Annotated in this window: 51 protein-coding genes (1 of these 51 only partly in view); 35 read left to right on the forward strand and 16 right to left on the reverse strand. The window is 67.5% G+C overall.

Annotation, left to right across the window (positions count from 1 at the left end; translation table 11 throughout):
* The 7 genes from DDE13_RS02680 to DDE13_RS02705 form a co-directional block, all read right to left on the reverse strand.
* On the reverse strand, positions 1-224 hold the 5' portion of the coding sequence (locus DDE13_RS02680) for an N-acetylmuramoyl-L-alanine amidase (RefSeq protein ID WP_235868563.1). 394 nt of this gene lie to the left of the window's left edge; only the first 224 of its 618 coding nucleotides appear in the window; it begins with the start codon at positions 222-224; the stop codon falls past the left edge of the window.
* Positions 225-297: 73 nt separating this feature from the next.
* The gene (locus DDE13_RS23350; protein ID WP_235868559.1) at positions 298-786 is read right to left on the reverse strand and encodes a hypothetical protein; all 489 of its coding nucleotides are present in this window, start codon (positions 784-786) and stop codon (positions 298-300) included.
* A 2-nt stretch (positions 787-788) separates the two neighbouring features.
* Positions 789-2,276: an Asp-tRNA(Asn)/Glu-tRNA(Gln) amidotransferase subunit GatA gene (gene gatA, locus DDE13_RS02685; protein ID WP_111401207.1), complete on the reverse strand. Its 1,488-nt coding sequence runs from the start codon at positions 2,274-2,276 to the stop codon at positions 789-791.
* Positions 2,276-2,563, reverse strand: a complete 288-nt coding sequence (gatC, locus tag DDE13_RS02690; RefSeq protein WP_111401208.1) for an Asp-tRNA(Asn)/Glu-tRNA(Gln) amidotransferase subunit GatC — start codon at positions 2,561-2,563, stop codon at positions 2,276-2,278. Before gatC ends, gatA begins: the two co-directional genes overlap by 1 nt.
* A gap of 33 nt (positions 2,564-2,596) precedes the next feature.
* Positions 2,597-3,268, reverse strand: coding sequence for a ceramidase domain-containing protein (locus DDE13_RS02695; protein WP_111401209.1), 672 nt, complete (start codon positions 3,266-3,268; stop codon positions 2,597-2,599).
* A 70-nt stretch (positions 3,269-3,338) separates the two neighbouring features.
* On the reverse strand, positions 3,339-3,776 hold the full coding sequence (locus DDE13_RS02700) for a DsrE family protein (RefSeq protein ID WP_111401210.1): 438 nt from the start codon (positions 3,774-3,776) through the stop codon (positions 3,339-3,341).
* A gap of 135 nt (positions 3,777-3,911) precedes the next feature.
* Positions 3,912-4,418, reverse strand: coding sequence for a nucleoside deaminase (locus DDE13_RS02705; RefSeq protein WP_235868560.1), 507 nt, complete (start codon positions 4,416-4,418; stop codon positions 3,912-3,914).
* A 64-nt stretch (positions 4,419-4,482) separates the two neighbouring features.
* Between DDE13_RS02705 and DDE13_RS02710 the strand changes: the two genes are divergently transcribed.
* The 9 genes from DDE13_RS02710 (at position 4,483) to DDE13_RS02750 (ending at position 13,359) form a co-directional block, all read left to right on the forward strand.
* Positions 4,483-5,439 (forward strand): pseudouridine synthase, encoded by a 957-nt coding sequence (locus DDE13_RS02710; protein WP_111401211.1) that lies wholly within the window; start codon positions 4,483-4,485, stop codon positions 5,437-5,439.
* Between the two features lie 156 nt (positions 5,440-5,595).
* A complete protein-coding gene (locus DDE13_RS02715; RefSeq protein ID WP_111401212.1) occupies positions 5,596-6,480 on the forward strand; it encodes a 5-bromo-4-chloroindolyl phosphate hydrolysis family protein in 885 nt (294 codons plus the stop codon).
* 50 nt (positions 6,481-6,530) lie between these two features.
* Entirely contained in the window at positions 6,531-7,697 is a 1,167-nt protein-coding gene (locus DDE13_RS02720; protein ID WP_111401213.1) for a toxic anion resistance protein, read from the forward strand.
* An 11-nt stretch (positions 7,698-7,708) separates the two neighbouring features.
* Positions 7,709-8,689 carry a DUF2927 domain-containing protein gene (locus DDE13_RS02725; RefSeq protein ID WP_235868561.1) on the forward strand — a complete coding sequence of 327 codons (981 nt, stop codon included), beginning with the start codon at positions 7,709-7,711 and terminating at the stop codon, positions 8,687-8,689.
* A gap of 1 nt (position 8,690) precedes the next feature.
* On the forward strand, positions 8,691-9,812 hold the full coding sequence (locus tag DDE13_RS02730) for an SPFH domain-containing protein (RefSeq protein WP_111401215.1): 1,122 nt from the start codon (positions 8,691-8,693) through the stop codon (positions 9,810-9,812).
* A 3-nt stretch (positions 9,813-9,815) separates the two neighbouring features.
* Positions 9,816-10,940, forward strand: coding sequence for a primosomal protein N' (replication factor Y) - superfamily II helicase (locus DDE13_RS02735; protein ID WP_111401216.1), 1,125 nt, complete (start codon positions 9,816-9,818; stop codon positions 10,938-10,940).
* Between the two features lie 75 nt (positions 10,941-11,015).
* Positions 11,016-11,939 (forward strand): carbohydrate kinase family protein, encoded by a 924-nt coding sequence (locus DDE13_RS02740; RefSeq protein WP_111401217.1) that lies wholly within the window; start codon positions 11,016-11,018, stop codon positions 11,937-11,939.
* Positions 11,939-12,385, forward strand: a complete 447-nt coding sequence (gene dtd / locus DDE13_RS02745) for a D-aminoacyl-tRNA deacylase (RefSeq protein WP_111401218.1) — start codon at positions 11,939-11,941, stop codon at positions 12,383-12,385. Before DDE13_RS02740 ends, dtd begins: the two co-directional genes overlap by 1 nt.
* A gap of 62 nt (positions 12,386-12,447) precedes the next feature.
* A complete protein-coding gene (locus DDE13_RS02750; protein ID WP_111401219.1) occupies positions 12,448-13,359 on the forward strand; it encodes a LysR family transcriptional regulator in 912 nt (303 codons plus the stop codon).
* Here DDE13_RS02750 and DDE13_RS02755 read toward each other — a convergent pair.
* A complete protein-coding gene (locus DDE13_RS02755; protein ID WP_111401220.1) occupies positions 13,356-14,405 on the reverse strand; it encodes a Leu/Phe/Val dehydrogenase in 1,050 nt (349 codons plus the stop codon). The genes DDE13_RS02750 and DDE13_RS02755 overlap by 4 nt on opposite strands.
* A gap of 167 nt (positions 14,406-14,572) precedes the next feature.
* On the opposite strand from DDE13_RS02755, the gene DDE13_RS02760 reads away from it, so the two are divergent.
* From DDE13_RS02760 to ggpS, 3 genes are read left to right on the forward strand one after another with little or no spacing between them, the layout of a single operon-like run.
* Complete coding sequence (locus DDE13_RS02760; protein WP_111401221.1) at positions 14,573-15,715, forward strand: NAD(P)H-dependent glycerol-3-phosphate dehydrogenase; 1,143 nt, start codon at positions 14,573-14,575, stop codon at positions 15,713-15,715.
* Positions 15,712-16,497 carry an HAD family hydrolase gene (locus DDE13_RS02765; protein ID WP_111401222.1) on the forward strand — a complete coding sequence of 262 codons (786 nt, stop codon included), beginning with the start codon at positions 15,712-15,714 and terminating at the stop codon, positions 16,495-16,497. The genes DDE13_RS02760 and DDE13_RS02765 overlap by 4 nt, the downstream gene beginning before the upstream one ends.
* A 1-nt stretch (position 16,498) precedes the next feature.
* Entirely contained in the window at positions 16,499-18,058 is a 1,560-nt protein-coding gene (gene ggpS / locus DDE13_RS02770) for a glucosylglycerol-phosphate synthase (RefSeq protein ID WP_394340278.1), read from the forward strand.
* Between the two features lie 10 nt (positions 18,059-18,068).
* Here ggpS and DDE13_RS02775 read toward each other — a convergent pair whose 3' ends face one another.
* Complete coding sequence (locus DDE13_RS02775; protein WP_235868562.1) at positions 18,069-19,340, reverse strand: ROK family transcriptional regulator; 1,272 nt, start codon at positions 19,338-19,340, stop codon at positions 18,069-18,071.
* Between the two features lie 243 nt (positions 19,341-19,583).
* Between DDE13_RS02775 and xylF the strand changes: the two genes are divergently transcribed.
* The 5 genes from xylF (at position 19,584) to xylA (ending at position 25,512) form a co-directional block, all read left to right on the forward strand.
* Positions 19,584-20,609 carry a D-xylose ABC transporter substrate-binding protein gene (gene xylF / locus DDE13_RS02780; protein WP_111401224.1) on the forward strand — a complete coding sequence of 342 codons (1,026 nt, stop codon included), beginning with the start codon at positions 19,584-19,586 and terminating at the stop codon, positions 20,607-20,609.
* A gap of 126 nt (positions 20,610-20,735) precedes the next feature.
* Positions 20,736-22,025, forward strand: a complete 1,290-nt coding sequence (locus tag DDE13_RS02785) for a sugar ABC transporter permease (RefSeq protein ID WP_111401225.1) — start codon at positions 20,736-20,738, stop codon at positions 22,023-22,025.
* A 3-nt stretch (positions 22,026-22,028) separates the two neighbouring features.
* A complete protein-coding gene (locus tag DDE13_RS02790) occupies positions 22,029-22,775 on the forward strand; it encodes an ATP-binding cassette domain-containing protein (protein ID WP_111401226.1) in 747 nt (248 codons plus the stop codon).
* Positions 22,775-24,214 (forward strand): xylulokinase, encoded by a 1,440-nt coding sequence (gene xylB / locus DDE13_RS02795; protein ID WP_111401227.1) that lies wholly within the window; start codon positions 22,775-22,777, stop codon positions 24,212-24,214. Before DDE13_RS02790 ends, xylB begins: the two co-directional genes overlap by 1 nt.
* Positions 24,211-25,512: a xylose isomerase gene (gene xylA / locus DDE13_RS02800; protein ID WP_111401228.1), complete on the forward strand. Its 1,302-nt coding sequence runs from the start codon at positions 24,211-24,213 to the stop codon at positions 25,510-25,512. Before xylB ends, xylA begins: the two co-directional genes overlap by 4 nt.
* A 134-nt stretch (positions 25,513-25,646) precedes the next feature.
* On the opposite strand, the gene DDE13_RS02805 is transcribed toward xylA, so the two are convergent.
* On the reverse strand, positions 25,647-26,054 hold the full coding sequence (locus DDE13_RS02805; RefSeq protein ID WP_111401229.1) for a DUF7282 domain-containing protein: 408 nt from the start codon (positions 26,052-26,054) through the stop codon (positions 25,647-25,649).
* Between the two features lie 129 nt (positions 26,055-26,183).
* Positions 26,184-26,747, reverse strand: a complete 564-nt coding sequence (gene efp / locus DDE13_RS02810; RefSeq protein ID WP_111401230.1) for an elongation factor P — start codon at positions 26,745-26,747, stop codon at positions 26,184-26,186.
* A gap of 211 nt (positions 26,748-26,958) precedes the next feature.
* On the opposite strand from efp, the gene DDE13_RS02815 reads away from it, so the two are divergent.
* Together DDE13_RS02815 and DDE13_RS02820 are read left to right on the forward strand one after the other, a co-directional pair.
* Positions 26,959-27,273 (forward strand): DUF6280 family protein, encoded by a 315-nt coding sequence (locus DDE13_RS02815; protein ID WP_111401231.1) that lies wholly within the window; start codon positions 26,959-26,961, stop codon positions 27,271-27,273.
* Positions 27,274-27,361: 88 nt separating this feature from the next.
* Positions 27,362-28,822: a cobyric acid synthase gene (locus DDE13_RS02820; RefSeq protein WP_111401232.1), complete on the forward strand. Its 1,461-nt coding sequence runs from the start codon at positions 27,362-27,364 to the stop codon at positions 28,820-28,822.
* Here the strand turns inward: DDE13_RS02820 and tgt are convergent.
* Complete coding sequence (gene tgt / locus DDE13_RS02825; RefSeq protein WP_111401233.1) at positions 28,817-29,947, reverse strand: tRNA guanosine(34) transglycosylase Tgt; 1,131 nt, start codon at positions 29,945-29,947, stop codon at positions 28,817-28,819. The genes DDE13_RS02820 and tgt overlap by 6 nt on opposite strands.
* A gap of 149 nt (positions 29,948-30,096) precedes the next feature.
* Here tgt and rimK point away from each other — a divergent pair, with 149 nt between their 5' ends.
* The 10 genes from rimK (at position 30,097) to DDE13_RS02875 (ending at position 41,515) form a co-directional block, all read left to right on the forward strand.
* Positions 30,097-31,551: a 30S ribosomal protein S6--L-glutamate ligase gene (gene rimK / locus DDE13_RS02830; protein ID WP_111401234.1), complete on the forward strand. Its 1,455-nt coding sequence runs from the start codon at positions 30,097-30,099 to the stop codon at positions 31,549-31,551.
* A gap of 53 nt (positions 31,552-31,604) precedes the next feature.
* Positions 31,605-31,976, forward strand: a complete 372-nt coding sequence (locus DDE13_RS02835) for an SUF system Fe-S cluster assembly protein (protein WP_394340279.1) — start codon at positions 31,605-31,607, stop codon at positions 31,974-31,976.
* A gap of 40 nt (positions 31,977-32,016) precedes the next feature.
* Positions 32,017-32,574: a sugar O-acetyltransferase gene (locus DDE13_RS02840; RefSeq protein ID WP_111401236.1), complete on the forward strand. Its 558-nt coding sequence runs from the start codon at positions 32,017-32,019 to the stop codon at positions 32,572-32,574.
* A gap of 96 nt (positions 32,575-32,670) precedes the next feature.
* Positions 32,671-33,405, forward strand: coding sequence for a DUF3307 domain-containing protein (locus DDE13_RS02845; RefSeq protein WP_111401237.1), 735 nt, complete (start codon positions 32,671-32,673; stop codon positions 33,403-33,405).
* Between the two features lie 13 nt (positions 33,406-33,418).
* Positions 33,419-33,784: a HesB/IscA family protein gene (locus tag DDE13_RS02850; RefSeq protein ID WP_111401239.1), complete on the forward strand. Its 366-nt coding sequence runs from the start codon at positions 33,419-33,421 to the stop codon at positions 33,782-33,784.
* 65 nt (positions 33,785-33,849) lie between these two features.
* Positions 33,850-34,596: a triose-phosphate isomerase gene (gene tpiA / locus DDE13_RS02855; protein WP_111401240.1), complete on the forward strand. Its 747-nt coding sequence runs from the start codon at positions 33,850-33,852 to the stop codon at positions 34,594-34,596.
* 48 nt (positions 34,597-34,644) lie between these two features.
* Positions 34,645-36,516, forward strand: coding sequence for a sensor histidine kinase (locus tag DDE13_RS02860; RefSeq protein WP_111401242.1), 1,872 nt, complete (start codon positions 34,645-34,647; stop codon positions 36,514-36,516).
* The gene (locus DDE13_RS02865) at positions 36,513-37,895 is read left to right on the forward strand and encodes a sigma-54-dependent transcriptional regulator (protein ID WP_111401244.1); all 1,383 of its coding nucleotides are present in this window, start codon (positions 36,513-36,515) and stop codon (positions 37,893-37,895) included. The genes DDE13_RS02860 and DDE13_RS02865 overlap by 4 nt, the downstream gene beginning before the upstream one ends.
* 248 nt (positions 37,896-38,143) lie before the next feature.
* Positions 38,144-39,124, forward strand: coding sequence for a TAXI family TRAP transporter solute-binding subunit (locus DDE13_RS02870; protein WP_111401246.1), 981 nt, complete (start codon positions 38,144-38,146; stop codon positions 39,122-39,124).
* Positions 39,125-39,262: 138 nt separating this feature from the next.
* Positions 39,263-41,515, forward strand: a complete 2,253-nt coding sequence (locus DDE13_RS02875) for a TRAP transporter permease (RefSeq protein ID WP_111401249.1) — start codon at positions 39,263-39,265, stop codon at positions 41,513-41,515.
* 70 nt (positions 41,516-41,585) lie between these two features.
* On the opposite strand, the gene DDE13_RS02880 is transcribed toward DDE13_RS02875, so the two are convergent.
* Positions 41,586-43,133: a cryptochrome/photolyase family protein gene (locus DDE13_RS02880; protein WP_222626010.1), complete on the reverse strand. Its 1,548-nt coding sequence runs from the start codon at positions 43,131-43,133 to the stop codon at positions 41,586-41,588.
* Complete coding sequence (locus DDE13_RS02885) at positions 43,130-43,786, reverse strand: SDR family NAD(P)-dependent oxidoreductase (protein WP_111401253.1); 657 nt, start codon at positions 43,784-43,786, stop codon at positions 43,130-43,132. Before DDE13_RS02885 ends, DDE13_RS02880 begins: the two co-directional genes overlap by 4 nt.
* A gap of 281 nt (positions 43,787-44,067) precedes the next feature.
* Between DDE13_RS02885 and DDE13_RS02890 the strand changes: the two genes are divergently transcribed.
* Complete coding sequence (locus DDE13_RS02890) at positions 44,068-44,736, forward strand: outer membrane protein (protein WP_162630832.1); 669 nt, start codon at positions 44,068-44,070, stop codon at positions 44,734-44,736.
* Positions 44,737-44,828: 92 nt separating this feature from the next.
* On the opposite strand, the gene DDE13_RS02895 is transcribed toward DDE13_RS02890, so the two are convergent.
* Complete coding sequence (locus DDE13_RS02895; RefSeq protein WP_111401257.1) at positions 44,829-45,182, reverse strand: hypothetical protein; 354 nt, start codon at positions 45,180-45,182, stop codon at positions 44,829-44,831.
* Between the two features lie 307 nt (positions 45,183-45,489).
* Between DDE13_RS02895 and DDE13_RS02900 the strand changes: the two genes are divergently transcribed.
* Entirely contained in the window at positions 45,490-47,109 is a 1,620-nt protein-coding gene (locus DDE13_RS02900) for a 2-isopropylmalate synthase (protein ID WP_111401259.1), read from the forward strand.
* A 70-nt stretch (positions 47,110-47,179) separates the two neighbouring features.
* Here DDE13_RS02900 and DDE13_RS02905 read toward each other — a convergent pair whose 3' ends face one another.
* Positions 47,180-47,803, reverse strand: coding sequence for a VPLPA-CTERM sorting domain-containing protein (locus tag DDE13_RS02905; RefSeq protein WP_162630833.1), 624 nt, complete (start codon positions 47,801-47,803; stop codon positions 47,180-47,182).
* Positions 47,804-48,044: 241 nt separating this feature from the next.
* Here DDE13_RS02905 and DDE13_RS02910 point away from each other — a divergent pair, with 241 nt between their 5' ends.
* From DDE13_RS02910 to mrdA, 4 genes are all read left to right on the forward strand, one after another.
* Positions 48,045-49,082 (forward strand): rod shape-determining protein, encoded by a 1,038-nt coding sequence (locus tag DDE13_RS02910; protein WP_111401264.1) that lies wholly within the window; start codon positions 48,045-48,047, stop codon positions 49,080-49,082.
* Positions 49,083-49,150: 68 nt separating this feature from the next.
* A complete protein-coding gene (gene mreC, locus DDE13_RS02915) occupies positions 49,151-50,062 on the forward strand; it encodes a rod shape-determining protein MreC (RefSeq protein ID WP_111401266.1) in 912 nt (303 codons plus the stop codon).
* Positions 50,059-50,601 carry a rod shape-determining protein MreD gene (locus DDE13_RS02920; protein WP_111401268.1) on the forward strand — a complete coding sequence of 181 codons (543 nt, stop codon included), beginning with the start codon at positions 50,059-50,061 and terminating at the stop codon, positions 50,599-50,601. The genes mreC and DDE13_RS02920 overlap by 4 nt, the downstream gene beginning before the upstream one ends.
* Positions 50,598-52,481: penicillin-binding protein 2 (gene mrdA, locus DDE13_RS02925; protein ID WP_111401270.1), on the forward strand; the 1,884-nt coding region annotated here is incomplete at its 3' end. The genes DDE13_RS02920 and mrdA, both read left to right, overlap by 4 nt.

Here is a 52,481-nt window from a genome sequence, read left to right on the forward strand (position 1 = left end):
CCGTCATTGTCCAGCTCGATCCCGATGGAGCGTGAGTTGACGTCCGTCACGGCACCCCAAGCCCCCGCCCCCGCATGCCAGGCGCGCGCCGCGTCATCCACCATCTGCCAGCATGTGCCACAGCGTCCGATCAGGTAATGCGCCGAGACCTCCGCGCCCGGATCGCAGAGCCGTGCGAGCGCGGACTCGGCATCCCGCATCGCCGTGTAGTGGATCACCACCATGTCGGGCACCGCGCCATCGCGCCGTGGCCCGTGGTTGGGCGAAGGATGCCAGATGGTCGCGTCCGTCACGGACCTAGCGCACCGCGCGGCGGAACCGCTCCGGGTCCCAGCCGCAGGCGTAGCCGTCGCCGTCGGGGTCCATGCCCAGCCGGTCGCCCTCCGGCCCGCCCGCCCGCAGGAACGCTTCCTGCGCCAGATCGGCCGATACATAGCGTTCGCAGGCCCGTTCCGCGCGTTCCGCAGACGGATTGTCCCGTGCGTACCGCGCGGTGCCGACCGCATGATCGGTTGCCAGCGCGAAGGCCACGACGTTGGGGCCCTCCTCTGTCGGACGACCACGCAGTTGCACGGGCCGCACAGGAACTGGGGGCGGCACCGCCGATGGGGCCGCATCGGCGCGCGGGGTCGCGGCTTCGGCAGAGGCATTCCCCCGCAGCGCGGCTTCACGCGTGGCGCGCGGCTCGCCGGTCACCGGCACCAATCCCACCGTATCGCCGGGTCCGTAGGCTGGCCCGCAGGCCGCCAGCAGCGCGACCAGACCGAAAATGGCGCGGCGCGCCATCCCTACCACCAGCGGTCGGGGCGGGCGGTGAACCCCGCCGCCCGTTCCAGCGCGTAAGCATGGTTCAGCAAGCCCGCCTCGTCCCACGGCTTGCCGATCAGTTGCAACCCCAGCGGCAGGCCGCGCCGGTCCAGCCCCGCGGGCACGGAAATCCCCGGCAGACCGGCCAAGTTCACAGTCACCGTGAACACGTCGTTGAGATACATCTGCACCGGGTCTGCGCTTGCCATTTCGCCCAGCCCGAACGCCGCCGAGGGCGTGGCTGGCGTCAGGATCGCGTCCACACCGGCGGCGAACGCTTCGTCAAAGTCGCGCTTGATCAGCGTGCGGACCTTGCGCGCCCGGTTGTAATAGGCGTCGTAGAACCCTGCCGACAGAACGTAGGTGCCGACCATCACGCGGCGCTGCACCTCCGCCCCGAAGCCTTCGGCGCGGGTCTTTTCGTACATCTCGGTGATGCCGTCGCCGGGCGCCAGTTTCGCGCGGTGCCCGAACCGCACCCCGTCATAGCGCGCAAGGTTCGACGACGCCTCGGCAGGCGCGATGACGTAATAGGCGGGCAGCGCGTATTGCGTATGGGGCAAAGAGATTTCCACAACCTCCGCCCCGGCATCGCGCAGCATCTCGGCGCCGTCATCCCACAACTGGGCGATCTCGGGCGGCATGCCCTCAACGCGGTATTCGCGCGGGATTCCGATCTTCGTGCCTCGGATATCGCCGGTCAGCGCCGCCTCGAAATCCGGCACGGGGATGTCGGCGCTCGTGCTGTCATGCGGGTCGTGCCCGGCCATCGCCTGCAGCATGATTGCCGCATCGCGCACGTCGCGGGTCATCGGCCCCGCCTGGTCGAGGCTGGAGGCGAAGGCCACGATCCCCCAGCGCGAACAGCGCCCATAGGTCGGCTTCAGCCCCGTGATCCCGGTGAAGGCCGCGGGCTGCCGGATCGACCCGCCCGTATCGGTGCCCGTCGCGGCAAGGCATAGCCCCGCCGCCACCGCCGCTGCCGACCCGCCGGACGATCCGCCGGGTGTCAGCGGCGCGTCGGACCCTTTGGCGCGCCACGGATTCACGGCATTGCCGTAGATCGAGGTCTCGTTGCTCGACCCCATGGCGAATTCGTCCATGTTCAACTTGCCGAGCATGACCGCACCGGCGTCCCACAGCTTCGCGGTCACGGTGCTCTCATACTCCGGGCGGAAGCCCTTTAGGATGCCGGACGCGGCCTGCGACGCGACACCCTTGGTGCAGAACAGGTCCTTGATGCCAAGCGGTATGCCGCACATGGCGGGCGCATCGCCATCGCGCAGCCGCGCGTCGGCGCGCGCCGCCTGTTCGCGGGCCACGTCCGGCGTGTGATGCACGACCGCGTTGAGCGCCCCGGCGCTCTCGATCTCACGCAGACAGGCTTCGGTCAGGTCCGCCGCGGTGACGTCCCCGCGTCGCAGGGCGTCGCGGGCAGCGGCGATGGTCAGGCTGCTCAGGTCCGACATCACTCGACCACCTTCGGCACGGCGAAGAACCCTTCGCGGGCATCGGGCGCGTTCGACAGCACAGCCGCCTGCTGGTTGCCGTCCGTCACGACATCGTCGCGCCGTTTCAGCCGAATAGGTGTGACGCCGGTCATCGGCTCCACGCCCTCGACATCGACCTCGCCCAGTTGCTCGATGAACCCGAGGATGGTGTTGAACTCCGCCGCCAGCGCCGGCAGCGCGTCATCTTCCACCCGGATGCGGGCAAGCTTGGCCACCTTCGCGGCGGTCGCTGTGTCGATCGACATGGGGCCTCTCCGTCTGCTGTTCCGGCGCCCGCTTTAGCCCCCGCGCAGGGTCGCTGCAAGCGGGCCGCGCATGTGGCGCAGGTAGACCTCGATCATCCAGCCCAGAAGGACGCCGTTCAGCACATGCCACAGGAAATGTGTCCCGATCGGGATCGCGGCGCAGAGCGGTTCGTCCAGCGACCGCGCGGTCAGCGACACCGCGCAGATCCCCGCCGCGATCAGCAGGCCCTGCCCCGTTTCGGGTGCGCGTCGGCGCAACCCAAGTCCATACACGAGCACCAAGATTGGCAGCGGCCAGTAACCCGAAGAGATCTCGAAGAACGGCAGGCGCGCGAAGATCGGCACGGTCAGAACGACATACGGGATGAACAGCCCTGTCGCAGCCCAGGCCCGCCAACCCTTCAGTCCCCAGAAATCGCGGTTTGCGGCGAAGACATAGACAAGTGCGAAGACCGCGATGGCACCGCTGTCGGCGAAGGCCGCCCAGACCTGCGCATGGGTGTGGAACAGGAACGACCCCACGCCGATACCGGCAAGAATGCCCACCAGCGCGGTCGCCAGCGGCAGACCGGCCCCGCGCGTGCGCCGCCACATGACGACGGCTGTGATCAGGAAGGCCGCGTTGGTGACCGCGTTGACCGGTTCAGCCCAGTATTCCGGGCCGAGCCGTTCGCAATACCCGTCGATCGATCGTGTCCAGTCCATCCGCGTACCCCGTGTCGTGACGGAGAGCGACATAGATCAAAGCGAGGACAGGAACATCGGCCCGACGCGATCAGGGCCGCAGATAGGCGTAGCCGTCGTATTGCAACTCCATCAGCCGCACGGCGCCCGATGGCACGACCTCTGCCTCGCTGATCAGCGGCACCTCTTTCTGGGTGCGCTGCTCCATGGCCTGCACGGTGTTCAGGCAGGCGGAAAACGTGATATTGTCGAGTTCCAGCGCCATGACCGCGATCCGGTCGGCCACGGGTGAGGTATCGGCGCGCAGCATGTGCAGGCCGGGGCCGTAGGTCACGATCTCGATTGCGACCTCCTGCCCCAGATCGCCATAGTGCTTGGCGATGTTAGCCGCGTTGTTCAGCGCCATGTTCATGGTGGACACATTCTCCTCATCCACATGGATGGCGACCTTCGCGGTCGGTTCCGCCCACGCGGGCAGACAGGTGAGCGCAAGCACAGCGGCGCCGACGGCAGTGCGTATCGTATTCATGCATTCCTCCTCTTGCATGGAGCGACGATGCGCGGGGCCTTGCCGCGCGGCAAGCGGTTTCTCGCGAAAGGTTCGGTCCGGGCCGCGGGCCCCGTTCACGCCGCAAGGCGTGGATGGGGGGCATGGCATGCCGCGTCAGCGGCGCATCCCGGCGAAGAAATCCTGCAGCAGCGCCCCGGCCGCCGCGGCGCCGATCCCGTCATAGACCTCGGGGCGGTGATGGCACTGCGCCCGGTCGAAAACGCGCGCGCCCTGCGCCACGCCACCCGATTTCGGGTCCGCAGCGCCATAGTAAAGCCGTGCCACCCGCGCCGCCGCGATGGCCCCCGCGCACATCGCGCAAGGCTCCAGTGTCACGTAAAGCGCACAGCCCGTCAGCCGATCCCGCCCAAGCGCCGCGCAGGCTGCCCTGATCGCCAGCATCTCGGCATGGGCCGTTGGATCGCCCGTCTCGCGCATGCGGTTGCCGACGCGGGCGACGATGCGGCCCGCGGGGTCCACCACGACGGCGCCGACGGGCACTTCCCCGCGCGTGGCGGCGGCGCGGGCCTCGGCGAGGGCTGCGTCCATGTGGCTGATGAAGGGGCTGTCCTGCGCCATGGCCGCAGATGGCCCGTGCGCCGCGCGCGATGCAACAAGCATTCGCGTATCCCAGGCGGGGTTCAACAGGCTTTCGCCGCCCCACGGGACGCGGTATGGCCCGGACATGGTCAAGCCCCCATCCAAGCCCCCGGCCCGCTCCGCGAGCAGCCCCGCCCCGAAGCCCCGCCCGAAACGCCCGGCGCGGACCGCCCCGCCCACCGTCGCGGCGGCGGCGCCCGCGAATGACGGAGGAACCGGCGACCGCATCGCCAAGGTGCTGGCCCGGGCCGGGGTCGCCTCGCGCCGCGCGTCCGAAGCGATGATCGCCGAAGGCCGGGTCGCCGTGAACGGCAAGCGGATCGACAGCCCCGCGTTGAACGTGACGCCCGCCGACAGGATCACCTTGGACGGCAAGCCCCTTGCGCCGCCGGAGGCACCGCGCCTGTGGCTGTACCACAAGCCCCCAGGCCTCGTGACCACGACCAGCGACGAGATGGGCCGCCCCACCGTGTTCGACGCGTTGCCCGACGACCTGCCGCGCGTGGTCAGCATCGGGCGGCTCGATCTGAATTCCGAGGGGCTTCTTCTGCTGACCAACGATGGCGGGATCAAGCGACGGCTGGAACTGCCCTCGACCGGCTGGGTGCGCAAGTATCGCGTGCGCATCAAGGGCGCCCCGAACGACGACGCCTTCGCCCCCCTGCGCCGCGGCATCACGGTGGAGGGCGAACGGTTCGCGCCCATGGCCGTCACGCTCGACCGTCAGCAGGGCGCCAACGCCTGGCTGACGCTCGGGTTGCGCGAAGGCCGCAACCGCGAGATCCGGCGCGCCATGGAGCATATCGGTTTCAGCGTGAACCGCCTGATCCGCATCAGCTATGGCCCGTTTCAGCTGGGCGATCTCGCGCCCGGTGCCGTGGAAGAGGTCAAACCGCGCATCCTGCGCGACCAGCTCGGCCTGCCCCGCGACGGCGCGGATACCGGCGGGACGGTCCCGACCAAACCCGACACGCCCGCCAAAGCGCCCAGACGCCGCGCAGCGGGCCCTGTCGCGTCCGCGAAACCTTCGCGCCGCACCTGACCCGACAACCCGCGTCTTCCCTTTGACGCGCGGCTGTGCTTGCCTGTCGTCGAAACCATCGCGGGGAATCCGGGTGTCGGGATCGGGCCTTCAGAAACTGTCTTTCGCGCTGCTCGCGCTGCTGATCCTCTATGCCGCGTTCACGGGGGCGGGCTGATGGCCCAGCGTTTCGGTGGTCGATACAGCCCCGGCGGGGCGGCGCATGACGGCGCGCAGGGTGGACCGCCGCCCGCGGCATTGCGCAGCCGGGCCGGTGCAAGGTCGAACCTGCTCTACGTGCTGCCGTTCCCGTTCCTGATATCGGCTTTCCGCGCCGAGCCGCTCGGGCTTGCGCTGAATCTCACATGTTTCGCGGCACTGATGCTGGCCGCGTGGCTCACCCGCGAAGGCATCGTGGCGCAGGAAGCCTATGCCGCGCGAAAGGTCGCCCGCCGCCCCGCCATCCCGCGCAAGCTGCTGGGTAGCGTGCTGACCGCCGCCGGGCTGGCCTGTGCGGGCCTGGCGGATGGCAGCCTGACGAATGCCATTGTCTTCGCGGTCTTGGGCGGCATTCTTCACCTTGGTGCCTTCGGACCCGACCCTATGCAGGACAAGGGGCTGGATACCGGAGGCGCCGTGGACCGCGCCCAAAGCGACCGCGCCGACCGCGCCGTGCGCGAGGCCGAGGCGCATCTCGCCGCCATGACCAATGCCGTCGCGCGCACCGGCGACCGCGAGCTTGTGGCCCGCATGAAGACCTTCACCGCCACCGCGCAGAAGATGTTTCGCACCGTGCAGGACGATCCGCGCGACCTGACCCGTGCGCGGCGTTTCCTTGGCGTGTATCTTCTGGGTGCGCGGGACGCGGCGGTAAAATTCTCGGACCTTTATGCACGCAGCCGCGCCCCCCAGGCGCGGACCGATTTCCTGACGCTTCTGGACGATCTGGAACGCAACTACGCGGACAAGACCCAGACGCTGCTGCTGGACGACCGCAGCGATCTCGATGTCGAGATCGAGGTACTGCGCGAAAGACTCGCGCGTGAGGTGCCCCCCGGCTGAACACCCGCGACGCCGCCATATCGGATGCCCAATCCACCCAGGAGAGTCCCATGCCGCAAGACACCCGCACCCGCGCGATGGAAGACGAGGCCTTGATCGCCGAAGCCACGGCACCGCTGCCCGCCCCGCGCGACGGCGACATATCGCTCGACCATGCCGAACCGCAGGTCGCCGAGGCCGTGCGCGCCCGCATGACCGAGATCGACATGGCCGACAGCGGGTCCATCATCGGTTTCGGTTCGCGCGCCCAGGCTGAATTGCAGGAAATCAGCCAGGCCATGCTCGCGGACGTGCGCAACAAGGACGTGGGCCCGGCGGGCGACAGCCTGCGCGAGATCGTCAGCACGATCCGCGGCTTTTCGGTGGACGAGCTGGACCCGAACCGCAAGCGGACGTGGTGGGACCGGCTGACCGGCAAGGCCGCCCCCGTGGCGCAGTTCATGGCGCGCTACGACACGGTGCAGGGCCAGATCGACAAGATCACCGACAGCCTGCTGGGGCACGAGCACCAGCTGCTGAAGGACATCAAGTCGCTCGACAAGCTCTATGAAAAGACGCTCGCGTTCTACGACGAACTGGCGCTCTACATCGCGGCCGGGACGGAAAAGCTGGCCGAGCTGGACAGCAAGACCATCCCCACCAAGGAGGCCGAGATGAACGCGGTCGCCCCCGATCAGCAGATGATCGCGGCGCAGGAACTGCGCGACCTGCGCGCCGCGCGCGACGATCTCGAACGCCGGGTCCATGACCTGAAGCTGACGCGGCAGGTGACGATGCAGTCCCTACCCTCGATCCGGCTGGTTCAGGAAAACGACAAGTCGCTGGTCAGCAAGATCAATTCGACGCTCGTGAACACCGTGCCCCTTTGGGAAACGCAACTGGCGCAGGCCGTGACGATCCAGCGGTCTGCCGAAGCGGCGAAGGCCGTGAAGGACGCGGGCGACCTGACGAACGAATTGCTGACGGCGAATGCCGCGAACCTGCGGCAGGCCAACAAGGAGGTGCGGACGCAGATGGAACGCGGCGTGTTCGATATCGAGGCGATCAAGAAGGCCAACGCCGAACTCGTGGCGACGATCCAGGAAAGCCTCCAGATCGCGGACGAGGGAAAGTCACGGCGCGCGGCGGCGGAACAGGAACTCACCGCGATGGAGACCGAATTGCGCAAGACGCTGTCCGCCGCGAAGGCCGCCCCGACCGGCGCGGGCGCCGCCTGATCGTCATGCGCATGGGACTGCACATGGTGCCGACAGCGGCGCTGCTTTGCGCGGCGTTGTCGGGCTGTGTGCGCCCGGCCATCGAACCGACCCCGGGAACGGACGGCGCCGCGACGACGGCCCCTGCGCCGCGCAGCGCGCCGCAGCCTTCGGCGGAAAGCGCGCGGCTGGAGCGGCGCTATGCCCAGCTCGAACAAGATCTGCTGGCGCGTGGCCTGCTGCGGCAGGATTCCGGTGGCCCGGATACGCCAATGGACAGCCGGATGCTGACCGGGAATTTCATGCAGATCGCGCTGTTCGACGAATTCGTGCCCGATGCCGACCGGATCGTGGCGCGCGAAAGCGAAAGTGCGCTGCGGCGCTGGGAAGACCGGGTCGAGATCGGGCTCGTCTTCGGCGATTCGGTTCCCGAAGCCGAACGGCGGCGCGACCGCGCGACCGTCGCGGGGCTGGCGGAACGGCTTGCCACTGCGACCGGACACCCGGTCACGACCACTGCCGGGACCGGCAACATGACGGTGCTTGTCGTGAACGAGGACGAGCGCCGCGCGCTCGGGTCGCGTTTGCAGACGCTGATCCCCGGCATTTCCCCCCCGGTGGTTGCAGCGGTCACCGACATGCCGCCCACGATCTTCTGCCTGATGATCGCGTTCTCGACGGATGACGCGCCCCATGTCTACCGCCGCGCCGTCGGCATCATCCGGGCGGAACACCCGCAGCTTCTGCGCAAATCCTGCCTGCACGAGGAAATCGCCCAGGGGCTGGGACTGGCGAATGACAGTCCCGCCGCGCGCCCGTCGATCTTCAACGACGACGAGGAATTCGCGCTGCTGACCACCCATGACGAGCTTCTGCTGGCGATCCTGTACGACCCGCGGCTGCAGCCGGGCATGGACGCGGTCATGGCCCAGCCCATCGTGCGCACGATCGCCGAGGAACTGCTGCCCCCCGACACGGTCGCCCGCACGACCCCGGCCCTCGAGGAGAGTTGACATGCCGTTTTTCGATTTCCTGTCCGGCGAGTTCATCGATGTCATCCACTGGGTGGACGACACGCGCGACACGATGGTGTGGCGGTTCGAACGGCACAGCCACGCGATCAAGTATGGCGCGAAGCTGACCGTGCGCGAAGGGCAGGCCGCCGTCTTTGTTCACGAAGGCCAGATCGCGGACGTGTTCATGCCCGGTCTCTACATGCTGGAAACGAACAACATGCCCGTGCTGACCACGTTGCAGCACTGGGACCACGGGTTCCGGTCGCCCTTCAAGTCCGAGATCTATTTCGTCAACACTACGCGGTTCAACGGGCTGAAATGGGGCACCCGCAACCCGGTGATGCTGCGCGACGCCGAATTCGGGCCGCTGCGGCTGCGCGCCTTCGGCACCTACAGCGTGCGGGTGACGGACCCCGCGCGCTTCATGACGGAAATCGTGGGAACGGATGGCGAATTCACGATGGACGAGATCAGCTTCCAGATCCGCAACGTGATCGTGCAGGAATTCAGCCGAGCGGTGGCCGGGTCGGGCATTCCCGTTCTGGACATGGCGGCGAACACGGGCGATCTGGGCCGGGTGATTGCCGAACGGATCGCGCCCACGATCGCGGCCTACGGGCTGACCCTGCCGGAGTTGTATGTCGAGAACATCTCGCTGCCCGCGGCGGTGGAGGGTGCACTCGACAAGCGCACGGCGATGGGGATGGTGGGCGATCTCGACCGTTACACCCAATATGCCGCCGCCGAAGCGATGGGCACCGCCGCGGCCCAGGGCGGCGACAGCGGAATGGGCGCCGGGATCGGCGCGGGGCTCGGCATGGCGATGGGCAACCAGATGGCGCAGACGGGTCCGTGGGGCGGGCGGCCCGCGCCCGCCGCCGCAGCACCCGTGCCGCCGCCGCCCCCGACCGAGCATGTCTGGCACATTGCCGAGAACGGGCAGACAACGGGCCCGTTTTCCCGCGCATCCATGGGCCGCATGGCGCAGGAGGGTCGGCTCACGCGGCAGAGCCATGTCTGGACGCAAGGCCAGGACGGCTGGTTGCAGGCGGAGGACGTGCCGGAGCTTGCACAACTCTTCACCGTCATGCCACCGCCTCCGCCGCCACCTGCGGACTGACCGATGGACACGGGGGCCAAGGCAGCCCGCACCGAGGGCACGGCGCATCACTTCCCCTGCCCGGCCTGCGGCGCGGATCTGCGCTTCGACCCGGCGACGGGCGGCCTGCGCTGCGGTCATTGCGGCCATGACGAGGTGCTCGGCGCGCCGTCGAGCCCGTGGCAGGCCGCAGCAACAGCCCCTGTCGAACAAGATTTCGCCGCGGCCCTTGCCACCGACCTGCCGGGCGACGCCTATGATGAGACTCAACTTGTCGCCTGCACCAGCTGCGGCGCGCAGGTTGAGCTGGACGATACCGTGCAGGGCACGTCCTGCCCGTTCTGCGCCAGCCCCGTAGTCACGGCCACCGGCACCCACCGCGCGATCCGCCCGCAGGCCGTGCTGCCATTCGCCATGACCGAACCCGCCGCCCATGACGCGATGCGCCGCTGGCTGGGGGGCCTCTGGTTCGCGCCGAACGGGCTGAAGCGCTATGCCCGCAAGGGGCGGCGCATGGATGGCATCTACGTGCCGTTCTGGACCTTCGACGCCGACACGGCCTCGCGCTATCGCGGAGAACGGGGCACGGTGCATCACCGCCAGCAATCTGTCGTGCGCAACGGACAGCGCACAAGCCAGACCGTGGCCGAGGTGCGCTGGCGGCCCGTGTCAGGCGCGGTGCGGCGGGCCTTCGACGATGTGCTGGTGCTGGCGTCGCGCAGCCTGCCGCGCCGCTTCACCGAGGCACTGCCGCCGTGGGACCTCAGCCAGTTGCGCCCGTATGCGCCCGAATACCTCGCCGGGATGCGGGCCGAGGCCTATACGGTCGACCTGCGCGACGGGGTCGTGCTGGCGCGCGAGACCATGGACCGGCAGATCGAAAGGGACGTCCGGTTCGATATCGGCGGCGACCGGCAGCGCATCGCGCAGATCGAAACGCAGGTTGCCAACGTGACCTTCAAGCACGTCCTGCTGCCCATATGGATCGCCGCCTATCGCTATGGCGGGCGCAGCTACCGGATCGTCATCAACGGCCAGACCGGCCGGGTGGAGGGCGAGCGCCCGTGGTCGGTCTGGAAGATCGCGCTCACGGTCCTGACGGCGCTGATCGCTGCCGCCGCGTTCGGCTTTCTCGCGTCGAACCAGTAAGCCTGCCGCCCGATCCGCTTGCAGCCATGGGCCCATGGCGGCTAGGATAGCGGTAACATCCCAGCGAGGCCCAAGATGATCCTGTGTTGCGGCGAAGCCCTGATCGACATGCTCCCAAGGCGGACCGGGGACGGCGCGGCCTGCTTCCAGCCCTTCGCGGGCGGGGCGGTGTTCAACACGGCCATCGCGCTGGCGCGGCTCGGGGCTCCGGCGGCGATGTTCACCGGGCTGTCGACGGACCTGTTCGGCACGCAACTGGCCGATGCGCTGACCGGTGCGGGCGTGTCCACCCAGTTCATCCATCGCAGCGACCGGCCCACGACGCTGGCCTTCGTGGAACTGACCGACGGGCAGGCGCGCTATGCCTTCTACGACGAGAACACTGCCGGGCGCATGCTGACAGAGGCCGACCTGCCCGCCCTGCCCCATGACCTGCGGGCGCTGTTCTTCGGGGGCATCTCGCTGGCCGTGACACCCTGCGCGGACACCTATCGCGCGCTGATGCTGCGCGCCGCTCCGGATCATGTCACCATGATCGACCCCAATATCCGTCCCGGCTTCATCAAGGACGAAGCCGCCTATCGTGCGCGGCTCGACCCGATGCTGCGCGCGGCGGATATCGTGAAGCTGTCGGACGAGGATCTGTCCTGGCTGATGGGACCGGGAGAGATCGCGGATCTTGCCGCGCAAGTGCGCGCGCTGGGGCCAAAGCTCGTATGCATCACCGAAGGCGCGAAGGGCGCCTGGGGCTTTACCGCGCACGATGTGGAATTCGTTGCCGCCACCCGCGTGACCCCGGTCGATACCGTGGGCGCGGGCGACACGTTCAACGCGGGCATTCTGGCCGCGCTGGACGAGGCGGGCGCGCTGGACAAGGTGGCGCTGGACATGCTCGACAGCGACACCCTGCGCGCGGCGCTGTCGCTGGCCGCGCGGGCCGCCGCAGTGACCGTGTCCCGCGCCGGGGCGAACCCGCCGACCCGCGCCGAACTGCCCTGATGCGGGCAGTGGTGCAGCGTGTGGCCCGCGCCGATGTGCGGGTGGGCGATGAGGTGACCGGCGAGATTGGCGCTGGCCTTATGATCCTCGTGTGCGCGATGCAGGGCGATACCGATGCCGCTGTTGCCCCCTTCGCCGCCAAGATCGCCAAGCTGCGCATCTTTCCCGACGACGCGGGTAAGATGAATCGGTCCCTGCTGGACATGGGCGGCGCGGCACTGGTCGTGTCGCAGTTCACGCTGGCCGCCGACACGCGGCGCGGCAACCGCCCCGGATTTTCCAGCGCCGCAGCACCCGCAGATGGCGCGCGGCTGTATCGCGCATTCGGCGAAGCGCTGGCCGGACTTGGCGTGCCGGTCGCATGGGGGCGTTTCGGCGCGGACATGCAGGTATCGCTGGTCAATGACGGGCCGGTGACCATCTGGCTGGACAGCGCGGCGCGCTGATCCCCCTTGGCGCGGTGCGCGCGGCGTGCTTTGTGCCCTGAAAAACGGGGGAAGGCAGGCGGATGGATCTCAACACCTTGCGGGAATTCAGCGCAATCGCGGCCGAAGGTTCCTTTGCAGCGGCCGCGCGACGGCTCGGCATGCCGAAATCCACGATTTCCAAGCGGATACAGGACCTCGAGGCGGCACTCGGGGTCCGGCTGATGGACCGTACCACGCGGCGGTTGAGCCTGACCGCCGAAGGCGCGCTAGTGCTGGCCCGCGCCGAACGCATTCTCGCCGATGCCGGGGAAATCGCCCGCGCGCTCAGCGATCCCGATGAAGTGGCGGTGCGCGGTCATCTCCGGCTGGCCGTGCCGCTGCTGTTCGGGCAGGCTTTCATCGGGCAGATCGTGGCGGCGTCGCGTAGGCTCTATCCCGACCTGACGCTGGAGGTGGTCTTGACCGACAGCCAGCCCGACCTGATCGAGGAAGGTTTCGACGCGGCGATCCGGGTGGGACATCCCGCCGACGGCCCCTTCGTGGCGCAGCGTTTCGCGCGGTCGGAACAGGTAGTCGTGGCAACACCGGATCTGTGCCCCGAACCGCTGACCGACCCGGCGGGGCTGGCGTCATTGCCGGTGCTGCTGCACGGGGTCGGCCTGGTCCAGGGCTGGCACCTGACCCGCGGGCGCGAGGATCGGACCGTGCGGCTGGTGGGCGGTCTTGCGTTGACAAGCCATGTCGCGCTGCGCGACGCTGCGCTTGGAGGTGCGGGCGCAGCCCTACTGCCGCTGTTCCTGGTGGAGCGCGATCTTGCCGAGGGGCGGCTGGTCCGGGTGCTCGACGGCTGGGACGGCCCCGCCGCCGATCTGCACGTCGTCTATCCGGGTCCGCAGGCCCTGACCGCGCGTCTGCGGGCCTTCCGCGACCTTCTGCTGCAAGCCTTCCCGGACGGGACGCTGCACGGCGGCGTGTTGCGGGCGGGCGGCTAGGCGGCGCGGGCTGCCGCGATGATCTCGCGCGCCATGCGATCGGCGATGACCTCGGGCGGGGTCGCCTCCGCGGCGCTGCGGGCAAGCAATTCGGCGACGCGCGGGCCGATTGCATCCACATCGGCCAGCACCGACGTTTCAGATCCATGGCCGAGGTATTCAGCCCCGACGGCGATGATCCCGCCCGCGTTCGCCACATAGTCGGGCACATAGGTCACACCGCGGCGGCGCAGAATCTCGCCCGCCTCGGATGTCGCCAGCTGATTGTTCGCCGCCCCGGCCACGATCCGCGCGCGCAGGGTCGCCGCGACCGGCGCAGTGATCGCGCCGCCAAGGGCACACGGCGCCAAAACGTCCACGTCGGTTGTCAATATCTCCTCGAGCCCCGCGGTTTCTGCGCCGGTTTCATCCGCCAGCCGCGCCTGCCGCGCGGGGTCGATATCGGCTATGGTCAGACGCGCGCCCTGCCCCGCAAGCAGCCGCGCCAGATGCCCGCCCACGTTCCCGACCCCCTGCACGCCGACCCGCAGCCCGTCGAGATCGGACCGGCCGAGCGCGTGCCGCGCCGCGGCCTCGATCCCGCGCAGGACGCCGCGCGCTGTATAGGGCGATGGATCGCCCCCGACGGTACCGGACGCGCCGATGCCCGACACATGCCGGGTTTCGCGCGCGATCTCTGCCATGTCGGCGACGTGCACGCCGACATCCTCCGCCGTCACGTAGCGCCCGCCCATCGTTTCGATGGCCCGCCCGAAAGCGCGGAAGGCCGCGGCCCGGCCCGGCCCCTCGGGAACCGGACCAAGGATCACCGCCTTGCCCCCGCCCAGCGGCAGACCGGCCATGGCGTTCTTCAGCGACATGCCTTCGGACAGGCGCAGCGCATCGGCGAGTGCCGCGCCCGGATCGGGATATCGCCAAAGGCGGCACCCGCCCATGGCAGGCCCCCGCGCCAAGGAATGCACCGCGATGACCGCGCGCAGCCCCGTACCCGCATCGTGCAGCCAGGTGACGCTTTCATGATCGCTGTAGCCCTCGGTATCGAACATGATGCCCCCGCCGCGCCCGCTCTGGTTCGTTTCGCGCGCAGCCCTACCGTCAATGGCTTGAACCCGCAATCGGAACCAACGACAGTGACCGCGCGGGCCGCGTTCGGCCCCCCGCAACGGTGGCCGATTGGACAGCACCGCCGAGAGCGGCTACAAGGATCACATCCATGGGACTTGACCTGTCAACAGACGACCTGCCGCAAAGCGGTGCGCGGGGCATCGGCACCGTTGCCGTGATCGGCGCCGGGGCATGGGGCTGCGCGCTGGCAGCGGTGGCGCGCCATGCCGGGCGGCAGGTGCGGCTGTGGGGGCGCAATCCCGACCTTGTCGCCGCCATCGCCCGCGACCGGGTGAACGCGCGCTACATGCCCGACGTGCCGCTGCCCGACGGGCTGAACCCGACGACGGATATTGCCGATGCCTGCACGGGCGCGGACCTCGTGCTGATCGTCACGCCCTCCGCGTCGCTGCGCGAGATGTGTGCGGCGATCCGGCCGCATCTGGGCGCGGGCGTGCCCGTTGCGCTGTGCTGCAAGGGGATCGAACGCGGCACGGGGCTGCTGCTCAGCCAGGTTGCGGAGGAGGAACTTCCCGGCCACCCGATTGGCGCCATATCCGGGCCGACCTTCGCGCGGGAAACGGCGCTGGGGCACCTGACCGCGGCGACCGTGGCGTTTCCGTTTTCCTACCAGGACCGGCTGCACCCGGAAAACAGCACCGCCGCGCGGGTGGCGCTGGCAATGGGGTCGAACGCCTTCCGGCCGTACATTTCCGACGACATCATCGGCGTGGAGATCGGCGGTGCGGTGAAGAACGTGATCGCCATCGCCTGCGGGATGATGACCGGGGCGGGCTTCGCCGAGAACACCCGCGCGGCGCTCATCACCCGCGGCATGGACGAAATGAAGCGACTGGCGCAGGTTCTGGGCGGGCGGCGCGAAACGGTTACCGGCCTGTCGGGCGCGGGCGACCTGACGCTGACCTGTTCCAGCCAGACCTCGCGCAACATGTCGCTGGGCGTGCAACTGGGCGAGGGCCGCGCACGGGAAGACTGTTTCGACGGCAAGCCCGTGGTGGTGGAGGGCGAGATCAACGCCGTGTCGGTCGTGGAGCTTGCCCGCCGGGTCAAGGTCGCCATGCCGATCTGCGAAGCCGTCCATGCCGTGCTGCACGAGGGCGCGCCGCTGGGCGAAACCTTCGCGCGCCTCTGGTCCCGGCCTATCGAGGGCGAACCGGCCGGTCTGACCTTCACGCTGGCCCATCCCGCCGGCGACGACGCCATCAACGATCTTGCCGAAAGGATGTCATGACAAATCCCCAGACCGACCTGCCGCCGCTGCACGCGCGCGGCTTCACGCTGGCCACGGACCTCGATGGCACGTTCCTCGGCGGAACGGATGCGGACCGGGCCGCGCTCTATGACTGGATTGCGGCGAACCGCGCCTCGGTGGGGCTGGTGTTCGTGACCGGGCGCGACCCGGATTTCATCACCGGCATGGTGCGCAACGACGGGCTGCCCCGGCCCGACTACGTGGTCGGCGACGTGGGCACGACGATCGCCCAGGTGGCCCCTGATGCAAGCTTGCACCCGATCCCGGACCTGGAAGCCGAAATCGCCGCGGCTTGGGACGATGCAGGCGACAGGGTGCGCGCGGCATTTTCCGATCTGGCGGGGCTGACGCTCCAGCCGACGCAGTTCCGCTACAGGGTGAGCTTCGACATGGACCCCGATCTTTTCGACCGGGATGCGGCCAGGGCGCGGGCGGCGGACATGGGCTTCGACGCGCTCATTTCGGCCGAGATGTATTTCGACGTGCTGCCGCGCGGCGTGTCCAAGGGACCGTCGCTGCGCCGTCTGGTGACGCACCTTGGCCTCGATCCGGGCGGCGTGCTTGCCGCGGGCGATACGATGAACGACCATTCCATGCTGGTGTGCGGCCTGCCCGCCGTGGCCGTTGGCGGATCGGAACCCGCCCTGCTGGCCGCGCTCGACGGCCACGCATCGGTCTACAAAGCCCGCGCCATCGGCGCGGCCGGCATAGCCGAAGCGATCGCCGCCCTGAACCTGCATCCGACACCCCCGGAGGTGTGACATGACCCAGGAACTGACCCAAGACACGGCCGAGGCCAGCATGCCGCAGAAATCGGATCTCGTGATCCTTTACCACCGCCAGCCCTACGAAGAGGTGGAGGGCAAGGACGGGCGCGTCGTGCTGCGCGAGAACACGTCGCCCAACGGAATCGTGCCGACGCTGAAGAGCTTTTTCGGCAAGGCCGACCGTGGATCGTGGGTGGCGTGGAAGCTGGCCGATGATCCGTCCAAGGTCGATTTCGAACGCGTGGTGACGATCAACGACAGTTTCGGGGAATACCGCGTGTCGCGCCTGCCGCTGACGGCGGAGCAGGTAAAAAGCTTCTATCATATCACCTCGAAGGAGGCGTTCTGGCCGATCCTGCATTCCTTCAAGGAGCGATATAATTACGACCCCGTGGACTGGCCGACATTCCGCGAGGTGAACTGGGCCTTCGCCGAAGCCGCCGCCCACGAAGCCGCCCCCGGCGCGAATGTCTGGGTGCATGACTACAACCTGTGGCTGGCACCCGGCTATATCCGGCAGCTACGCCCTGACGTGAAAATCTCGTTCTTCCACCACACACCCTTCCCCGCCGCCGACATGTTCAACGTGCTGCCCTGGCGCAAGGAGATCGTGGAAAGCCTGTTGTCCTGCGACGCCGTGGGGTTCCACATCCCGCGCTACGCCGACAATTTCGTGTCGGTCGTCCGAAGTCTTCTGGACGTGGAAGTAACGCGCCGCGAAAAGGTCCGCCCGGAATGGGTGAACGAGGGCACCGCACTGAGCGAACGCACGATGCCGACGCAGATCGAATACGAAGGCCGCCGCATCCTTGTCAGTGCGTCGCCCGTCGGCGTGAACATGGACTACATCGAGGAACAGGCGGAAACACCGGCCACGGCAACGAAGCTGTCGGAGATCAAGGACGAACTGAACGGCCGCAAGATGATCCTGTCCGTGGGGCGCACCGATTACACCAAGGGCGGGATCGAGCAGCTGGAAAGCTTCGGGCGCGTGCTGGCGGACAATCCTGGCCTGCGCGGCAAGGTGCGGCTGTTGCACGTGTCGGTCGTGGCGAACCGCAACATGACCGCCTATGCCGAGATCCAGACCGAACTGGAACAGACCGCGGGGCGGATCAACGGCGCATTCGGCACGTTCGAATGGCAGCCCATCGCCCTGATATCGCGGGCGATTCCGTTCACCGAACTCGTGGCCTATTACCGCGCGGCGGACGTGGCCTGGATCACGCCGTTGGCCGATGGCATGAACCTTGTCTGCAAGGAATACGCGGCGGCTCGGATCGACGGGGACGGCGTTCTGGTGCTATCTGAATTCGCGGGTGCGGCGGTGGACCTGTCGGCGGCGGTGATGGCCAACCCATTCTCGGCACGCTCGATGGATCGCGCGATCCTTCAGGCGCTCGACATGCCCGAAGCGGAACGCCGCGACAGGATGGAGGCGCTGCGCGCCAAGGTCCGGTGCTATGACATCAATGCGTGGGCGCGGGACCAGACGGACCTGTTCGAGGCCGCGCAAAAGAAGGGCGGCGCGACGACGGTCGATCCCGTGGCCTGACCGCCGCGTTTCAGCCCGTGCGCCGATCGCGCGCGGGCAAGTCGGTTGCGGGATGCGCCAACACGGCGTCGGTGACGGCGGACAGGGCCAGGGCCGCACCACCGCGTGCCCAGACCGTGTCGCCCCACGTGTTGATGGCGACGTCCGTGCGCCCGCGTCCGATCCGATCGGAAAACCGGTGCATGTCGGACAGCACCTCCTCGGCATAAAGCAGATCATAGCGCAGCCGTGCGCCCGAGATCAGCAGCAGTTCCGGGTCGAACACCCGGATCACGTTGGCAAGCCCCAGCGACAGGTAGCGCCCGGCCCTTTCGAAGATCAACCGCGCAGCCTCGTTTCCCGCCTTGGCCTGTGCGTAGAGGATCTCCAGCGTCTGCTCGGTCGGGCGCGCGGTCTGCAGATCCCATTCCAGCGCCGTGGACGCCTCGCGCACCAGCGCATAATCGGCGACGTAAGCCTCAAGGCACCCGCGCTGCCCGCAGCGGCACAGCGCCCCATCGAGCTGCACCGTGGTGTGGCCGATTTCCAGCCCCATCCCGCGCGCGCCGCGATACAGCGCCGTGTCGAGGATCAGGCCCATGCCGACCCCGTGTTCGATGGTCACCACCGCAAAGCTGGACAGGTCGCGCCCCATGCCGAACCACAGTTCCGCGAGCGCCAGAAGGTTCACGTCGTTGTCGAGATAGACCGGCATACCCAGACGTGTCGCCAGCACCGGGCCCAATGCGACCTTGCGGTCGCGCAGGATCGGCGACCACAGCACAGCCCCCCCATCGTGATCGATGAATCCCGGCAACCCGATCCCGACCGCCGCAAGATCGCCCGAAGCCATTCCGAGCGGGCCGAGCATCCGGTCCACGAGGTGCGCGATATCGGTTAGCACCGCGTCCAGCAGGCGCGCACCCGTCTGGACCGGCCTTTCCGCGTCCGCCAGAACCTGCCCGTTGAAATCGGTGACGACGGCGCTGATGAGTCCGTCGCGCAGGTTCAGGCCAAGCACGTGCCGGGCATCGGCGACCACGGAAAGGTCCACCGGCGGGCGGCCCCGCACGGTCGCAGTGTCGCGGGCGGCCCGCGGGATTTCGCGCACCAGCCCCGCCTCCATCAAGGTGGTGACAGCGCTGGTCACGGAGCCGGGGCTGACGCCGAGATCGCGGGCCACATCGCTACGCGACACCCGCCCGAGCGACCGTATCCGTTCGAAAACCTGCTGCGCGAGCGGCTTGGCGGTCCGGTCCGCACAGGTTCGCAAGGGGCCGCACCCGTCCCCCGGCTGTACCATGTGCCCGGTCCGATCCTGCCCTGCCATTCCCGTCACTTTCTTCATTCCAGAAACATTATGTGTCTGCCGCGGCGCAGCAAAAACTTTGCATGCGCAGCATTCTTGCTGTCTGAGCCTACGTTGCCACATTTTTCATGCAAACTGAAATTTTTTATTTTGACAACTGAATTAATAGGCGGCATCCTCTCAGCCAGCCAGCGAGTCTGGCCGCCCGACCACGGGCAAAGCCAAGGGAGGCATTCAATGCACAAAGCACTCATCGCCGCGGCGGCGATGGCCGCAGGTGTTGCGGTATCCGCCAGCGCACAGGACCTGACCGTCGGTGTCAGCTGGTCGAATTTCCAGGAAGAGCGCTGGAAGACCGACGAAGCCGCGATCCGCGAAGCACTCGACGCCGCGGGCGTCGGCTACGTCAGCGCGGACGCGCAATCGTCGTCGTCCAAGCAGCTGTCCGACGTCGAAAGCCTGATCGCGCAGGGTGTCGATGCGCTCATCATCCTCGCGCAGGACAGCCAGGCGATCATTCCCGCCGTCACTGCCGCCGACAACGAAGGCATCCCGGTTCTGGGGTATGACCGCCTCATCGACGACCCGCGCGCGTTTTACCTGACCTTTGACAACGTCGAAGTCGGCCGGATGCAGGCGCGTGCCGTTCTCGAACAGCAGCCCACGGGCAACTACGTGATGATCAAGGGATCGCCCACCGATCCGAACGCGGATTTCCTGCGCGGCGGCCAGCAGGAAGTGCTGCAATCCGCAATCGACGCCGGCGACATCACCATCGTGGCCGAAGCCTATACCGATGGCTGGCTGCCGTCGAACGCGCAGCGCAACATGGAACAGATCCTCACCGCGCAGGGCAACGCTGTCGATGCCGTCGTGGCGTCCAATGACGGCACCGCCGGCGGCGCCGTCGCGGCACTCACCGCGCAGGGCATGGAAGGGATCCCGGTTTCGGGGCAGGACGGCGACCATGCCGCACTGAACCGCATCGCGCTTGGCACCCAGACCGTCAGCGTCTGGAAAGACGCCCGCGATCTCGGCCGCGCTGCGGGGTCCATCGCCGTGCAGATGGCACAGGGCACCGCGATGGCGGACATCGAAGGCGCCGTGAAATGGAGCTCGCCGTCGGGCAACGAGCTGAACGCGATCTTCCTGGAACCCGTGCCGGTCACGCAGGAAAACCTGCCGGTCGTCGTGGACGCAGGCTGGATCCCGCTGGAAACGCTTTGCCAAGGTGTGACGGACGGTCCGGCCCCATGCAACTGACCTGACGCGATCCGTCCCGCGCCCCTTGCGGCGCGGGACAACCACGGGTGCATCGCCCCCGCCCAGCCGCCCCGTTCCGGCGCCACGGCCACGGCCCGCGCGCCCCCCATGCCGCGGAGCAATCCCATGACAGATACCACGACCGCGCAGGCCGCCCCGAAGCGCAGCCTCACGAAAACGCTTGAACTCGATACCCGCCTTCTCGGCATGATCGGCGCTTTCGCCGCCGTTTGCATCGTTTTCAACCTCATGACTGGCGGCCAGTTCCTGACGCCGCGGAACATCTTCAACCTGACGATCCAGACCGTATCCGTGGCGATCATGGCCACGGGCATGGTGTTCGTCATTGTGACCCGCCATATCGACCTGAGCGTCGGGTCGGTGCTGGCGACGTGCTCGGCCATCATGGCGATGACCCAGACCGTGGTGCTGCCCGAGGGGCTTGGCCTCGGACTCGGCCATCCGCTGACACCGTGGCTGACCATCATCGTGGGTGTGATCGCCGGCGCCGTCATCGGGGGGTTTCACGGCTGGCTTGTCGGGTACATGGGCATCCCCGCCTTCATCGTGACGCTGGGCGGGCTCCTCGTCTGGCGTAATATCGCGTGGTACATCACCAACGGCCAGACCATCGGGCCGCTCGATCCGACCTTCCAGAATTTCGGCGGCATCGGCGGGACGCTCGGGTCCACCGGATCCTGGATCGTCGCGGCACTGGCGACGGCGGCGGCGGTCGCGGCCCTGTTCAGCGCACGGCGCAACAAGGTCGCCCATGGCCAGACACCGAAACCGCTCTGGGCCGAACTGACCATGTCCGGCATCATCGCCGCCGCCATCTTTGGCTTCGTCGGCATCCTGAACGCGTACCAGGTGCCCGAGCGCGTGCTGGAGCGTGACTTCGCCGCGCGGGGCGAAACGATGCCCGATGGCTTTACCGCCGCTTATGGCCTGCCGATCTCGGTTCTGCTGCTCGCAGCCATAGCCATCGCCATGACAGTGATCGCCAAGCGCACGCGACTGGGACGGTACATCTTCGCCACGGGCGGCAACCCGGACGCGGCGGCCCTGTCGGGGATCGACACACGGTTCCTAACGGTCAAGGTCTTCGCCATCATGGGTGTCCTTTGCGCCCTGTCGGCGGTGGTCGCCTCGGCCCGGCTGTCGTTCCATTCCAACGACATCGGCACGCTGGATGAATTGCGCGTGATCGCGGCAGCCGTCATCGGCGGCACGGCGCTCGCGGGCGGGATCGGCACCATCCACGGGGCGATCCTCGGCGCGCTCATCATGCAGAGTCTGCAATCCGGCATGGCCATGGTCGGGGTGGACGCGCCGTTCCAGAACATCGTGGTGGGCGCGGTTCTCGTCCTCGCCGTGCTGATCGACATCATCTACCGCAAGCGCACCGGAGGCTGAGACATGACACCCCTTGTCGAAATGAAGGACATCTCGATTGCGTTCGGCGGCGTGCAGGCGGTCAACCGCGTGAGCATCGACCTCTATCCCGGTGAAGTCGTGGGGCTTCTGGGCCACAATGGCGCGGGCAAATCCACGCTCATCAAGATCCTGTCGGGCGCGTACAAGGCCGACAGCGGCGAGATCAGGGTCGACGGCAAGCCCGTCAGCATCACCAGCCCGCGCGATGCCCGCGCGGCGGGGATCGAAACGATCTACCAGACGCTGGCGCTGGCCGACAATCTCGATGCCACGGCGAACCTGTTTCTCGGGCGGGAGATCGTGACCGGGACAGGCATGCTCAACGATGCCAAGATGGAAGCCGAGACGCGCAAGATCATGGCGCGGCTCAACCCCAACTTCCGCAAACTGCAGGAACCCGTGTCCGCCCTGTCGGGCGGGCAGCGGCAATCGGTGGCCATCGCTCGCGCGGTGTATTTCAACGCCCGCATCCTGATCATGGACGAACCGACCGCCGCGTTGGGGGTGCACGAGACCAAGATGGTCGCGGACCTGATCCAGGAACTCAAGGCGCAGGGGCTGGGCATCTTCCTGATCTCGCACGACACGCGCGAGATGATGGAGCTTTGCGACCGGGTGTCGGTGATGAAGAACGGCGAGTTGATCGCCACCGAGCGGGTCGAGGACGTGACCGAGGATGACATCCTGTCCATGATCATCATGGGAAAGAAACCCGAGAAGGCTGCCTGATGTATCTTGGACTCGACCTCGGCACATCGGGGATCAAGGCCCTGCTGATCGATGACGATCAACAGGTGATCGACGAACAGAGCGCGCCGCTGGAGGTCCAGCGGCCGCATCCCGGCTGGTCGGAGCAGCGCCCGGCCGACTGGATCACCGCGGCGACGGCCGTGATGGACGCGCTGGCGGCACGCCGGTCGCTGGCAGTCTTGCGCGGCGTCGGGCTGAGCGGGCACATGCACGGGGCGACCCTGCTGGATGCTTCCGACAACGTGCTGCGCCCCTGCATCCTTTGGAACGACACCCGCAGTGCTGCACAGGCTGCTGCGCTGGACGGCGACCCGCAGTTCCGCGCCATCACCGGCAACGTGGTCTTTCCCGGCTTCACGGCACCCAAGCTCGTGTGGGTGCGCGACAATGAACCCGACACGTTCCGTCGCACCGCCCGGGTACTTCTGCCGAAGGACTACCTCCGGCTCTGGCTGACCGGGGAGGCCGTCTCGGAGCCCTCGGACGCGGCGGGCACGGCATGGTTCGACACCGGCGCGCGGGACTGGTCGGCCGATCTTCTGGCGGCCTGCGACATGGACCGGTCGCACATGCCCCGGCTGGTCGAAGGTTCCACCCCGTCGGGCACAATGCGCCGCGAACTGGCGGCGATGTGGGGGATCGGCCCCGATGTGGTCGTCGCAGGCGGCGCGGGGGACAACGCGGCCTCGGCCGTCGGTGTCGGTGCGGTGCGCGCGGGACAGGGCTTCGTGTCGCTCGGCACATCGGGCGTGCTGTTTGCATCGAGCGACGCCTACAGCCCGGCGCCGGAAACCTCCGTTCACACGTTCTGCCATGCCCTGCCGGGCACATGGCACCAGATGGGGGTGATCCTGTCGGCCACCGACAGCCTGAACTGGTTCGCGCGGCTGGTGGACCGGGATGCCACGGACCTGACAGGCGATCTCGGGCCCTTGCAGGCTCCCGGTCGGGCGCTGTTCCTGCCCTATCTGGGCGGAGAGCGGACACCCCACAATGACGCAACCGTGCGGGGTGCCCTGATCGGGCTGTCCCACGACACCGCCGCACAGGCGGGCACGCGCGCGGTGCTGGAGGGCGTGGCCTTCGCCTTCCGGGATTGCCGTGATGCGCTTGCGGCGACGGGTACCGCCATCGACAGCCTGATCGCAGTGGGTGGCGGCAGCCGGTCGGAATACTGGCTTGCCGCACTCGCCACGGCGCTCGACCAGCCCATCCACCTGCCCGAAGCGGGCGATTTCGGTGCTGCCCTCGGGGCGGCCCGGCTCGGCCTGATGGCCGCCACCGGCGCGGGCGCCGAGATAGCAACCCCTCCGCGCATCGCGCGGACCATCGACCCGGACCTCGCCCTGACCGCGGCCTTCGCCGACGCCCATGGCCGCTACCGGGCCACATACAACGCACTCAAGGATCTGTCATGACCGACTTCTTCGCGGGGATCGACCCCGTCACCTATCAGGGCCCCGACGCCGATGGCGACCTCGCCTTCCGCCACTACAACCCGGACGAGATGCTTGCCGGCAAGCGGATGGAGGACCACCTGCGCTTTGCCGTCGCCTGGTGGCACAGCTTCGCGTGGCCCGGCGGCGATCCGTTCGGCGGGCAGACCTTCGAGCGCCCCTGGTTCGGCGACACGCTGGACCTGGCGAAGATGAAGGCCGATGCCGCGTTCGAACTGTTCGCGATCCTCGGGCAACCGTTCTTCTGCTTCCACGACTTCGACATCCGCCCCGAGGGTGCGGATTTCGCGGAGAACACCCGCAACCTGGAAGCCATCGTCGATTACATCGGCGAGAAGATGGTGGCGGGCGGGCCGAAGCTGCTGTGGGGCACCGCCAACCTGTTCTCGCATCGCCGCTACATGTCGGGTGCCGCCACGAACCCCGACCCGGACGTGTTCGCCTTCGCTGCGGCGACGGTGAAGACCTGCATGGACGCGACCCATCGCTTGGGCGGCGCGAACTATGTCCTGTGGGGCGGGCGCGAAGGCTATGAGACGCTCCTGAACACCGATCTTGCGCGCGAACGCCAGCAGGCGGGGCGGTTCCTGCAGATGGTGGTGGAGTACAAGCACAAGATCGGCTTTCCCGGCACGATCCTGATCGAGCCCAAGCCGCAGGAACCCACGAAGCACCAGTACGATTATGATGTCGCAACAGTTTACGGGTTTCTCAAGGAGTTCGGACTGGAAGCTGAAGTGAAGGTGAACATCGAGCAGGGCCATGCCATCCTGGCTGGGCACAGCTTCGAACACGAACTGGCACTGGCGGGCGCACTGGGCATATTCGGGTCCATCGACATGAACCGCAACGATTACCAGTCGGGCTGGGACACCGATCAGTTCCCCAACAACGTGCCCGAGGTGGCGCTGGCCTATTACGAAGTTCTGCGTGCAGGCGGCTTCACCACGGGCGGCACCAATTTCGACGCGAAGTTGCGGCGCCAAAGTCTTGATCCCGTTGACCTTGTCGCGGCCCATGTGGGCGCGATGGATGTCTGTGCGGCCGGGCTGAAGGCGGCGCACGCGATGCTGACCGACGGAAAGCTCGAAGCCGCGAGGGCCGACCGTTATGCCGGGTGGGACAGCGCGGCGGCTCAGGCGATGCTGAAAAGCGATCTTGCGTCCATCGCCGACCGGGTGCGGGTCGAAGGGATCAACCCCGCACCGCGGTCGGGTCGCCAAGAACGTCTGGAGAACCTCGTGAATCGTTACCTCTGAACACGGCCATCAGGGACCGGAAAACTCGGTACGGAACGCGCGAAAAGCACGCCTGCGCAGCGCTACGGTCGGCGCAGGCGTTTCCGGACACCGGACCGGGGATGTGAGGGTTTAGGCCCGGTGTCCGATCCGTGTCACTCGGCCGTGATGACGGTCATGACGAGGTTTCCGTCCATCCGGACGGGGCCGTCTTCCTTGGCGCCGAGCGTGTACTCGAAAATGCCAGTCTGCATGCCGCCGTCTTCGCCGTGCACCATGAGCATGAGCATGTCACCCGGCGCCACGTCCTCGGTCAGAATCGCGGCAACGTCCATCGTCGTGCCCGCGCGGATGGGCGCATGGGCGACAACCGGGCCGGGCTTCATGTGGGCACCCGTGCGATGCACCACGAGCCAGCCGTTGGTGTCGGCGGTGATTTCCGCGGCGCTGACCACCCCATTGGCGACGCTCTGGTCGCTGGCGGTCACGCTTGGTCCCATCGCCTGCGCCATGCCGGGGATCAGGATGAGCGCCGTCAGTGCGGCCTGTGCGATACGTGTCATGTCGTCTCCTCTTGCGTCTGCACCCCGCCTGCGGGGATGTCACACACAAGACACGCGAACACCGCCGCGTGGGTTTCACGGCGGCGGCGATTTTTTTTCGACAGCGCGCTTTCGGCGGCAAAGGGCGCGTCACGCGCGTTCGGAATATTCCATCGTCTCGGTGTTCACGACGATCTCTTCGTCCTGCCCGACGAACGGCGGCACCATGACCTTCACCCCGTTGTCGAGGATCGCGGGCTTGAAGCTGTTGGCCGCGGTCTGGCCCTTCACGACCGGCTCCGTCTCCACGATCCGGCATGTGACCTTTTGCGGCAGGGTCGCGTTCAGCGCTTCGTTCTCATGGAATTCCACGAGAATGGTCATGCCGTCCTGCAGGAACGGGCGGCGATCACCGAGGATCTCCGCGGGCAGCTCGATCTGTTCATAGGTCTCGGCGTCCATGAATACGAGCATGCCGTCGCTTTCGTACAGGAACTGTTGGTCCTTCTGTTCCAGCCGGACGCGTTCCACCTTGTCGGCAGAGCGAAACCGTTCGTTCAGCTTAGATCCGTTGCGCAGGTTTCGCATCTCGACCTGCGCGAACGCCCCGCCCTTGCCCGGCTTGACATGATCGACCTTCACGGCGGCCCACAGGCCGCCATTATGTTCCAGAACGTTGCCCGGGCGGATTTCGTTACCGTTGATCTTTGGCATCAGGTGCCTCTTGCAAAGATTGAAAGATTGTTACCCGTGCCTATATCCACCGGGTTCGACCCGCGCAAGCGGCGGCACAGAACCGGATCAACCGCGCCACTATGCACATCACGCATATGTGGTATGACCAATTCACAATACAGAATCAGTCACAAACACGCATAGTGCGCGGCACCGCACAAGATGCAAGAGCAAGAATTAAGGACACCACATGGGCGAGTTTGTAGACAGCACTGCGTATAGCCACGAACAGGGCAACCGTGCCCGGAAATTGTTCGCGGCCGTCGTGCTGGCCGCGCTGGACGATGCCATCGCGGACGACAAGAAGTACGGCAACGGGCCGGAGCAGATCGCACGCTGGGCACGGTCGCGCGACGGGCGCGAAGTGCTGAGCTGTGCCGGGATCGATCCGAACGAACGGGTCGTTTCGGGGTTGATGGATTTCGTGGGCAAGGGTGTGCGCACATCCGTCGCGCTGTCGCGCGAGGAAAGCGAACGCCGCAGCCAGCAGGCCGAAGCCGCCTGACCCTGGCCCATCGCGCAACTGGAAACGCGCCCGCCGTGGCGCGTTTTTTTTGCCTTTTGCCCTCCCGATGACAGGAGCCGTCCCGCCCATGACCCGCGCGATCATGATCCAGGGGGCCGGGTCCAATGTCGGCAAGTCGATGCTGGTCGCCGGGCTGGCACGGGCGGCGTTTCGGCGGGGCCTGTCGGTTGCACCGTTCAAGCCGCAGAACATGTCCAACAACGCCGCCGTCACAGTGGACGGCGGCGAAATCGGGCGTGCACAGGCGTTGCAAGCCCGCGCGGCGGGCCGCGATCCGGTCGTGGACATGAACCCGGTGCTGCTCAAACCCGAAAGCGACCGGGGTGCGCAGGTCGTCGTGCAGGGGCGTCGGACCGGCACGCTCAAGGCGCGCAACTACGCCCGTGAAAAGCCCCGTCTGATGGCGGCGGTGCTGGACAGTTTCCAGCGGCTCGCGGACACGGCTGACCTGATCCTCGTCGAAGGCGCGGGCAGCCCGGCAGAGATCAACCTGCGGCGGGGCGATATCGCCAACATGGGCTTTGCCGAGGCAGCCGGCGTTCCCGTGGTGCTGGTGGGCGATATCGACCGCGGCGGGGTGATCGCGCAGGTCGTGGGCACACACGCGATCCTGCCCGTTACCGACCGCGACCGCATCCGCGCCTTCGCCATCAACAAGTTCCGGGGCGATCCTTCGCTGTTCGACGAAGGTCTGGGCGAGATCGTTTCCCGCACCGGCTGGCCGTCGCTGGGTGTGATCCCGTGGTTCGACGGCGCGTGGCGCCTGCCGGCAGAGGACATCATGGACATTCGCAGCCACGGGGGCGACGGCTTCACCGTGGCTGTGCCGCGCCTGCGCCGGATCGCGAATTTCGACGATCTCGACCCGCTGAATGCCGACCCATCGGTGGACGTGCGGATCGTGGAGCGCGGCCAGCCCCTGCCCGGCGACGCGGATCTGGTGCTGATCCCCGGATCGAAGGCGACCATGGCTGATCTGGAGGATTTCCGCGCACAGGGCTGGGATATCGACCTTGCCGCCCATCTGCGCCGCGGCGGAAATGTGCTGGGGATCTGCGGTGGTTTCCAGATGCTGGGTCGCACCATCGCCGACCCGGACGGGATCGAAGGCACCGCGCGCACCATGCCGGGGCTGGGCCTACTGGACGTGGACACGGTGATGACGCCGGAAAAACGGCTGTCGCTGGGCCACGCGCAGGACATCGCATCGGGGGCACCGCTCGCGGGCTATGAAATCCATGTCGGGCGCACCAGCGGACCCGATTGCGCGCGGCCCTGGCTGCGGCTCGACGGGCGCGACGAAGGCGCGGTCAGCCCCTGCGGGCGCGTGCGCGGCTGCTACCTGCACGGGCTCTTCGCGGCGGACGGTTTTCGCGCGGCCTTCCTGCGCGGGCTCGGCCATGACGCGGCGGGCTACGGGTATGACGCGGGGGTGGAGGACACGCTCGACGCCCTGGCGGACCATCTGGAGCGGCACATGGATATCGACGCGACCTTCGCGTTGGCCGAGCCCGTCGGCGCCCTATAGCGGCTCGATATCGCCCGCCGACCAACCTGCCCGCGTGCGTGCGGCGAACCCGTCCAGATCGCCCGCCGCGATGGCCGCGCGGATACCCGCCATGAGTTCCTGATAATAATGCAGGTTGTGCCATGTCAGCAGCATGGACGAGATGATTTCCTTCGCCCGGAACACGTGGTGCAGATACGCGCGCGGATAGCCCGTGCAGGCCGGGCAGGTGCAGTCGGCATCGAGCGGGCGGGGATCGTCCATGTGCCGCGCGTTCTTGATGTTCACGACCCCGCGGCGGGTGAACGCCTGCCCCGTACGCCCCGACCGCGACGGCAGCACGCAGTCGAACATATCGATGCCCCGCTCCACCGCGCCAAGGATATCGTCGGGCTTGCCCACGCCCATCAGGTAGCGCGGCTTGTCCGCGGGCAGCATGCCAGGCGCGTAGTCGAGCACGCGGAACATGACCTCCTGCCCCTCGCCCACGGCCAGTCCGCCCACCGCGTAGCCGTCGAAGCCGATGGCGCGCAGGGCTTCCGCGCTCTGGCCGCGCAGATCTTCGTCGTCGCCACCCTGCTGGATGCCGAAGAGCGCATGTCCGGGCCGGTCCCCGAAGGCGTCGCGCGACCGCTGCGCCCATCGCATCGACAACTGCATGGACGACTCCAGCCGCGCGCGGTCGGCGGGCAGCGCGGGGCATTCGTCGAAACACATCACGATGTCGGACCCAAGAAGACGCTGGATCTCCATCGACCGTTCCGGGGTCAGCATGTGGCGCGCGCCATCGATGTGGCTGCGGAAGCTCACGCCCGCCTCCGTCAGCTTGCGCAACTCGGCCAGGCTCATGACCTGGAATCCGCCGCTGTCGGTCAGGATCGGCCTGTCCCAGTTCATGAAACGGTGCAGCCCGCCCAACCGCGACACCCGTTCCGCCGTGGGCCGCAGCATCAGGTGATAGGTATTGCCCAGCAGGACATCGGCCCCCGTGGCGCGCACCGATCCGGGCAACATCGCCTTGACGGTCGCGGCGGTGCCCACGGGCATGAAGGCGGGCGTGCGGATCGTCCCGCGCGGCGTTGTGATGGTCCCGGTGCGGGCGCGCCCGGACGTGGCATGAACGGCAAAGGCGAAACGGTCGGTCATGCGCTGCCCTTGGCTCAAACCCGCGCCGCCTGCAAGTGCCGCGCCCCTTGTATCGCGCCGCGCGCTGACGCATCACCGACATCGAAGCGGCCTACATGTCCGCACCATACATCGGGGCTGCGCGCCCCCGCCAGTTCAGGGACATCGACATGGACAGCACCGACACCACGGGCGGCGGCGGAGATTTTCGTATCGGCTGGGAGGAATGGGTTTCGCTCCCCGCACTCGGCCTGCCCGCGCTGCGCGCCAAGATCGACACCGGCGCGCGGACCTCGGCGCTGCATGCCTTCGACATCGAGGCGTTCGGACCTTCCAGCGCGCCCAAGGTGCGCTTTGCGATCCACCCGATCCCCGGGCGCGACGATGTGTCGATCCCCTGCTCCGCCCCGATCATCGACCGGCGCGAGGTCACGTCGTCGAACGGCGAATCCGAATGGCGCTATGTCATCGCGTCAGAGATCGTGCTGGGCGGGCATCGCTGGCCCATCGAGGTCACGCTGACGGACCGGTCGCAGCTGACCTACCGGATGCTGCTCGGTCGCCAGGCGCTGCGCGACGACATGATCATCACGCCCTCGCAGCGGTTCTGCCAGCCGCCGCTCAGCTACGATGTCTATCACTCGGCCGCGGTGAAGGCGTCGGCCCCGACCCGCGCGCTGCGCATCGCCGTCCTCAGCCGGGAGGAGCACAATTATTCCACCCGCCGGCTGGTCGAGGAGGGCGAGAAACGCGGCCATGTGGTCGAGGTCATCGACACCACGCGCTGCTACATGGCGATCAACAAGCTGGCGCCGGAGGTGCATTACGACGGCAAGCGGCTGGCGCGCTACGACGCGATCATCCCCCGCATCGGGGCTTCGATCACGCCCTATGGGACGGCGGTCGTGCGCCAGTTCGAAACCATCGGCACCTATTGCGTGAACCCGTCCGAAGGCATCACCGCGAGCCGCGACAAGCTGCATGCGCATCAGATCCTCGCGCGGCACCGGATCGGGATGCCGGCCACTGCCTTCGCCGCCTCGCCCAAGGATACGGCGAACCTGATCGGGCTCGTGGGTTCCACGCCCCTGATCGTGAAACTGCTGGAAAGCACCCAAGGCAAGGGCGTGGTGCTGGCCGAGACGCGCAAGGCCGCCGAATCCGTGATCTCGGCCTTCCGCGGTCTGAAGGCCAATTTCCTCGTCCAGCATTTCGTCAAGGAAGCGGCGGGCGAGGATGTCCGCTGTCTCGTGATCGGCGGGCGGGTCGTGGCCGCGATGAAGCGCGTGGCGGCGGAGGGCGAGTTCCGGTCCAACCTGCACCAGGGCGGCCAGGCGCAGGTGGCACGCATCACAAAGGTAGAACGCGATGCGGCGGTGCGGGCCGCGCGCGCTTTCCGGCTCGATATGGCAGGGGTGGACCTGTTGCGCTCGGAGGACGGGCCTAAGGTTCTGGAGGTGAACTCCTCACCCGGCCTGGAAGGTATCGAAAAGGCCAGCCGCAAGAACGTGGCCGGGCTGCTTTATGACGAAATCGAGAAGAAGGTGCGCCCGACCCCGGCGCGGCGGCGTAGCGGAGGCCGGTCCGAAACCGGCGACGCGGCTCCGGTTCCGGATGCCCCCTAGACGCATGGAGGCCCGGTCCATATATTCCCGTGTGAAAGAGTAAGGGAATGACCATGTCCGCCAGCCAACCCGACACTGCACCGATGGAGGGCGCACCGCTGATCCGGCCCTCGACCACCGACCATCCGCTTTACGACAGCGTGGTGGAAGCATGCCGCACGGTTTATGATCCGGAAATCCCGGTGAACATCTACGACCTCGGGCTGGTCTACACCATCGACATCGCCGAGGACGGGGCCGTGGGCGTCACCATGACCCTGACCGCGCCGGGCTGCCCGGTTGCGGGCGAGATGCCGGGCTGGCTGGCCGAGGCGATCGAGCCCCTGCCCGGCGTCAAGACCGTGGACGTGGACATCACGTGGGACCCGCCATGGGGCATGGACATGATGTCGGACGAGGCGCGACTGGAACTGGGGTTCATGTGATTTCGCCGCGACGGTCCGGTGATCGCGCCGGAACCGCGCGATGACGTCCGAAGCGCAGGCCCGGATGCGCGCCGGGGATCTATACCGCGCCGGGCACCCCGATCTCGTCGCGTTGCGGGCGCGGGCCCAACGGCTGATGCGGGCCTATAACGACACGACCGTGAGCGACGGGGATGTGCGCAGGCCCGTTCTGGCGGAACTATTCGCCGCGGTCGGGTCCGGGTCGGCGATCCGTGCGCCAGTCTATGTGGATTACGGCTGCCACATCACCATCGGACAGGATGTATTCCTGAACTACGCATGCGTGCTGCTGGACGTGTGCGACATCACCATCGGCGACGGCACGCAGATCGGCCCGATGGTGCAGATTCTCACGGCCGACCATCCGCGCGACCCGGCGGCCCGCGCCGAGGGACTGGAGAACGGCAGGCCTATCAAGATCGGCGCGAATTGCTGGATCGGAGGCGGTGCCTTGATCCTGCAAGGCGTCACGGTGGGCGACGACGCTGTGATCGGCGCGGGCGCGGTCGTCACACGCGACGTGGCCGCAGGCGTCACGGTCGCGGGCAATCCGGCCCGACCCCTGCGCGATCCTTAGGCACCGGCGCATAATTGTGCGCCGGAGCACGGACAGCCCCGCGCGGCGCGGCGATGCTGGAACGATTGAGATTCCGCATTTACAGGACGCCCGCGCGTGATCGAGACATTCGCCGCCCTTCTCGTCGCCCATGTCGCCGCCGACTACGTTTTCCAGACCCGCTGGATGGCCCTGAACAAGACGCGCCCCGGCCCGCTGGCCGCGCATATCGCCGTGGTCTGGGCGGCAACATGGGTCTGTCTGGGCTGTTCGTCTGTGTTGGCTGTCACATTCCTGGCATTTGTTCATCTGCTGATGGATCTCGCAAAGGCGCGCTGGCTGGGCGGGTCCGGGCTCGCCTATGGGCTCGACCAGAGCGTGCATGTCCTCTCGGCGCTTGGTATCGCCGTCATGGTGCCCGGCGCATGGGCGGCCGGGCACTGGGCCGGTCTGGACGAACCGGCGCGGCCGGCCCTTGTGCTGGGCGTGGTCGTGATGGGCGCAGTCTATGCCTTGCGCGGCGGGTTCTATTTCGCCGCACTGATGCCCGCCCCCCGCGACAGTGCTACGCCGCGTGCCGTGCCGCTCGTGTCCTGTCGCGCCATCCTTGAAGGTCTTGCTGTCTTTGCCGGGATGCTCGCATTGCCGCTGCTGGCGGGGCTTGTCGGGCTGGCGCGCCTGTGCAGCTACCTGTGGCTCTGGCACCGGCAGGAGGTCGCACCGGGCGGTCGGCTTGCCCGGCAGGCCGCGCTGCTGGGCTGGGTCGTGGTCATGGGTTTCGGCACCCACCTCATGGTCGCCGGATTGCTTGGCCTTGAAGCGGCGGATGCGGGGGTTTACGTTCCACCCTGAAGGAGTGCTTGCCATGTTCGCAATTCCCGGAAAACAGGCGGTCACATTGACCCCGGCCGCTGTGAAGCAGATCACGAAGCTGATGGCGCGCGACGGGTCCAAGGGCCTGCGCCTTGGCGTGCGGAAGGGCGGCTGCGCCGGCATGGAATATACGCTCGACTACGTGTCCGAGATCACGCCGCATGACGAGGTGGTGGAACAGGACGGTGCTCGGGTGATGATCGCGCCGATGGCGCAAATGTTCCTGTTCGGCACAGAGATCGATTACGAGGTCTCGCTTTTGGAATCCGGTTTCCGGTTCCGCAATCCCAACGTGACCGAGGCGTGCGGCTGCGGCGAATCGATCAAGTTCGACGAAAGCCTCGCCGCCCAAGGCTGACGCGGCGCGCTTGCATGCCCGCGCCCCGCGCGGTTTAGTGCGCCCGACCAACAGGAGGGTGACGCATGCGCCGCAAGCTGGCTGCCGGGAACTGGAAGATGAACGGCGGATCTGCCGAACTGGCCGAGATCCGCGACTTGATCGGGCATCCCGCGCCGGAGCAGACCGACATCCTGATCTGCCCGCCCGCGACGCTTATCGACAGGATGCGCGCCTTGGTGGGCGATGCGCCCATCGCCGTGGGCGGGCAGGATTGCCATGCTGCCACCTCGGGCGCCCATACCGGTGACATCGCGGCCGGGATGCTGGCGGATGCCGGGGCGAGCCACGTTATCCTCGGCCATTCCGAGCGGCGTCAGGATCATCACGAAACCGATGCCAGCGTGCGCGCCAAGACGGTGGCCGCGTGGCATGCCGGGCTGGTCGCCGTGGTGTGCATCGGCGAAACGCTGGCGCAGCGCGAAGCGGGCGAGACACTGTCGGTGAACGGCACGCAACTGTCCGGGTCTCTGCCGGACGGTGTGAGCGCCGCCAACACCGTCGTCGCCTATGAACCGGTCTGGGCGATCGGCACCGGCCTGACCCCGACGCTGGACCAGATCGCCGAGGTGCATGATTTCCTGCGCGCCCAGTTGGCGGATCGCTTCGGGGCCGAGGCGGATGGCGTCCGGCTTCTTTACGGCGGATCGGTCAAACCCGCGAACGCCGCCGAAATCTTTGCCGTGTCCAACGTGGACGGCGCGCTGGTGGGCGGGGCGTCTTTGAAGGCCGCGGATTTCGGGGCCATCATCGCCGCGCTGGACGCGGCCTGACACCATGGAAAGGCTGCGCGACATGGGGCACCCCGCGGGCGCGCGCCCATGACGGACGCCGCGGCCCGGCCCCTTGCACGTCCCGGCACACCGCCGCGCCGTGCCGCGTGGCGGCCGGCGCTGCTTCTGCTTCTGGTCGCGGCACTGGCGGGGCTGGCATGGCCGCGGGTGGAGCGCCATTACCTCGTGCAGGCGGGCATGGCAGGCGCGGACGCGCTGCAACTGTCGGTCGCGGGCCTGCGGGGGGCGCTGGACCGGTTCGAACCCCTGCCCGCGCTCATCGCCGAACGGCCCATCCTTGCCCGGCTGCTGGACGATCCCGACAACCCGGCGCTTCTGGCCGAGGTCAATGCGCTTCTGCTGGCCACGGCGGATGATCTGCGCGTGTCCGATGTCTACCTGATGGACCTGACAGGGCTGACACTGGCGGCGAGTTCGTATCTCAAGCCGCTGTCCTTCGTCGGACAGAATTTCGCGTATCGCCCCTATTTCGCCGAGGCCGCGGCGGGCCGGGTCACGCGCTACTTCGCGCTTGGCACCACGTCCGGCGAGCGCGGCTATTTCTATGCCGCACCCGTGCGGCGCGATGGCGCGGTGATCGGCGTGGTCGCCGTGAAGTTCACCGTGGACGCTTTCGAGGAAGCCTGGCGCAGCGGCCCGTCGGAACTGATGGTGACGGACGGCAACGGGGTCGTCTTCATGGCCTCGCGCCCCGAATGGCATTTCCGGACGACCGTGCCGCTGTCGTCCGCAGCCCGTGCCGAGATCCGCGCGACCCGCCAATACCCCGAGGACCGGTTGTCACCGCTGCACGTTGACGCAAGGCCACTGCGCGACGGGCAGCGGCTCACCCGGATCGGCACCGGCGCGCAGGCCGGGACGTTCGTGGAGAGCGACCGTCTGATGGCCGACGCGGGTTGGCGGGTTCATATCCTTACCCCGGCGGGTCCGGCGCGTGCGCAGGCGGCGGGCGCGCTGGGGATTGGGGGGATGGGGTTCCTGATGGCGGGGCTGGCCGGGGCGCTGGCCCTGTCGCATCGCGCGCGCATCCTCGACCGGCTGGCCGCACAACGCGAAACGCAAGGACTTCTGGAGGCTCGCGTCCGCGCCCGGACGCGCGAACTGGACGCGGCCAACAGCAGTCTCAGGCGCGAGGTCGAGGAACGCCGAAACGCCGAAACCCGTCTGCGGATCACCCAGAAGGAACTTGTGCAGGCGGGAAAGCTGGCCGCGCTCGGGCAGATGTCGGCGGCGATCTCGCATGAGATCAACCAGCCGCTTGCGGCGGTGAAGACCTTTGCCGAGAACGCCGCGCAACTGATCGACCGCGACCGCCATGGGGAAGCGCGGGACAACATGCTGCGGATCTCGAAGATGGCCGACCGGATCGCCGCCATCGCGGGCCATCTGCGCAATTTCGCCCGCCGCCCGCAGGAAGGGACCGGACCGGTGGATGTCTGCGCCGTGGCCGACGATGCGGTCGACCTGATGGCCGTGCGGCTGCGCGCGCGGGGGGCCGTGCTCGACTACGACCGCCCGGCCGCGCCCGTGATGGCCGTGGGCGGCGCCGTGCGGCTGCAACAGGTGATCGTCAACCTGCTCAACAACGCGCTCGACGCGATGGAGGGCGACCCGGCCCCGGCGGTGTCGCTGACCATCTCCCGCCCGGACGCAGGCACCGTGCGCATCGCTGTGTGCGACCGCGGACCGGGCTTGACCGACACGGAACTGGCGCAGGTGTTCGACCCGTTCTTCACCACGAAGCCGCCGGGCAAGGGGCTTGGCCTTGGTCTGTCGATCTCCTTCAACATCGTGGAGGATTTCGGCGGGCACCTGCGCGCCTGCAACCGCGACGGCGGTGGGGCCGAATTCCGGGTGGACCTGCCAGCCGCAACCGTCGCGCTGACCGCGGCACAATGACAGATCCGCGGCACGATGACGATCCCGGCAACTGGGCGGCGGGGCCGGTTCTGTTCGTCGATGACGAGGAAGATCTCCGGATCGCCGCCGAGCAGACGCTGCGGCTTGCGGATCTCGACGCGATCCCGCTGCCCGAGGCCGAGGCGGCGCTGGCGCGAGTCAGCCGCAACTTTCCCGGCATCCTGGTCACGGATATCCGCATGGCGGGAATGGACGGGCTGACCCTGATGCGCCGCTGTCTCGAGATTGACTCGGAATTTCCCGTGATCCTCATCACCGGGCATGGCGACGTGGACATGGCGGTGCAGTCCATGCGCGACGGGGCCTACGATTTTCTCGAAAAGCCCTATGTCCCGGCGCGCATGGTGGACACGGTACGCCGCGCGCTCGACAAGCGGCGCCTGACGCTGGAAAACCGGGTGCTGCGGCGGCAGATGGGCGGGCGCGACGCCATCGAATCCCGGCTTACGGGGCGCAGCCCCACGATGATCGCCCTGCGCCAGCAGTTGCGCGCCGTGGCACAGACGGAGGCGGATGTGCTGATCGTGGGTGCCACCGGCACCGGCAAGGAGGTCGCGGCCCGCGCGCTGCATCGCGCATCGCCCCGCGCCGAGGCGCCGTTCGTGCACATCAACTGCGCCGCCCTGCCCGCCGCCCTGATCGAAAGCGAGTTGTTCGGCCACGAGGCGGGTGCCTTCCCCGGCGCGACGCGCGCGCGGTTCGGCAAGTTCGAACATGCGCGCGGGGGGACCGTGTTCCTCGACGAGATCGACAGCCTGCCGCTCGATCTGCAGGGAAAGCTGCTGCTGGCCATCGAGGGACGCGCGATCACGCGGCTCGGGTCGAACGACGCGGTGGCGCTCGACGTGCGGTTCGTGGCGGCAAGCAAGCGCGATCTGGCACAAGCCGCGGCCGACGGCACGTTCCGGGCGGACCTGTTCTACCGGCTCAACGTGGTGACGCTGCGGATGCCCGACCTCGACACCCGCCCCGAGGATGTGCCGCGGCTGTTCGTGCATCTCGTGCACGAAGCAGCGGCGCGGTACCGCCGCCCACCGCCGGACGTACCCGGCTCCATCCTACAGGCGCTGGCCACGCGCCGCTGGCCCGGCAATGTCCGCGAATTGCGCAACGTGGCCGAACGCTTCGTTCTGGACCTCGACCTCGATCTCGGGCCCGGCACGGATGCGGCAAGCCCCGGCAGCCTTGCAGCACAGGTCGCCGCCTTCGAGAAGACCCTGATCTCGGGCACGATCGCGGCCCATGGCGGTCGGCTCAAGGACAGTTACGAATCGCTCGGGATCTCGCGCAAGACGCTCTACGAGAAGATGCAGAAGCACGGTCTGGCACGGCAGGATTTCACCGACGACGAAACCTGAACCCCGGACCCGCCCGGCACCATGGGCCCGTTGTGTCGAAACCCGCGCATCGAATCCGGGGCATGTCCCTGTTCCGACCCATCCCGGTCCGCCAGCGGCGCCCGTTGCCGCTAACGCCGGCACAGGAGCCTTGCAATCCACGCAAACCCGACGGCACAAAGATGCATGCCCGGCGCGTGGAGGCGTCCGGCAACATCCGACGTGACGATGAACCGTGCCGGAACAAGGCATGCAGGGGAGGACTATCAATGCGTTATCTTACATCCGCCGTGGCGATCTGTGCGGGGCTCGGCCTGACCGCGGGCCACGCACAGGACCGGACTGGCTGGCCCGACAGCTTCACCGTCGGCACGGCAAGCCAGGGCGGCACCTTCTTCGCCTATGGTTCGGGCTGGGCCAACCTCGTGGCCGAGGAACTGGGCATCTCGGGCGGCGCTGAAGTGACCGGCGGGCCGATGCAGAACATGGCGCTCGTGCACACCGGCGACGCGGCCTTCGGTATGACCACCATGGGCCCCGCCGCCGAAAGCCTTGCAGGCACCAACCCGATCGCGCCGGGTCTGGCGATGGACAAGGCCTGCGCCATGTTCCCGATGTACCAGACACCGTTCAGCGTGACCGCGCTCGCCAGCTCCGGGATCGAATCCATCTCGGACATTCCGGACGGCGCGCGGATCGGTTTCGGGCCGGCCGGGTCCACCTCGGACACCTATTTCCCGCGCATGATGGAAACGCTGGGCGTGAACTTCGACCGCCGCAACGGCGGCTGGTCCGACCTTGGCGGGCAATTGCAGGACGGCCTGCTGGACGTGATCGCCTTTGCCGCGGGCGTGCCCGTCCCGGCCGTCAGCCAGCTTGAGGTGCAGACCGACGTGAACATCATCGAGTTCACCGAGGAAGAGCAAGCCGCGATCATCGACGCCTTCCCGGTCTCGGCTTTCAGCATCGCGGCAAGCACCTATACGACGCTGGAAAGCGATGCGCGGTCGGTATCGATGTGGAACTTCGCCATCGCCAACTGCGACCTGCCCGAAAGCTTCGTCAAGGCGGCCGTGGACGTGGTAATGTCGGACAACGAGCGGATGGTCGGCATCCACCGCGCCGCCCAGTCAACGCTGCCCGAGAACTGGGACAAGAACAATGTCCTGAAATGGCATCCCGGTGCCGCCGCGTGGTTCATCGAGAACGCGGGCGCGGATATCCCGGCGGACATGATCTACGGTCAGTGACCATGAGCTGACAGGGGTCGCCCGACAAACAGGGCGGCCTCTTCCCGCTCCCGGACGTCGCCGCCCCGCTGCGGGGCTTGCGCGGCGACCGCGAGCGTCCGCAGCGTTCCTGCGACCGCAAACCCCCGGAGCATTCCCATGGCACAGACTCTCGAAGACAACGATCCCCTGAAGGACGGCCCCGTGATCGCCCAGGGGGTGGATGAAGAACCTGTCGAAGCGAACCGCCGCATCTTCGAAGGTCCGCTGCTTCTGGTCATGAGCGGGATGGCGATGTTGTATGCCATGTTCCACATGGCCGCGCTGAACGGCGTGTCGATCGAGAACCTGACCGGCGTGGCGATACCCCTTCTACCCCAGTTTCCCATGGAGACGTGGAATTTCCGCATCGTCCACATCGCGGGGGCGCTGGTGCTCGGTTTCCTCATGTATGCCGCGCACGGTTTTTCCGAAGATGACGGAGTGAGCGAAACACCGCATCTGGGTCGTGCGGCCCTGGTTCTGCTGGCACCGGCCGCCTTTTCGCTGGCGGTGGCCATATACTTCGCGGTGCAGATCGCGGGGGGGCTCCAGTGGAACGGCATGGACGCGGGCATCAAGTTCCGCGAAACGTGGCTGTTCGGGGCGCCGCTGCTGGTGGCGACCACAGGCGGGATCGTGCTGTCCTGGTTCGACCGGCGCGCGCGCGGAAAGCTGTCCATGCCGGATATCGTGCTGTCGGTCTGCGGGATCGCGGTCGCGGCCTATCTCATCGCCATCTACGGCACGCTGATGCGCAATTCGACGGGTACGCCCTTTGCGCCGATCGGCATCTCCATCGCCGCCGTGGCCGGCACGGCACTCATCATGGAAATGACGCGGCGGGTTGCGGGGCTTGCGCTGGTCATCATCGCGCTCGTGTTCCTGGTCTATGTCTTCGCGGGTCCCTACCTGCCCGGCTTTCTGACAGCGCCTTCCGTATCTTGGCAGCGGTTCTTCAGCCAGGTCTACACCGATGCAGGCATTCTCGGGCCGACCACCGCGGTGTCGTCGACCTACATCATCCTGTTCATCATCTTCGCGGCGTTCCTTCAGGCCAGCAAGGTCGGCGACTATTTCGTCAACTTCGCCTTCGCCGCCGCGGGGCGCACGCGCGGCGGTCCGGCGAAGGTGGCGATCTTCGCCTCGGGTCTCATGGGCATGATCAACGGCACGAGCGCGGGCAACGTGGTCGCCACCGGCTCGCTGACCATCCCGCTGATGAAAAAGGTCGGCTATCACAAGAAGACCGCTGGCGCGGTGGAGGCCGCGGCGTCGACCGGTGGCCAGATCATGCCACCGATCATGGGGGCCGGCGCCTTCATCATGGCCGAGATCACCGGCATTCCCTACACCGATATCGCCATCGCCGCGATCATTCCCGCCGTGCTCTATTTCGTGTCCGTGTTCTTCATGGTGGATTTCGAAGCCGCCAAGCTGGGCATGAAAGGCATGCGCGAAGACGAAATTCCGCGGCTCAGCAGGCTGATCCGGCAAGTCTACCTGTTCTTGCCGATCCTCATTCTCATCGTGGCGCTGTTTCTCGGCTATTCGGTGATCCGGGCGGGCACCTATGCAACCGTTGCGGCGGCGGTGGTGTCTTGGCTCACGCCCTATCGGATGGGACCGAAATCGATCCTCAAGGCGTTCGAACTTGCGGGCATCATGTCGATCCAGATCATCGCTGTCTGTGCCTGTGCTGGCATCATCGTGGGCGTGATCTCGCTGACCGGGGTTGGCGCGCGGTTTTCCAACGTGTTGCTCGAACTCGCGGGCGTCAGCCAGTTGCTGGCCCTGTTCTTCGCCATGTGCATCTCGATCCTGCTGGGGATGGGGATGCCCACCACCGCCGCCTATGCCGTGGCCGCGTCGGTCGTGGCGCCGGGGCTTGTCGATCTCGGCATCCCGCAACTGACGGCGCATTTCTTCGTCTTCTACTTCGCGGTCCTGTCGGCCATCACGCCCCCCGTGGCACTGGCGAGCTATGCGGCGGCGGGCATATCGGGCGCCAACCCGATGGAAACCTCGGTCGCGTCCTTCAAGATCGGGATCGCCGCCTTCATCGTGCCGTTCATGTTCTTCTACAACGGTGCGCTGCTGATGGACGGGTCGTGGTTCGAGGTGCTGCGCGCCGGGGCCACGGCGACAGTGGGCGTCTTCCTGCTTTCGGCAAGCGTTCAGGGCTGGTTCATGGGCGGACGCACGGCGTGGTTCATCCGCGCGGCACTGCTGGTGGCGGCGTTGACGATGATCGAGGGCGGACTGATGACGGACCTTGTCGGCATCGCGCTTATCGCGGTGTCGTGGTTCGTGCAGCGGACATTCCACCCCCGGCCCGACGCGGCACCCGTGCTGGCGAAAGGCGCGGACTGACACACTTGGCTATGGCGCGCGGCCCGGATGTTCCGGGCCGCGTTTTCGTTTCTGAGCAGTGGCTTGTCGGTCAGACCGTCTCGCCCGCGTCCAGCCGTTCGAGCAGCCTGCCGGCATCGCGCAGCACCGTGGCGCGGTGGGTTTCGTCCATCCGGTCCCAGGTGCGATACATCTGCGCCATGCGCGGGTTGCCCCCGAAACGGTCCCGGTGGCGGATCAGGAAATGCCAGTAGAGCAGGTTGAACGGGCAGGCCTTGTCCCCCGTCTTCGCGGTCACGGCATAGGCGCAGCCCTTGCAGTAGTCCGACATGCGGTTGATGTAAGCGCCTGACGACACATAGGGTTTCGACCCTACCACGCCGCCGTCGGCGAATTGGGACATGCCGATGACGTTGGGGGCCTCCACCCATTCGTAGGCGTCGGCGTAGACGGCGAGGTACCATTCGTGGATTTGGTGCGGGTCGATGCCGGCGAGGAGGGCGAAGTTGCCGGTGACCATCAGGCGCTGGATGTGGTGGGCATAGGCCTCCGCCCGCGTCTGGGACACGGCGGCGGACATGCAGGCCATCTGCGTGTCCCCGCCCCAGTACATGTCCGGCAATTTCCGCTTGTGTTCCAGCACGTTGCGGGACGTGTAATCGGGGCCTTCGATGTCGTAGACACCGCGGCCGAATTCGCGCCAGCCGAGGATCTGGCGGATGAACCCTTCGGCCGCGTTGATCGGGGCTTGGCCGTTTTTCCATGCGGTTTCAGCGGCTTGGCAGACCTTGAGCGGGTCGAGAAGCCCCGCGTTGATATAAAGCCCCAGCACCGCGTGCGACAGGAAGCCGTCGTCGCGCAGCATCGCGTCCTGGTAATCGCCAAAGGTTTCAAGGCGTTGGGCGATGAAATGGTCAAGGGACGCCTGCGCCTGATCGTGGTCGGTGGCGAACCAGAACGGGCGCAAATCACCGAAATTGCTGGGAAATTCCCGTTCGACCAGCGCCAGCACCTCTGCCACCGTGTCGTCGGGGTCGAAGCGCAGGGGACCGGAGGCGAATAAATCATTTCCTTTCAAGGGTTTGCGGTTGTCGTGGTCGAAGTTCCACTGCCCGCCCGCGGGCTTGTCGCCGTCCATCAACAGGCCGGTCTTGCGTCGCATTTCGCGATAGAAATACTCCATCCGGAGCTGTTTGCGGCCAGCCGCCCAGTCCTTGAATTCGTCCTTCGAGGCGATGAAACGGGTGTCGGAATTGCATATGAATTCCATATGACTCCCATATGACTCGTGCAGGGCGTCCAGCGCCTGCCGCAGCCGCCATTCCCCCGGTTCGGTCACGACGGCGCCGTCCGCCCCGTGATCCGCCGCGCGACGGGCCAGTTCGTCCGGGATCGCGTGGGTGTTCTCGGGATCGTCGAGGCGGGTATAGGCGACCTGCCAGCCGTCCGCTTCCAGCCGCCGCGCGAACTTGCGCATGGCGGCGAAGAGGAACGCGATCTTCTTGGGGTGGTGGCCGACATAGGTCGCCTCCGCCCGGACCTCGGCCATCACGATCAGGTCGCGGTCCTTGTCGGCATCGCGCAGGGCGTCGAGATCGGGGGACAACTGGTCGCCGAGGATCAGGATCGCGCGGCTCACCACGGGATCTCCCGCCCCGCATAGTCGAAGAACCCGCCGGACTGGTCGGGGGTGAGAGCCGTGACCACGTCGATCAGGCGGGTGGCGGCCACGTCGGGGGTCACCTTGTCGTGGTCGGGATAGTTTTCGGTGAAGCGCGTGGCGACGGTGCCGGGGTGCAGACAGGCGACGATGGCGTGTTTGCGCGTCCGGCCGATCTCGATAGCGGCGCCGTGGATCAGCGCGTTCAGGGCGGCCTTGGACGCGCGGTAGGAATACCAGCCCCCGAGATGGTTGTCGCCGATGGACCCGACGCGGGCCGACAGCGCCGCGAAGACCGCCCGCCGGTCGCGGGGCATCAGCCGCAGCGCGTGCTTGAGGACGAGGGCCGGTCCGAGGGCATTGAGATGCATCTGCGCGGTGAATTCGGCGGGTGACAGGTGGCGGAGGGTCTTTTCCGGCCCCTGCCCGTTCGTCAGCGCGCCGGTGGCGACGAAGACCAGGTCATAGGGGCCGGTGAGCGGCTTTAGTGCGGCTTCGACGCTGGCCTCGTCCGTGACGTCCAGCCCCGTGGCGCGCGAGAGGCCGGTGACGGTGATGCCGCGGGATTCAAGCTCCGCCCGGAGCGCCTGCCCGATACCGCCCGTGTCGCCGATGAGTAATGCGTGGTCCATGCTTTGTCTTGATCCCGTGGCCGCCCCGATTGAAAGGCAGCTAACCGGACGACCGAGATAGTCAAACCGGGCGGTTCAGCATCGATCGGCAATGGCCCGCACACCGCGTTGGCGCATTCGCGCCGATGTGATCGGGCATGACGTAGGGGCGCGGTGGCAACCCCCTTACAACGCCAGCGTGGCGCATCTACCTCACGCACAGGAGCCGGCAAATGCCCGTGCTCCTGACAAATACCTGTGGCGGACCGAGCGTCCGCCCGATTTCCCGAGGGGAAGCCACAATGAATATCCGCACCTCCGCAGCAGCGTTCGCGCTGACCGCCTTTCCGTTCGCAGTGATGACCCCGGCAATCGCCGGCGGCCCAACCGAACCGGCCGTGGAACCTGTGCCGGTGGCCCAGGCTGCACCAGCCTTTTCGAGCCTTTGGTCCGGTGGCTACGCCGGTGCACAGCTTGGCTGGGGCTGGGCCGACCGGTCGGGCGACGGCGACATCAATTCGTTCGGAGATCGCATCGATGCGACGACCGACACGTTCCGCAACATCGGTTCCGACGGCGACGGCGTGATCGGCGGTATCCATGGGGGCTACCTGTGGAATTCCGACCGCTTCGTCTATGGCGGTGAGGCCGACATCAATTTCGGCGACATCGAGCTGGACAATAACGTGGGTTCGGTGGACCGGACGGGCAGCATCAAGGCGAAGGCCGGGTATGACCTTGGCCGGACGCTGATCTATGCGACTGCCGGTACGACATATGCCGAAGCCGATATCGGCAACACCGATTTCAGCGACTGGGGTTGGAATGCCGGTGCCGGCGTCGATTACCTCGTCACGGACACCGTGTCGGTCGGCGCGGAAGCGCTTTACAACGACTTCGGCGAGTTCGACAATTCGGGCACCGACCTGTCGCTGACCACGCTGGTGGCGAAGGTATCGTATCGCTTCTGAGACGCGGTATCTGTCTCAAGGACGAGAAGGGGCGCCTTGGAGCGCCCCTTTTTCGTGGCTGGGTGCTTGCCCATGGCGGCGCAGACGCGTCCTTACCCGCCGATGGTGTAGCTCGGCGACATGCCGCCGTCGCGGCGGGCGAAGCGGACCGTGTCGCCTTCGATCATGGGTGTGCTGCAATAGGTCTGCCCGGCGAGCGATGCGGGGGCGGTGTAGCTGGAGCAGATCTCGGCGCCCTCGACCGTGTACGTGCCCTCTATCGGGGCGTCGCCCAGCGACCCGCCCACGGTCCCGTCGGGGCGGAAGAGGAACGTGGTGCCGCTGTCCGCCACGAGCTGGCGGTCCAGAAGCGGGGTGACCGCCGTCGTCTCCGCGCTGTCCATGGTGGCGTCGCAGCCCGCCAGTGCGAGCGCGGTCACGGCCAGTGCCGCCTTGAATACAGTCATTGAAGCCTCCGCTGTCGTTCAGGGTCGGGGTCAGGCTAGCGGCGCGGTGCCCGGCTGTAAACGGCGCGCGGATCGCGGCGCGCGGGTGGGCGGAAATCGCATCTTTTCAAGCGGCGCGGCGGGGCCTATAACCCGGCGTCATGACACACGGGTTCGCATATCCCTGCCCTGCCCTGCGCGCCGGTTCCGGCCTGCGCGGGCTACTCGGTCTTATCCGCCTCTGAGCGTGCCGGTCTCTGGCGCGTCCGCTCAGAGGTATGTATCGCGCCGACAAGCCCCGATGACCGATCATTGACAGGACAAGACCATGACCGACGACCCGACCCGCGTGCGACGCTTCGACGATCCCGACCGCGTGCGCATCTTCGACGATCCCGACCGTGTGCGCATCTTCGACACGACCCTGCGCGATGGCGAGCAATCCCCCGGCGCGACCATGACCCACGAGGAGAAGCTGGAGATCGCCACCATGCTCGACGAGATGGGCGTGGACATCATCGAGGCGGGCTTTCCCATCGCGAGCGAAGGCGATTTCGAAGCGGTGCGCGACATCGCCAAACTGTCGCGCGACGCGTCCATCTGCGGGCTGGCGCGGGCGAACCTGACCGATATCGACCGCTGCTGGGAGGCGGTGAAGCATGCCCGCGCGCCGCGCATCCACACCTTCATCGGCACCTCGCCGCTGCACCGGGCGATCCCGAACCTGACCATGGACGAAATGGCGGAGCGGATCGACCAGACGGTGCGCCATGCGCGCAACCTGTGCCCCGACGTGCAGTGGTCGCCCATGGACGCGACGCGGACGGAGTGGGATTTCCTGCGCCGCACCGTCGAGATCGCCATTCATGCGGGGGCGACGACGATCAACATCCCCGACACCGTGGGCTATACCGCGCCCGAGGAAAGTGCGGCGCTGATCCGGCGGCTGATCGCCGAGGTGGACGGGGCGGAGGACGTGATCTTCGCGACGCATTGCCACAACGATCTGGGGATGGCGACAGCCAACGCGCTGGCGGCGGTCGCGGGCGGCGCGCGGCAGATCGAGTGCACGATCAACGGGCTGGGCGAACGCGCGGGGAATACGGCGCTGGAGGAGGTCGTGATGGCGCTGCGGGTGCGCCACGACATCATGCCCTATGCGACCGGCATCGACACGACGAAGATCATGAACATCTCGCGCCGGGTGGCGGCGGTGTCGGGCTTCGCCGTGCAGCCGAACAAGGCGATCGTGGGCAAGAACGCCTTCGCGCATGAAAGCGGCATCCACCAGGACGGGATGCTGAAGAACGCCGAGACGTTCGAGATCATGCGCCCGCGCGATATCGGGCTGGCGGAGACGAGCCTGGTGATGGGCAAGCATTCCGGGCGCGCGGCGCTGCGGGCCAAGATGGCCGATCTGGGCTACGAGCTGGGGGACAACCAGCTCAAGGACATCTTCGTGCGGTTCAAGGCCTTGGCCGACCGCAAGAAGGAAGTCTATGACGAGGACCTGATCGCGCTGATGACCGATGCCGCGGTGGAGGCGCAGGGCGAGCATCTGAAGGTCAAGTTCCTGCGGGTGATCTGCGGCACCGAGGCGCCGCAATCGGCGGACCTGACGCTGACCGTGGACGGGGTGGACCATCAGACGACCGCGCAGGGCGACGGGCCGGTGGATGCCACGTTCAACGCCGTGAAGGCGCTGTTCCCGCACAACGCGCGGTTGCAGCTCTACCAGGTGCACGCGGTGACCGAAGGCACCGACGCGCAGGCCACGGTGACCGTGCGGCTGGAGGAGGACGGCAAGATCGTCACCGGCACGTCGGCGGACACGGATACGGTGGTGGCGTCGGCCAAGGCCTATGTCGCGGCGCTGAACCGGCTGATCGTCCGGCGCACGCGCGCCACGAAGGACGGCAAGGAGATCAGCTACAAGGACGCGGGTTGAGCCGCGCGTCCTGTCACGAGAAAGGCCCGGCACATCCGTGCCGGGCCGTCGACGATCCTGCGCGGACGCATCAGCCTTTGCGGCGACGCGCCACGACGGACAGCGCACCAAGCGCGGGCAGCAGCAGCAGCCCGGCGGCCGGCACGGGAATTGTTGGCAGTTGCGGTTCAATCACGACGCTGCCCTCCTCGCCGCGCACGAAGGCCAGATCGAAGCCGGGCGAGCCGCCACCATTGTCGAGGCCGACGATCCTGACCGCGTTCACGTTGCCGGTGAACGCGTAGTCGGCGAAATCGAAGCTGGTCGTCGATGCACCGAAGGCTTCACCGAGATAGGTGAAGGTCGCCCCGAGATCCGTCGATACGAAGACATCCGCGTTCTCGGCGCCGTCGCCGGGTTCGTCGATGAACAGGTCGTCCTGTCCGGGTGCGTCGAAGATGAACCCCTCCGAGAATCCGAGTGTCAGGGAGGAGCCGATCGGCAAGGACACGAACGTGTTCGAATCTCCATCCGTGGCGTAGGACAGTGGAACGGCCTCGGGATAGCTGGCCGGAACGAAGGTCCCGCCATAAGGCCCCGCAATCGGTCCGGCGCCGGAATCGACGAAATCCAGCACGAGATCGGCGGTGATCGAAGCGGCGTTGACCGAAGCAGGCAGCATCAGCGCGGCGGCGAGCAGAGCCAGTCGTTTCATGGGCATGATCCTGTTCCCTTTTCTTGCGAACCATTTAAGTGACCTTTGGTAAAGGTTAATGAAATCGACCGGACTTTCAAGAATTTTCTGGGGCGGCGGCACACCGCCCATCGTGGCGGCGCGGCCCGCCGATTGCCGGTAGCGCCCCCTTTCGCCCCTCCGTCCCCGCGCCTATAAGCGGGTCCAACCTGCGGGACGACTCGCGGGATGCAATCTTGAGCAGAGCGGAAAGACGATCGACATGGCAACTTGGGGCGGTCTGTTCTCGTCGGACATGGCGATCGATCTCGGCACGGCGAACACGCTGGTCTACGTCAAGGGCAAGGGCGTGATCCTGAACGAACCTTCGGTCGTGGCCTATCACGTCAAGGACGGCGTGAAGAAGGTGCTTGCCGTGGGCGAGGACGCCAAGCTGATGCTGGGCCGCACGCCCGGCAGCATCCAGGCGATCCGGCCCATGCGCGAAGGCGTCATCGCCGATTTCGACGTCGCGGAAGAGATGATAAAGCATTTCATCCGCAAGGTGCACCGGCGCGGCATCTTCTCGAAGCCGAAGATCATCGTCTGCGTGCCCCATGGTGCGACGCCGGTGGAAAAGCGTGCGATACGGCAGTCGGTGCTGTCGGCGGGCGCGCGGCGCGCGGGGCTGATCGCGGAACCGATCAGTGCCGCTATCGGCGCGGGCATGCCGATCACCGACCCCACGGGCAACATGGTGGTGGATATCGGCGGCGGGACGACCGAGGTCGCGGTGCTGAGCCTTGGCGACATCGTCTATGCGCGGTCGGTCCGGGTGGGCGGCGACCGCATGGACGAAGGCATCATCAGCTACCTGCGCCGCCAGCATAACCTGCTGATCGGGGAAGCCACGGCGGAGCGGATCAAGACCCAGATCGGCACGGCGCGGATGCCTGATGACGGGCGCGGCACGTCGATGATGATCCGCGGCCGCGATCTGCTGAACGGCGTGCCCAAGGAAACCGAGATCACGCAAAGCCAGGTGGCCGAGGCGCTGGCCGAACCCGTGCAGCAGATCTGCGAGGCGGTGATGAGCGCGCTGGAGGCGACACCGCCGGACCTGGCCGCCGACATCGTGGACCGCGGTGTGATGCTGACCGGGGGCGGCGCATTGCTGGGCGATCTGGATCTCGCGCTGCGCGAGCAGACGGGGCTGGCGATCACCGTGGCGGATGAGGCACTCAACTGCGTGGCGATCGGGACGGGCAAGGCACTGGAATATGAAACCCAGCTGCGGCATGTGATAGACTACGACAGCTAGGCCGGGCCGCGCGCCCGGACCGGCGCAGGGCCATGGCCCCCGGACACCGGGGGCAGGACAGACAGGCGATGGCATACGGCGCAGACAACGGCACGGACCATTTCCGCCCGGTGCGGCGCATCCTGCTCGGCCTCGTGCTGGCGGGGCTGGTGGGGCTGTTCCTGATCTGGCGGATCGACAGCCCGCGGGTGGAACGGCTGCGCGCCGCAGCACTGGACGCGGTGATCCCCCATGTCGCATGGGTCATGCGCCCGGTCACGGGGCTGGCGCAGATGGCCGGGTCGTTCCAGTCCTATGCCGCCCTGTCCGAAGAGAACCGTGAATTGCGCCGCGAGTTGCAGCAGATGCAGGCGTGGAAGGAAGCCGCGCTGCAACTGGAACAGAAGAACGCGCGGCTGCTGGACCTGAACAACGTGAAGCTCGATCCCAAGCTGACCTTCGTCACGGGCAGCGTGCTGGCGGACAGCGGGTCGCCCTTCCGGCAGTCGGTGCTGCTGAACGTGGGCGCACGGGACGGCATCCGCGACGGCTGGGCGGCGATGGACGGGCTGGGCCTTGTGGGGCGGATATCGGGCGTGGGGGCGCAGACCGCGCGGGTGGTGCTGCTGACGGATCCTGCGTCGTCGATCCCGGTGACGATCCAGCCGTCGGGGCAGAAGGTGATCCTGTCGGGGGACAACACCGCCCTGCCCCGGATCGCGTTTCTCGAGAACCCCGACCTTGTGCGGCCCGGCGACCGGGTCGTGTCGTCGGGCGATGGCGGGATCTTCCCGGCGGGGATCCTCGTGGGGCAGGTCGCGCGGGGAACGGACCAGCGGTTCCGGGTGCGGCTTGCGGCGGATTACGGGCGGCTCGAATTCCTGCGGGTGCTGCGCTATGGCGGGCCCGAGGCGATTTCCGACACCGGCGGGCTGGTGGGGCCGACCGCCGCGCTGGCCCCGGTACAGGGCCCGCCCCCGGCGCCGGAGGTGGACCGATGACCGAGGTGCGGCTGCACAGGCGGGTCCTTTCCGGCGCGGCCTTCGCGGGGCTGGCCGCGGCGATGGTGCTTGTGAAGCTGCTGCCGCTGGGGCTGAACGCGGGCGGCTGGCCCGTGCCCGATCTTCTGATGTGCCTGCTGGTGGCCTGGATGATCCGGCGGCCCGACCTGTTGCCGATGCCGCTGGTGGCGGCGGTGTTCCTGTGGGCGGACCTGATGCTGATGCGCCCGCCGGGGCTGTGGGCCGCGCTGGCGGTGCTGGCGGGCGAATGGCTGCGGCACCGGCAGCGGGCCTTGCGCGCCGCCCCGCTGGTGGCCGAGCCGGGGTTGCTGGCCGCGCTGATGGTGGCGATGGTGCTGGCCCATTGGGCGGTTCTGGCGGTGCTGTTCGTGGACCAGCCGCGGCTGGGGCAGCAACTGCTCCAGGTGCCCGTGACGGTGCTGGCCTATCCGGTCGTCGCGGCGCTGCTGCAACTGGGGCTGGGTCTGCGTCGGCACCCCGTGATCGAAGGCTTCGGCCGACGGGCGGCACGGGCATGAGGCGCCCGCCCAAGGATACCGACGACAGCGCACGCCGCATCTCGCGCCGGGCACTGGTGCTCGGCGGGGCGCAGCTGGCCTTTGCCGGCGTGCTGGGCTGGCAGATGCGGCGCATGCAGATCGAGGAGGCCGACGCCTTCCGCCTGCTGGCCGAGGAGAACCGGATCAACCTGCGCCTGCTGCCGCCCGCCCGCGGCGTGATCTTCGACCGCGAGGGCAGGCCCATCGCGGTGAACGACCAGAACTACCGCGTCGTGATCGTGCGCGAGGATGCGGGCGACGTGGCCGATGTGCTGCACCGGCTTGCGCAGGTGATCCCGCTGGAACCGGACCAGATCGCCAACGTGGTGGCCGAGACGCGCCGCCGGGTGGGTTTCGTGCCGGTGACGGTGGCCGACCGGCTGGATTGGGACGACCTGTCGCGCGTGGCGGTCAACGCCCCCGCCCTGCCCGGCATCCATCCCGAGGTCGGCCTGTCGCGCGCCTATCCGCTGGGGCCGGATTTCGCCCATGTGGTGGGCTATGTCGGCCCGGTCAGCGATTACGACCTGTCGAAGCTGGACGACCCGGAACCGGTCCTGCAGATCCCCGGCTTCCAGATCGGCAAGAGCGGCGTGGAAGCCCGGATGGAAGGCGATCTGCGCGGCCGCGCGGGTACCAGCCGGATCGAGGTCAACGCGGCGGGGCGCGTGATGCGCGAACTGGCCCGCGACGACGGCCAGTCGGGGCACGATCTGCACCTGACCATCGATGCGGGCCTGCAGAATTTCGTGCAGGCGCGGGTCGCCGACGAAAGCGCGGGCGTCGTGGTGATGGACGTGGAAAGCGGCGATCTCGTGGCCGTGGCCTCGGCCCCCAGCTTCGATCCGAACCTTTTCGTGCGGGGCATATCGGTCGCCGATTACCGTGGATTGATGGACAATCCCTATCGCCCGCTGGCGAACAAGAGCGTGTCGGGCGTCTATCCGCCGGGTTCGACCTTCAAGATGGTTACGGCGCTGGCGGCGCTGGACGCGGGCGCCATCGGCTTGGAGGACACGGTCTGGTGCCCCGGTCATCTTGATGTGGGCGGGCGGCGGTTCCATTGCTGGCGCCGCGGCGGGCACGGGCACATGAACCTCCATGACAGTCTCGTGCAGTCCTGCGACGTCTACTACTACGACGTGGCACAGCGCATCGGGATCGACCGGATCAGCGCCATGGCGGAACGGCTGGGCATGGGCGTGCGCCATGACATCCCGATGTCCGCGGTGGCCGAGGGGCTGATGCCCTCCACCACCTGGAAGGCAGAACGGCGCGGCGAAAGCTGGCGGCCCGGCGACACGGTGAACGCGAGCATCGGGCAAGGCTATGTCCTCGCCTCGCCGCTGCATCTTGCGGTGATGACCGCGCGGCTGGCCAGCGGCACCGACATCGCGCCGCGGCTGGTGCGCGCCGTGGACGGGCGGCCCGAACCCGTGCGCGTAACCGGCGGACTGGGCCTGCGGGCGGATCACCTGGCCGCGGTGCAGCGCGCCATGGTCGCGGTCAGCAATTCGCGCCGCGGCACGGCCTACCGGTCGCGCATCGCGGACGAGACCATGGTCTTCGCGGGCAAGACCGGCACGAGCCAGGTGCGCAACATCACGGCCGCCGAGCGCGCGCAGGGCGTGTTCCGGAACGAGGACCTGCCGTGGAACCGGCGCGACCACGCGCTGTTCGTGGGCTATGCGCCCGCCGACAAGCCGCGCTATGCCGTGTCGGTGGTGGTGGAGCATGGCGGCGGCGGATCGGCGGCGGCGGCGCCCGTCGCGCGCGACGTGATGCTGCGCGCGCTGCACGGCGACATCCCGCCCCTCGCCGCCTATCCCGAGGCCGAGCGCCCCGCCGCCGAGGAGCGG

Origin of the sequence: Meridianimarinicoccus zhengii, assembly GCF_003254465.1 — a bacterium.
Taxonomy (GTDB): Bacteria; Pseudomonadota; Alphaproteobacteria; order Rhodobacterales; family Rhodobacteraceae; genus Meridianimarinicoccus; species Meridianimarinicoccus zhengii.

Coding starts and splice junctions, on each gene's coding strand:
- DDE13_RS02775 (WP_235868562.1), bottom strand. CDS start 19,340: ATGGTACAGCCGGGGGACGGGTGCGGCCCCTTGCGAACCTGTGCGGAC.
- DDE13_RS02905 (WP_162630833.1), bottom strand. CDS start 47,803: ATGAAACGACTGGCTCTGCTCGCCGCCGCGCTGATGCTGCCTGCTTCG.
- DDE13_RS02840 (WP_111401236.1), top strand. CDS start 32,017: ATGACGTCCGAAGCGCAGGCCCGGATGCGCGCCGGGGATCTATACCGC.
- DDE13_RS02850 (WP_111401239.1), top strand. CDS start 33,419: ATGTTCGCAATTCCCGGAAAACAGGCGGTCACATTGACCCCGGCCGCT.
- xylA (WP_111401228.1), top strand. CDS start 24,211: ATGACCGACTTCTTCGCGGGGATCGACCCCGTCACCTATCAGGGCCCC.
- gatC (WP_111401208.1), bottom strand. CDS start 2,563: ATGTCGATCGACACAGCGACCGCCGCGAAGGTGGCCAAGCTTGCCCGC.
- efp (WP_111401230.1), bottom strand. CDS start 26,747: ATGCCAAAGATCAACGGTAACGAAATCCGCCCGGGCAACGTTCTGGAA.
- DDE13_RS02900 (WP_111401259.1), top strand. CDS start 45,490: ATGACCGACGACCCGACCCGCGTGCGACGCTTCGACGATCCCGACCGC.
- DDE13_RS02765 (WP_111401222.1), top strand. CDS start 15,712: ATGACAAATCCCCAGACCGACCTGCCGCCGCTGCACGCGCGCGGCTTC.
- gatA (WP_111401207.1), bottom strand. CDS start 2,276: ATGTCGGACCTGAGCAGCCTGACCATCGCCGCTGCCCGCGACGCCCTG.
- tpiA (WP_111401240.1), top strand. CDS start 33,850: ATGCGCCGCAAGCTGGCTGCCGGGAACTGGAAGATGAACGGCGGATCT.
- DDE13_RS02860 (WP_111401242.1), top strand. CDS start 34,645: ATGACGGACGCCGCGGCCCGGCCCCTTGCACGTCCCGGCACACCGCCG.
- DDE13_RS02720 (WP_111401213.1), top strand. CDS start 6,531: ATGCCGCAAGACACCCGCACCCGCGCGATGGAAGACGAGGCCTTGATC.
- DDE13_RS02725 (WP_235868561.1), top strand. CDS start 7,709: ATGGGACTGCACATGGTGCCGACAGCGGCGCTGCTTTGCGCGGCGTTG.
- DDE13_RS02815 (WP_111401231.1), top strand. CDS start 26,959: ATGGGCGAGTTTGTAGACAGCACTGCGTATAGCCACGAACAGGGCAAC.
- DDE13_RS02755 (WP_111401220.1), bottom strand. CDS start 14,405: ATGTTCGATACCGAGGGCTACAGCGATCATGAAAGCGTCACCTGGCTG.
- DDE13_RS02920 (WP_111401268.1), top strand. CDS start 50,059: ATGACCGAGGTGCGGCTGCACAGGCGGGTCCTTTCCGGCGCGGCCTTC.
- DDE13_RS02835 (WP_394340279.1), top strand. CDS start 31,605: ATGTCCGCCAGCCAACCCGACACTGCACCGATGGAGGGCGCACCGCTG.
- DDE13_RS02715 (WP_111401212.1), top strand. CDS start 5,596: ATGGCCCAGCGTTTCGGTGGTCGATACAGCCCCGGCGGGGCGGCGCAT.
- DDE13_RS02865 (WP_111401244.1), top strand. CDS start 36,513: ATGACAGATCCGCGGCACGATGACGATCCCGGCAACTGGGCGGCGGGG.
- DDE13_RS02700 (WP_111401210.1), bottom strand. CDS start 3,776: ATGAATACGATACGCACTGCCGTCGGCGCCGCTGTGCTTGCGCTCACC.
- rimK (WP_111401234.1), top strand. CDS start 30,097: ATGGACAGCACCGACACCACGGGCGGCGGCGGAGATTTTCGTATCGGC.
- DDE13_RS02705 (WP_235868560.1), bottom strand. CDS start 4,418: ATGCTTGTTGCATCGCGCGCGGCGCACGGGCCATCTGCGGCCATGGCG.
- DDE13_RS02710 (WP_111401211.1), top strand. CDS start 4,483: ATGGTCAAGCCCCCATCCAAGCCCCCGGCCCGCTCCGCGAGCAGCCCC.
- DDE13_RS02890 (WP_162630832.1), top strand. CDS start 44,068: ATGAATATCCGCACCTCCGCAGCAGCGTTCGCGCTGACCGCCTTTCCG.
- DDE13_RS02695 (WP_111401209.1), bottom strand. CDS start 3,268: ATGGACTGGACACGATCGATCGACGGGTATTGCGAACGGCTCGGCCCG.
- xylF (WP_111401224.1), top strand. CDS start 19,584: ATGCACAAAGCACTCATCGCCGCGGCGGCGATGGCCGCAGGTGTTGCG.
- DDE13_RS02895 (WP_111401257.1), bottom strand. CDS start 45,182: ATGACTGTATTCAAGGCGGCACTGGCCGTGACCGCGCTCGCACTGGCG.
- DDE13_RS02910 (WP_111401264.1), top strand. CDS start 48,045: ATGGCAACTTGGGGCGGTCTGTTCTCGTCGGACATGGCGATCGATCTC.
- DDE13_RS02790 (WP_111401226.1), top strand. CDS start 22,029: ATGACACCCCTTGTCGAAATGAAGGACATCTCGATTGCGTTCGGCGGC.
- DDE13_RS02885 (WP_111401253.1), bottom strand. CDS start 43,786: ATGGACCACGCATTACTCATCGGCGACACGGGCGGTATCGGGCAGGCG.
- dtd (WP_111401218.1), top strand. CDS start 11,939: ATGCGGGCAGTGGTGCAGCGTGTGGCCCGCGCCGATGTGCGGGTGGGC.
- DDE13_RS02785 (WP_111401225.1), top strand. CDS start 20,736: ATGACAGATACCACGACCGCGCAGGCCGCCCCGAAGCGCAGCCTCACG.
- DDE13_RS02740 (WP_111401217.1), top strand. CDS start 11,016: ATGATCCTGTGTTGCGGCGAAGCCCTGATCGACATGCTCCCAAGGCGG.
- DDE13_RS23350 (WP_235868559.1), bottom strand. CDS start 786: ATGGCGCGCCGCGCCATTTTCGGTCTGGTCGCGCTGCTGGCGGCCTGC.
- DDE13_RS02805 (WP_111401229.1), bottom strand. CDS start 26,054: ATGACACGTATCGCACAGGCCGCACTGACGGCGCTCATCCTGATCCCC.
- ggpS (WP_394340278.1), top strand. CDS start 16,499: ATGACCCAGGAACTGACCCAAGACACGGCCGAGGCCAGCATGCCGCAG.
- xylB (WP_111401227.1), top strand. CDS start 22,775: ATGTATCTTGGACTCGACCTCGGCACATCGGGGATCAAGGCCCTGCTG.
- DDE13_RS02750 (WP_111401219.1), top strand. CDS start 12,448: ATGGATCTCAACACCTTGCGGGAATTCAGCGCAATCGCGGCCGAAGGT.
- mreC (WP_111401266.1), top strand. CDS start 49,151: ATGGCATACGGCGCAGACAACGGCACGGACCATTTCCGCCCGGTGCGG.
- DDE13_RS02730 (WP_111401215.1), top strand. CDS start 8,691: ATGCCGTTTTTCGATTTCCTGTCCGGCGAGTTCATCGATGTCATCCAC.
- DDE13_RS02820 (WP_111401232.1), top strand. CDS start 27,362: ATGACCCGCGCGATCATGATCCAGGGGGCCGGGTCCAATGTCGGCAAG.
- DDE13_RS02760 (WP_111401221.1), top strand. CDS start 14,573: ATGGGACTTGACCTGTCAACAGACGACCTGCCGCAAAGCGGTGCGCGG.
- DDE13_RS02735 (WP_111401216.1), top strand. CDS start 9,816: ATGGACACGGGGGCCAAGGCAGCCCGCACCGAGGGCACGGCGCATCAC.
- DDE13_RS02875 (WP_111401249.1), top strand. CDS start 39,263: ATGGCACAGACTCTCGAAGACAACGATCCCCTGAAGGACGGCCCCGTG.
- DDE13_RS02870 (WP_111401246.1), top strand. CDS start 38,144: ATGCGTTATCTTACATCCGCCGTGGCGATCTGTGCGGGGCTCGGCCTG.
- tgt (WP_111401233.1), bottom strand. CDS start 29,947: ATGACCGACCGTTTCGCCTTTGCCGTTCATGCCACGTCCGGGCGCGCC.